Consider the following 56,595-nt stretch of genomic DNA (forward strand, 5'->3'; position numbering starts at 1 on the left):
GCACACCTACAATCACCACCGCGGACACACCGCGCTGAAAGGCCAACCACCCGCCAGCCGCGTCCCCAACCTCACGGGTCAATACAACTAGGGCCTTTCTTTCGGATCCGGCTGACCTGTGCGGCGGCCGGGCCCGGCGGCGCGGCCGCCCGCGGCCGAGCGCCCTCTCGGGGCGCGGGGCCGTGCGGGCGGTCGCGTCGTGGGTTCTTCCCTCCGGTTGCTTGTGGAGGGGTTACTTCTGGAGGATCGACAGGTCCTCGTCCGCCTCCGGTACCGAGACCAGGCCGCGGTCGCTGGGCAGGGTCTGGACGGTGAAGCCGGACGGGTCGGTCGAGGTGAGGGTGCGCGAGGCGTAGACGGGGGTGTCCGAGAGGGGTTCGATCGTGAGGGCGTAGGTGCCCTTGAGGCCCGAGGGGACCGGGGCGTCGACGTCCTGGGTGGTGCCGGATCTGATCGTGTAGGTCTTGCTGACCGCCGTGCCGCCCTCGCTGCCCGCCGAGGCGGTGACCTTGACCTTGGCCGTGGCGGTGGGCGCGGTCAGGGCGAGGGTGGCGCCCTTGGCGCTGTTGTCGGCCGCGGTGGCGCGCGCCCCGACGGGCGCGGTGGCCGGGATGAACGCGGTCTCCTGGTTCGCGCCCTTGCCCCGGACCACCCGCAGCGCGGCGACCACCGGCACCGACCGGTCGGAGGGGGTCAGGACCAGGGAGCCGGCCTCACCGCGGGTGAGCGGGCCGAGGTCGGCGGAGGTGGTCATGCCGGACTTGACGTGCAGCGCCTCGTTGCCCGCCGGGGTGATCAGGCCGTCGGGCGAGGCGAGGCGGATCTTGAGGTCGGCGTCGGCGTCGCCGGGCGTGAAGGCGATCAGGCGGACGTCGGTGGCGTCCTTGGGGATGCCGGGCAGCACCAGGCTGCCGGCCGGGTCGGCGGCCGCGGCCAGCCAGTCGCCGCCCGACGCGTCGTCCAGCGCCTGCACCGTGGCGCCCACCCGCCCGCTGCGCACGCTGACGTGCACGGTCAGGTCCTCCTGCCGCTCGCCGGTCAGGGTGGACAGCAGGACCGGCTCGCTGGTGTGCGGCTCGACCCTGAGGTTCTCCCCCAGCGGCGACTTGATCGCACCGTTCTTTCCGTACATCTCCACGTCCACGACGGCGGCGGAGTCGTCCGGGTTGGTCAGATGGACGTAGTCGGTGCGGCCGGCGGCGGTGCTGGCGCCCGGGAACCAGAACTCGGTGTCGGCGGGCGTGCAGGTGACGCCCTGGAGGCCGCGGCCGGTGCCGACGGCGATCCGGGTGGTCTCCTGGACGGTCCAGCCGGGCGCGAACCTCCCGTCCGCGGTGCCGATCAGCGCGGGCGCGTCGGCGCCGGAGGTGTCGCCGGTGACCGGGGTGCCCGGCGCCTTCGGGGTGAGCACCGGCTGGTCGGCGGTCTTCTTGCCGCCCTTGTCCTTGCCTTTGTCCTTGCTCTTGCCCTGCTGGGTGTCGCTCGTGCCGCCCGTGCCGTCCGGGGATCCCGCGGGGGCGGGCTGGAGTTGGGCCTTGCCGCTGTTCGGCGCGCCCTGGGTGACGGGCGTGAACGAGGTGTACGTCGTGTCCGCGATGTCCGAGACGCTGGGCGCCGGACACAGCAGGCCGGTGCGCTGCACGGGCAGTTCGGCCGCGGCGCTGGGCGCGGCCGCGCCGGACGCGGACGGGGTGGCCAGCGCGGCGACCGCGGTGACGGCGGCCAGCGCGGTGGTGCCGGCGATCAGGGACAGGGTGGTGCGGTTCACTGCTGGCTCCCGTCGGGGCGCTGCTCACTGCCGGTGCCATGGGGCTGCTGGGCGGGGTCGTAGCCCTGCTGGGCGGGGTCGTACGCCGGGTCGTAGCCCTGCTGTTGGTACGCCGCCGGGTCGTAGGGCTGCTGGTCGGCGGTGCCGCCGTACCCGTACGGGTCGTACGGCGCCGTTCCGTAGGGGTCGGCCTGGTAGGCCTGCTGACCGTAACCGCCCGCCTGGTAGGCGTCGGTGTCGTAGCCGGGGTACGGGCCGTTCGCGTAGGGGGTGGCGTACGACTCGTCGTAGGAGGGGTCGTACGGCTGCTGGTGCGGGATCTGGGGCTCGGCCGGGGCCGGGGGCGCGTCGGGGGCTTCCCCTGCGGGCATCTCACCGGCGGCTGCCTGCTCCGCGGCGGACTCCTCCTCGGCCTGGGCGCGCAGGCGGCGGGCTCGGCGGCCCTCGCCCGTGGCGGCCTGGGCGGGCAGCGGCTCCTCCTCGGGGAGGTCGTCGTCCACGTCTCGGCGGCGGCCGGGCAGGGCGAGGACGACCAGGACGACGCCGAGCGCGCCCTGTGCCCACAGCCAGGCGGTGTGGGTGACCGGTGCCTCGTAGGTGACGTCCAACCGGCCGCCGGAGGACGGGAGTCGGAAGCCCTGGGCCCAGCCGTCGACGGTGGTGCGGGTGAGCGGCTTGCCGTCGAGGGTGGCGGTCCAGCCGGGGGCGGCGCTGTCGGCGATGCGCAGGACGCGGCCGTCGGAGCCGGCCGGAACGGTGGTGTGGATGTCCACCGGTCCGGCGCCGATCGGCCGGGCGCTGCCGGAGTCGACGGAGTCCGAGGTGCCGGCGGGCAGGATGACCGCGCGGGAGACCTCGTGGTCGACGCGCCACAGGGCGTTGCCGTCCTGCTGGCTGAGCCGGGCCAGGCCCGGGGTGGCGTCGAGGACGCGGGTGATGTCGCGGGGCGTGCCCTTGTGGACGAGGACGTAGCGCACGGCGAAGCCGCCGAGTTCGTCGGCCTGGTCGGCGCCGGAGCCGGCGACCAGGTTGGCGACGACCTTGTCCAGGCGGGTGTTCTCGCCGTCCGTGGCGGCCAGTTCGGCGTCTCCCATGCGGGCCCCGGCGCCGCGCACCAGGGTGTAGCTCACGCGCGCGGTGGAGTCGCCGTCCAGGACGAGGGTGCGGGCCCGGTCGCCGGTGGTGGAGTCCTCGGCGACGAACGCGGGCACCTGGGCCGGGTCGCGGCGCTGCACGGGGCCGTCGGCGCCGCGGAACATCCAGGCGGCGGCGAGCAGCAGCGGGCCCACGGCCGCGGCGAGCGCTATCAGGGCGGCCACGGGCTGGCGCCAGCCGAAGCTCTGCTCGGCCACGCGCGCGCGGGCGCCGTCGGCGCCGAGGACGGCGGCGGACAGCAGCGCGATGCCGTAGACGAGGGTGGCGGGACCGGCCCAGACGGACCGGTTGGCGAGGACCGCGAAGACGAGGCCGGTCAGGGCGACGGCCCAAGCGGTGCGGATGCCCAGCTGCCGTTCGGAGCGCAGCAGCGCCGCGAGGGCGGCGAGCACGATGCCGAGCAGCAGCAGCCCGCTCGCGGTGCCGGGGCCGCCGGGGCTGGCGCCGAGCAGGTCGAGCGCGGAGGCGGCCGAGGCGCCGTAGGCCAGGCCCGCTTCCTTGAAGAAGCCGGTCGGCAGCAGGGTCAGCGACCAGGGCGCGAGGAGCAGCAGCGGGGTGCCGAGCTGGACCAGCAGGCGCAGGCCGTGGGCGGCCAGGTCGGCGCGGCGCAGCACGAGCACGCCGAGGCCGAGGATCAGCGCGAGGGGCCAGACGATCGGGGTGAACGCGGTGGCGATGGTCAGCAGCAGCGCGTAGGCCCAGGTGGCGCGCCAGCTGCCGCGGGCGCCGGTGCGGCTGGTGAGGCCGCTCGCGGCGATGCCCGCGCGGGCGATCAGGGGCAGCAGCACGGCGAGTACGGCGGTGCCGATGCGGCCGCCGGCCAGGGCGCCGGTGGTGGCGGGCAGGAAGGCGTAGGCGATGGCCGACCAGGCGCGCAGCAGCCGGGAGGTGACCAGGGGCCGGGAGGCGAAGTAGGCGGTGAATCCGGCGAGCGGCACCGAGCAGACGAGCAGCACGGTGACGGCGAGTCCGGTGGAGCCGAACAGCAGGGTGGCCAGGGTGGCGACGAGCGCGAGGTAGGGCGGTGCGGCGGGGGTGCCGCCGGCGCCGACCGGGTGCCAGGCGTCCGCGAAACGGGACCACAGGTCGCCGGCGCTCGCCGGGGCGGGCAGCAGGGCGCCGCCGCCGAGCGCGCCGCCGGAGAGCAGGGCGCGGCAGGCGACCAGGGAGACGAGCAGCAGCGCGAGGAAGAGCACCGGTCCCGGTCTGCGGGCGATCCGCTTGAGCCGGGCGAACTGCTCGATCTCCAGGAAGTCGGCGTCGTCGCCGCCGGGCCCGGATTCCACGGCTCCGCCGTGTCGGCCGGCCGAGGAGGTGTCGGTGTCGGAGCCGCTGGTGAAGTTGCCCGCGAACTGTTCGATGGCGGCGCGGATGGTGGCGCCGGGCGGCGGGAAGAGGCCGCGCAGTTCGTCCTTGTCGATCTGCGGGGTGCCGCGGCGGCGCCGGGCGGCGATGATCCGCTCGGGGCGCAGCAGGGTGCCCAGCAGGCCGCGGATCTCGTCCACGGCCTGGCCCGGGACCTTGCCGACGAGGTAGGCGACGGTCCGCAGGAGGGTGCCGAGGACGAGCCGCAGCAGCACCCAGGGCAGCGCCGCGGTACGGGTGTTGGCGAGCAGGGTGTGGACGGCGCCGGCCTTGTCGACCTTGTGCGGGGAGGCGGCGGTGCGGCCCACGCAGTCGACGGTGCGGCGCTCGCGGGAGGCGGCCTCGGCGTGTCGGACGACCGCGTCGGGGGCGATCAGGACGCGGTGGCCGGCGAGGTGGGCGCGCCAGCACAGGTCCACGTCGTCGCGCATCAGGGGCAGCCGGCGGTCGAAGCCGCCGAGCTGTTCGAAGACGTCGCGGCGGATCAGCATGCCGGCGGTGGAGACGGACAGCACGGTGCGGACGTGGTCGTGCTGGCCCTGGTCCTGTTCGCGGCGGTCCAGACCGGTCCAGCGTCGGCCGGAGTTGGCGATGGAGACGCCGACCTCCAGCAACTGCCTGCGGTCGTACCAGCCGCGGAGTTTGGGGCCGACGACCGCCACGTCGTCGCGTCCCAGTTCGAGTTCGTTCTCGACGACGCGGAGCAGCTGGGCGAGGGCGTCGGGTTCGGGGGCGCAGTCGTCGTGCAGCAGCCAGAGCCACTGGACCGGTTCGCCGTAGGGCAGTTCGGGGAGGTCGTAGGCGTCGTCGCGCCAGGTGCGGGTGGCCGGGTCCCAGCCGCTGGGGCGCTTGAGGTACGGCAGCTCGTCCGGGGTGAGGACGGCGGCGGTGCGGCTCGCCTCCTCGACGGCCTGGCCGAAGCCGGTGCGGCGGGCGAGGTGCAGCACGCCCGCGTCGCCGAGGGCTTCGCCGAGCAGCTGGGCGGAGTTGTCCGCGCTGCCGGTGTCGGCGGCCACCGCCTGCTGGACGGGGCGCTCCTGGCCGAGCAGCCCGGCGAGCGCGTCGGGCAGCCAGCGGGCGCCGTCGTGGGAGACGAGGACGGCCGTGACCACATGACGCGGGTACTCGGGCGGACGGGCTGGGTCGAACGCTGCGGCGGCGGCCGGGTCTTGGGCTGCCGTATGGCTGTGCACGGACATCGAGGTACGGGCCCCGGTTCGGTGGACTGCGGTGGACACCTGTGTCCCCCGGGGGCCTCGATGGGCTCGCGGGGACAGCGGGGCGTCTCGGACGAGCGACCACACTATCGGCTGCCCACGACGACGGCCTGCCGCCTGTGGATAACCCACGGGCCACGGGCCGTTCGTGATGTTTTCTCGGGTATGGCGCGGGTATGTACCGGGTGCCGCGGCGCTGGTGCGCGGTCAGACGGCGGCCTTCTTCAGCCGGCGGCGCTCCCGCTCGGAGAGTCCGCCCCAGATGCCGAAGCGCTCGTCGTTGGCGAGTGCGTACTCAAGGCATTCGGAGCGGACCTCGCAGGCGAGGCAGACCTTCTTCGCCTCTCTGGTGGAGCCGCCCTTCTCCGGGAAGAAGGACTCGGGGTCGGTCTGGGCGCACAGCGCGCGCTCCTGCCAGCCGAGTTCCTCGTCCGCGTCGTCGACCAGCAGTTGCTGCACCAGGTCGGTCATGTGCGCCCCTCGTCTGTCTTTCGCGTCCCCGTGCGTAGCCGTTACCGATTTCGGCTGAACGACACGAGTGAAATTACAAGTGTGCTGCTCCGGGCGAGTCAAGCCGAGATCTGCTATTGAGCCCGTTATTCACTCTGCGGAACCAAGGCCATGCGGAAAGTGTTCAAATCGTCATAAACCTCGACACATGGCCGTGCCGCGCGGCCGGGGTCCGCTGGGACCGCCGTACTCCGCTCGGCACCCGCACGGGCCTGTACGAAGAAAGACGTCCCGGCGTTCGATCGCGTTGCACGGCTCGTCGAGCGCTTGGATGTGCCCCATGTGTCCCGCACCCCTGAGCAGCAAACCTCGTACCGGGCAGTTGGCCCGGATGAGGTGAAATGTGCCTCACATGGCGGTCATCGAGTTGACAGCGCAGGTATGAACCGTTGTCCTAGGGGGCATGCTCGCGAACTCGGTACCCACCTCGACCCGCACCGCCGGGTCCCACGGTGCTGCCCGAGCCCGCTGTAGCTGTTGTTGCTGTCCCAGCTGTTGAGCCGGCCTCCTCTCCTTCTCCAGGCCTCCGCTCCGGCCGACGCGCCAAGCCCGTTCCCGTACGGCTCGGCCGCCGCTCCTTCGCAGGACCGTCTTCCGTGACGCTTCGCAGGACCGCTCCCGTCCCGGAGCCCCTTCCCGCCTCTTCCGCATCTTCCGCCGAGGAACCAGCGCACCCCATGAACAGCGACAACGACCTCCAGATCGCCGGTGACCTCCTCGAAGTCCCGCACCTGCTCCAGCCGCCGCGCGAGCACCCGGCCACCGTCGCCGAGTTCGTCGGCCTGGCCCGCGCCATCGCCGCCGATCGCGCCCAGTGGGCGGATCTCGTGCGCTACGACGCCACCACCCGCTGGTACCACCGGCTGCGCACCGGCCCCGGGTACGAGGTCTGGCTGCTGTCCTGGGTACCGGGACAGGGCAGCGGGCAGCACGACCACGGCCGCTCCTCCGGGGTCCTCACCGTCCTGGAGGGCACGCTCACCGAGCACACCCGGCGCGGCAGCCGGGCGCTCGCGCCGGGCGCGCAACGCGTGTTCGCGCCGGGGTACGCGCACGAGGTCGTCAACGACGCGCTGGAACCGGCGGTCAGCCTGCACGTCTACTACCCGGGTCTCACCGAGATGCCGATGCACGCCTCCCCGGACTGCGAGGCGCGCCCGGTGACCGCCTGACCGTCTGATCGTCCGATCGCGCGATCGTCCGACGCGTGACCGCTTGGCGCGTGACCGCCTGACGCGTTGTCGGCCCCTCCTGCAAGACTGGTCCCCATGCGCATTGTGGTTCTGGCAGGCGGCATCGGTGGTGCCCGGTTCCTGCGCGGTCTGAAGCAGGCCGTGCCGGACGCGGACGTCACGGTCATCGGCAACACCGGCGACGACATCCACCTCTTCGGGCTGAAGGTCTGCCCGGACCTCGACACGGTGATGTACACGCTGGGCGGCGGCATCAACGAGGAGCAGGGCTGGGGGCGGTCCGACGAGACCTTCCATCTCAAGGAGGAACTGGCGGCCTACGGCGTCGGCCCCGAGTGGTTCGGGCTGGGCGACCGGGACTTCGCCACACACATCGTGCGGACGCAGATGCTCGGCGCCGGCTATCCGCTGAGCGCGGTCACCGAGGCGCTGTGCGCCCGCTGGAAGCCGGGCGTGAAGCTGATCCCGATGACCGACGACCGCGTGGAGACGCACGTGGCCGTCGAGGTCGACGGCGAGCGCAAGGCGGTCCATTTCCAGGAGTACTGGGTGCGGATGCGGGCCGCCGTGGCCGCGGAGGCCGTGGTCCCGGTCGGCGCCGAGCACGCCAAACCGGCCCCCGGCGTCCTGGAGGCCATCGCCGGGGCGGACGTCATCCTCTTCCCGCCGTCCAACCCGGTCGTGTCCATCGGCACGATCCTCGCGGTCCCCGGCATCAGGGAGGCCATCGCGGACGCGGGCGTGCCCGTGGTCGGCCTGTCCCCCATCGTCGGCGACGCGCCGGTGCGCGGCATGGCCGACAAGGTGCTCGCCGCGGTCGGCGTGGAGTCCACGGCCGCCGCGGTCGCCGAGCACTACGGCTCGGGCCTGCTGGACGGCTGGCTGGTCGACACCGTGGACGCGGCGGCCGTCGAGCGCGTGGAGGCCGACGGCATCCGCTGCCGGGCCGTACCGCTGATGATGACCGACGTGGACGCGGCCGCGCAGATGGCGCGGGAGGCGCTGGCGCTGGCCGAGGAGGTGCGGGACGCGTGAGCGGGGAGCGCGCGGAGCGTCCCGCGTTCCGGGTCTGGGCGCCGGCCGGCGTCCCCGAGGTGCAGCGGGGCGACGACCTCGCCAAACTGATCGCCGCCGCCGAGCCCGCGCTGGCCGACGGGGACGTGGTGGTCGTCACCTCCAAGATCGTGTCCAAGGCGGAGGGCCGGATCCTCCGGGCCACCGACCGGGAGGCCGCGATCGACGCGGAGACGGTGCGGGTGGTGGCCCGCCGGGGCGCCCTGCGGATCGTGGAGAACCGGCAGGGCCTGGTCATGGCCGCGGCCGGGGTCGACGCCTCCAACACTCCGGCCGGGACCGTGCTGCTGCTGCCCGAGGACCCGGACGCGTCCGCGCGGGCGATCCGCGACGGCCTGCGCGATGCCCTGGGGGTCGAGGTCGGGGTGATCGTCAGTGACACGTTCGGGCGACCCTGGCGCGCGGGGCTGACGGACGTGGCGATCGGCGCGGCCGGGGTGCGCGTGCTGGACGACCTGCGCGGTGGCACGGACGCGTACGGCAATCCGCTCAGCGCCACCGTGGTGGCCACGGCGGACGAGCTGGCCGCCGCCGGTGACCTGGTCAAGGGCAAGGCCGGGGGGCGGCCGGTCGCGGTGGTGCGGGGCCTGTCCCAGGTGGTCGACCGGGACGGCGGCGCGGGCGCGCGGGCGCTGGTGCGCAGCGCGGCCGACGACATGTTCCGGCTCGGCACCTCCGAGGCGGTCCGCGAGGCCGTGACGCTGAGACGCACCGTAAGGGCGTTCACCGCGGAGCCCGTGGATCCGGGTTCGGTACGGCGGGCGGTGGCGGCGGCCGTGACCGCGCCGGCGCCGCACCACACCACGCCCTGGCGGTTCGTGCTGCTGGAGTCGGCCGAGTCGCGGAACCGGCTGCTGGACGCGATGCGGGACGCCTGGATCGCCGACCTTCGCCGGGACGGCAAGAGCGAGGAGTCCATCGCCAAGCGGGTCCGGCGCGGCGACCTGCTGCGTGACGCGCCTTACCTGGCGGTGCCGTGCCTCGTGATGGACGGCTCGCACCACTACGGGGACGCCCGGCGGGACGGCGCCGAGCGGGAGATGTTCGTCGTCGCCATGGGCGCGGGCGTGCAGAATTTCCTGGTGGCGCTGGCCGGGGAGCGCCTCGGCTCGGCCTGGGTGTCGTCCACGATGTTCTGCCGGGACGTGGTACGCGAGACGCTCGGACTGCCCCCGGAGTGGGATCCGATGGGGGCGGTGGCGATCGGGCATCCGGCGCAGGCGCCGGGTCCGCGGGGCGGGCGGGACGCGGAGGCGTTCATCGAGGTGCGGTGAGCCGGGGCGGGGGGGCCTACGCTCGAAGGACGGCACCGACATTCCCGAGGATCTGATCCGTGGCAGGACGTTTCGTTCAGCGGCCCGCGCGCCCGCACAGCCGGAGCGGCGTGGGAGGTGCTCCCGTGCCCGTGCGCGGGGGCCACACGGGTGTGCCCGGGGGCGGTACGGCCGGGATACCTCGGCAGGCGGCGGCCCCCGCGCGGGTGCGGCGCTGGGTGCCCGAGGGTCCGCTCGATCTCGCGCTGGTGCTCGGGCCGCTGCGGCGCGGGCCCGCCGACCCGACGTTCCGGGCCACGGCGGACGGCTCCGTGTGGCGGGCCACCCGCACCCCGGCCGGGCCCGGCACGCTGCGGGTGCGGGCGGACGGCGGTGAGGTGCTCGGAGAGGCGTGGGGGCCCGGCGCGGAGTGGCTGCTCGACGGCCTGCCCGCGTTGCTCGGCGCGGCCGACGACCCGGAGGCGTTCGTGCCCCGGCACCGGGTGGTGGCGCTCGCGCGGCACCGGCGGCCGGGGTTGCGGCTGACGCGGACCGGGCTGGTGCTGGAGTCGTTGATCCCGTCGGTGCTGGAGCAGAAGGTCACGGCGGATGAGGCGTACCGGGCGTGGCGGCTGCTCGTACGCCGGTTCGGGGAGCCCGCGCCGGGACCGGCGGGGGCGGGTGAGCGGCCGATGTTCGTCATGCCCGCGGCGCGGACGTGGGCGTTGATCCCCTCCTGGGAATGGCATCGGGCCGGGGTCGACGACAAACGCGCGTCCACGATTCTGCGGGCCGTCCGGGTGGCCTCGCGGCTGGAGCAGGCGGCGGGAATGCCGGCGGCGGACGCCCGGACGCGGCTGGAGGTCGTGCCGGGGGTGGGGGTGTGGACGTCGGCGGAGGTCGTCCAGCGCAGTCACGGCGCGGCGGACGAGGTGACGGTCGGGGACCTGCACCTGCCGGGCATGGTGGGGTGGGCGCTGGCCGGTGACCGGCACGCGGACGACTCCGTGATGCTCCGTCTGCTGGAGCCCTACGCCGGTCAACGGCACCGTGCCGCCCGCCTGATCCTCTTGAGCGGCGTCACACCGGCCCGACGGGTCCCGAAGATGCCGCGCGTGGACATCGGCCTGCTCTGAGCCAGGCCCCACCAGGGACGGGCCCCGCGCGCCCGCGCCGACGGGATGCCTCCCCCAGCGGCCTCATCCGGCGGACGGCGACCGGAACGAGCTTCCGACGGCCCCCGAGGAGAGGGTCACCCCGGCCGAACCACACGACGCACTGGTCGGAGGAGAACCGCACCGCCCCCGCCGGAACAACATGCGCCGCACCACACCCGCGCCCCCAGAGGCGCGCCCCACTCGCCCGCGCCGACAGGATGCTCCCCCGAGCAACCCCACCCAGCGACGGCGACCGGAACGAGCCCCCGACGGCCCGCCCCCGAGGGGAGCGGTCTGCCCCGGCGGAACCGCACGACTCAGCGGCCGCCTTCTCCCTCCCGCGCCGAACCGCACGGCTCGGCGGTCGCCCCCGCCGAACCACACACCTCACTGATCAGAGGAAAACCGCACCGCCCCCGCCGGAATGCGCGCGTCGCACCACACCCGCGCCCCCTCGCGGAGCTCGTTGTCGGGGCCGATGACCGCGCCGTCGCCGATGACCGTGCCGGTGAGGACGGAGCGGGTGCCGACGCGGGCGCGGATGCCGATGAGGGAGTCGGTGATGACCGCGCCGGGCTCGATGACCGCGCCGGGCAGGATGGTCGATCCGTAGACCCGCGCCCCCTCCGCCACGAACGCGCCCTCCCCCACCACCGTGCCCCCGGTCAGCTTCGCGTCCGGCGCCACCCGGGCCGTCGGCAGCACCAGCCGGTCACCGCAGCGCCCCGGCACCGCCGGGGACGGCGCGCGTCCGAGCACCAGGTCCGCCGAGCCGCGCACGAACGCCGCCGGGGTGCCGAGGTCCAGCCAGTACGTCGAGTCGACCATGCCCTGCAGATGCGCCCCGGCCGCGAGCAGTTCGGGAAAGGTCTCGCGCTCCACCGACACCGGCCGGCCCGCCGGGATCGTGTCGATGACCGAGCGCCGGAAGACGTACGCCCCCGCGTTGATCTGGTCGGTGACGATCTCCTCCGGCGTCTGCGGCTTCTCCAGGAACGCCAGGACCCGGCCCGTCTCGTCCGTCGGCACGAGACCGTAGGCCCGCGGGTCCGTCACCGTCGTCAGGTGCAGCGAGACGTCCGCGCCGGTCGACGCGTGGGTGTCGACGAGGGCCCGGATGTCCAGGCCCGTCAGGATGTCGCCGTTGAAGATCAGCACCGGCTCGTCGGGGCCGGAGCGCAGCCGCGAGGCGACGTTGCGGATCGCCCCGCCCGTGCCGAGGGGCTCCTCCTCGGTGACGTACTCAAGGTGGAGGCCCAGCGCCGAGCCGTCACCGAAGTACGGTTCGAAGACCTCGGCCAGATAGCTGGTGGCAAGGACGATGTGCTCGACGCCCGCGGCTCTCGCCCTCGCCAACTGGTGGGCGAGGAACGGCACGCCCGCGGCCCGGACCATGGGCTTGGGCGTGTGCACGGTGAGCGGGCGCAGCCGGGTGCCTTTGCCGCCGACCAGGAGGATCGCTTCTGTCACCTGTCGTCTCTGCTTCCTGCCGGGACCGGCCGAACTGACTCGTTCTACTCGTATCGGCCGGTCAGTGTATGCAGACGGTAGCGACGGAGACCGTGACGGCCGCGCGGTTCGCCGAGAGACTGGTGTGAGAACAGTGAGAGAAGCGCCCCCGCCGCGCGCCCTCGCGCGCGTACCCTTTGCCGGGTGAACGCCACCGATCGCACCCCCGCCGACCTGCTGACTTCCGCCCTCGCCGCGGATCCCGGCCGCCCGCTGGTGACCTTCTACGACGACGCCACGGGCGAACGCGTCGAACTCTCCGTCGCCACCTTCGCCAACTGGGTGGCCAAGACCGCGAACCTCCTCCAGGGCGACCTCTCCGTGGAGCCCGGCGACCGGGTCGCGCTGCTGCTGCCCGCGCACTGGCAGACGGCGGTGTGGCTGCTGGCCTGCGCCTCGGTGGGCGCGGTCGCGGACGTGGCCGGGGACCCGGCGGTGGCCGACGTGGTCGTCAGCGGGCCGGAGTCGCTGGAGGCGGCGCGGGCGTGCCGGGGCGAGCGGGTCGCGCTGTCCCTGCGGCCGCTCGGCGGACGGTTCCCGCAGCCGCCCGAGGGGTTCCTCGACTACGCCGTGGAGGTGCCGGGCCAGGGCGACCGGTTCTCGTCGCCGTACGCCGGGGAGTCGGCGCTGATCGTGGCCGGCGCGGAGTTCAGCGGGGCCGAGGTCGTGCAGAAGGCCGTGGCCGACGCGGGGGAACTGGAGCTGACGGGGCCCGGGTCGCGGCTGCTGTCGGGGTTGCCGTACGACACCTGGGAGGGGCTCAGCGCGGGGTTGTTCGCTCCGCTGGCCAGCGGGGGTTCCGTGGTGCTCTGCCGGAACCTGGAGCGCCTGGACGAGGAGACCCTGGCGAAGCGGATCGACAGCGAGAAGGTGACGGCGGTACGGCGGCTGCCTCGCGCCGAGTAGCGAAGGGCGCCGCCGCAAAAGCCGTCGACGGCGTGAAGGGGCACAAAAGGCTGCCACTCCTGGGCGCCCGCCTACACGGGAACACCGCCGCGGAGCACGGCCGCGAGCAGGGCTACGGGTAAGGCGTTTACCAAGGCCGCGTATTTCCGTTCAGAAAATGAGGCGGATTGCCCAGTTGTAGGGACGACGGATTTGTCACCGGCGTGGCTTGACGCTGAACTGGGCGGATAGTGTGAGCGATCCGGTGCACGTGGCCACGAGGTCCGACCTGGGGTCGTGCACTGTTTCACCGAGACCCGAGCGCCTTTGAGGGGGAAGGCGCCGCGTGGGCCCCGACGGAGGATTCGGACAACCGTGGACGCGCAAGGCCGTGGGCGGGCGGACAACATCGATCCCGCAGACCAGTGGGTACTCAATCCGAACACCGGCGAATACGAACTGCGACTGCCTCCTTCCGGAACGCAGTCGGTCCCCGGGCCACGCAAGCCGTCCGCCGAGGACGGCGGCGGGTCCCGGCGCCGTCGCCGGAACGACATGACGCCTGGTGAGACCCGCGAGATGAACAGGGTGCCCGCCCAGGACGGCGGGCACGAGGGGGGCGGGACGCGCACCGAGGACGGGGGCCGCACCCGGGACGGCTCCCGCGCCGGCGACAAGGCGCGCGCCGGGGACGTGCCGCCGCCGCGGTCCGGCCGACGGCGCTCCGCCGAGCCCGAGACCGCGCCGGGACGGCGTGGCCGGCGGCCGGCGAAGAAGAAGTCGAGGGCGAAGAAGGTGCTGGCGTGGACCGCCGGCGGCACGGCCTTCGTGCTGGTCGCGGTCGGCGCCGCCGGGTACCTGTACCTCAGACACCTTGAGGGCAACATCAGTTCGACCGATGTCGGCGACGCGGGCTCCAAGGGCTTCAGCAAGAACGAGGCCTTCAACCTGCTGATCATCGGCACCGACAAGCGCACCGGCAAGGGCAACGAGGGCTACGGCGACGCGGGCAGCGTCGGACACGCGGACACGAACATACTGCTGCACGTCTCGAAGGACCGGACCAACGCGACCGCGCTGAGCATCCCGCGCGACCTGATCGTGAACGTCCCGGACTGCGAGACCATCCAGCCCGATGGCAGCAAGAAGGTCATTCCCGGCACGGACAACGTGCGCTTCAACACCAGCCTCGGCCAGGACGGCCGCGACCCGGGCTGCACCATGCGCACGGTCGACGAGGTCACCGGCATACACGTGGACCACTTCATGATGGCCGACTTCAACGCGGTGAAGACGCTGACCAGCGCGGTGGGCGGCGTCGAGGTGTGTGTCGCGCACCCCGTGGACGACAAGGAGTCCCACCTCAAGCTGCCGGCGGGCAAGTCGGTGGTGAAGGGCGAGCAGGCCCTCGCCTTCGTGCGCACCCGGCACAGCTTCGGCAACCGGGGCGACCTGGACCGCATCAAGGTGCAGCAGCAGTTCCTCGGGTCGCTGATGCGCAAGATGTCCTCCAGCGACACCCTCACCAGCCCCTCGAAGATGGTGGACCTCGCGGAGGCGGCCACCAAGGCGCTGACCGTCGACACCGGCATCGACAACATCAGCACGCTGAAGGACATGGCGATGGAGCTGAAGAAGGTGCCGCCGAAGAACATCACCTTCACCACGGTGCCGGTGCTGGACAACCCCGCCGAGAAGGTCCCCGTGACCGTCATCGTCAACCAGGCGACGGCGCCCTCGGTCTTCGAGGCGATACGGAACGACGTCTCCTTCACCGACGTGAAGCGCAAGCAGAAGGCGGCCAAGGACGCCCAGGCCGCCCGGCTCAAGGGCACCAGGTCCGCGCCCGGCGACGTGCGGGTGCGCATCCTCAACAGCGAGGCGGCACCGGGCAGCGCGCAGGCGGTCCTCGGCTGGCTCCAGAACAGCGAGGGCGTGCCGAAGTCGGAGAACGCGGGCAACGCGCCGGCGGGGCTCCAGAAGACCACGCTGGAGTACGCGCCCGACCAGGCCGCGCAGGCGAGGGAGCTGGCCGCGCTGATGGGACTGCCCGGCTCGGCGCTCAAGCCGGGATCGAGCACCCTCAACTCCCAGGGACTGCCGGCGATGACCCTGACCCTGGGCAAGGACTTCAAGGGCGCGGGTGTGCCGATCGCCGCTCCGGACAAGGCACCGAAGGTCGACAAGTCAACGGCCAACGAGGTTAAGTGCGCCTCATAGGTAACCCTGCGGGCCCGTCGTGCGTCTAACCACTCGACGCGGGACGGGCCCGTCGCATGGCTCAAAGGGCGGGGAGGGCGGGGAGATTGGCGCAGAGCGAAGTGCGGGGTGACGCTGCCGAAGTGGACGACACGATGGCGCTCACGTCGCGGACGGGGGACGGAGCGGGCCCGGCGAACCCGGAGGCCGGTACCGGACGGCACGGCGGCGGGCGGCGCAAGGGGGGCTCGGGGTCGGAGGGTTCGGGAGACGGCACGGCCGGCCGGCGGCGCCGGCGACGGCGCGCGCTGCGCTGGTCGGCGACGGTGCTCGCGGTGGTCATACTCGGCACGGCGGGCGCCGGTTACCTCTACTACCGGCATCTGAACGGCAACATACGCAAGGGCGAGCGCAGCAGCGGTGACGCCAAGGCGAAGAAGACCGCCCCGAACGCGGCCGGACAGACCCCGCTGAACATCCTGCTGATCGGCTCGGACGACCGTAACTCGGCGGAGAACCTGAAGCTGGGCGGCAGCAAGAGCAGCGTCGGCAGTCCCCCGCTCGGGGACGTGCAGATGCTCATCCACATCTCCGCCGACCGCAAGAGCGCGGCGATGGTGAGCATTCCCCGGGACACCCGCGTCGACATCCCCAAGTGCACGGACCCCGAGACCGGAAAGGTCTTTCCGGCGACCAACGACATCATCAACACCACCCTCGCCCGGGGCGGCGCCGGCTGCACGCTGGCCACCTGGGAGAACCTCACCGGGGTCTACATCGACCACTGGATGACGATCGACTTCACGGGCGTGGTGAAGATGGCGAGCGCCATCGGCGGCGTCGACGTCTGTGTGAACGAGAACGTCTGGGACCGCTCGACGGCGGCCCAGCGCGGCGGTTCGGGGCTGAAGCTGACGGCCGGGACGCACAAGATCAAGGGCGTGCAGGCGCTCCAGTGGCTGCGCACCCGGCACGCCTGGGGCAGCGACCTGATGCGGGCCCGCGCCCAGCACATGTACCTCAACTCCATGATCCGCACGCTCAAGTCGCAGAACGTGTTCACCGACAGCGGGCATCTGATGGACCTGGCCGAGTCGGCCACCAAGTCCCTCAAGGTCTCCGAGGAGATCGGCACGGTCAAGAAGCTCTACGACCTCGGCATGGAGATGAAGTCGGTGCCGTCGAACCGGGTCACGAGCCTGACGATGCCCAACCTCCCGGATCCGCAGAACCCCAAGAACCACGTCGTCCCGGACCCGGCGGGCTCGGCCAAGGTCTGGGAGATGCTCCAGGACGACATCCCGCTCGATAAGAACGGCGGGACCTCCAAGCAGACCACGGACAAGCCCCAGCCGACGAAGTCGCCCTCCACCGATCCGGCCCGGCTCGGCGTCCTCGTCCAGAACGGCACCGGTTCCGCCACCGAGGCGCCGGTCCCCGGGCGGGCCCGCACCATCGCCGAGACCCTCGTGGCCCAGGGCTACGCCAGAGCGACGGCCGACACCACGCCGCCCCCGCCCCAGGACAGGACGGTGATCGAGTACCCGAGCGCCGACCTCCAGGGCGACGCCCAGGGCGTGGCCAAGGCCCTGGGACTGCCGACGACCGCGGTGAAGCAGTCCACCTCGGTCTCCGGCGTCACCCTGCTGCTCGGCGCCGACTGGCGCACCGGTACGACCTTCCCGAAGCAGTCCAAGCCCAAGGCGGGCGACATCCCCACCAACGCCGACGCCGTCAACGGCGCGGACCACAAGTGCATGGAGGTGTACAAGCCGTACCAGTGGTGATCGCGGTGGCGGCGGTGAACGAGGCGGGGCCCCTCCGGAAGGAGGGGCCCCGCTCGTCTCGTCGGGCGCTCGCGTTGGTCAGGCGCTGTGGACCGCCGGCCGGCGGGACGCGATGACCCGCTTGGCCAGGGACTTCGGGCTGGTCAGAAAGCCCCAGCCCCAGGACATGTGCATGGTGGCGAGGGCCACGGGGACCTGGAGGCGGGCCTTGAGGGGCAGCCCCTTGCCCGCGGGGACGGAGCCGGCGGCGATCGCGGCGAGATAGCCGCCGGGGATCACCAGGCCCCAGGGGGTCAGGGCCACGCCGACCACGAGGCCGGCGGCGATGGCGCAGACCGCGGTCGGCGGGGCGAGGTAGCGCAGGTTGATGGAGCCGGAGTGGTAGCGGGCAACGACATGGCGCCAGCGGCCGTAGTCCTTGTACTGCTTGGCCAGGGCCCGCACCGAGGGCCGGGGCCGGTACGACACCTTCAGCTCCGGGGAGAACCAGATCAGGCCGCCGGCCTCGCGGATGCGGAAGTTCAGCTCCCAGTCCTGGGCGCGGATGAACTCCTCGTTGTAGCCACCCTGCCGCTCCAGCGCCTCACGGCGGAAGACACCCAGGTAGACCGTCTCGGCGGGGGCCGCCTTGCCACCGGTGTGGAACGCCGCGTTGCCGACACCGATCTTGGAGGTCATCGCGGCGGCGACCGCGTGCTCCCAGTCGTTCTCGCCCTCGGCGTGCATGATGCCGCCGACGTTCTGCGCGCCGGTCTCTTCGAGCAGGCGTACGGCGGTCTCTATGTAGTTCGGCGAGAGCATGCCGTGGCCGTCGACGCGGACCACGATCGGGTGCCGGGATGCCTTGATCGCCGCGTTCAGCGCGGCGGGGGTACGGCCGGTCGGGTTGGGGACGGTGTGGACGCGGGAGTCTTCGGCCACGAGCGCGGCGGCGATCTCGTCCGTGCGGTCCGTGGACGGACCGAGGGCGATCACGACCTCCATGTCGCCGCCGTACTCCTGCGCGAGGATCGCTTGGACGGCCCCGCGCAGATGCCGTTCCTCGTTGAGGACGGGCATGATCACGGATACAGCGGGGAACCGCACGTCGGGCTTGGCGTTCATAGGGGCCTCACGTTACCGCGAACGGGGGACAGCGGTGCGCGCCACCGGCGCTCTGACGCGGGATGGAGATCGTATCGGCCTACTGTGCTCACGGATCCCACGTACGGCCTCGTCCGGAGGTGTCCCTTGGCCAGCCCGCCCCGGTCCCCGGCGCGACCCCAGCGCCGCCCGCAGCCGCCCCGCCGGCTGCCGCCCCCGCCCGAGCGGCCGGTGCGGCCCCTGCGCCGACGGCGGCGGCCGCGCTGGGCCGTCCGGGCGATGACCACGCTGTCGGTGGTGGTGCTCGCCTCCGCCGGCATCGGGCACGCGGTGGTCACCAGCCTGGACGCGGGCATCGCCCGGGTCGACGCCTTCAAGGACATGAAGGACCGGCCGCAGGCGGGCCACGGCATGAACATCCTGCTGGTCGGCACCGACGGCCGGGACAAAATCACCGAGGGGCAGCGGCGCGCCTTCCACCTGGGCGGACAGCCCTGTCACTGCACCGACACGATGATGATCGTGCACATCTCGGAGGGCCGGGAGCGGGCCACGGTGGTGAGCCTGCCGCGCGACTCCTTCGCCGAGGCCCCGGCCCACCGGGACCAGACCACCGGCCGGCAGCTCGGCCCGCACCCGCTCAAACTGAACGCGGCCTACGCCGAGGGCGGCCCCCCGCTGACCGTGCGCACCGTCGAGAACATGACCCATGTGAAGATCGACCACTATCTGGAGGTCGACTTCACCAGCTTCATGAAGACCGTGGACGTCCTCGGCGGGGTGCGGATCTGTACGGCGACGCCGCTGAAGGACACCTACAGCGGGCTCGACCTCGCCCCCGGCACGCACACCCTGCTGGGCGGGCAGGCGCTCCAGTACGTGCGCTCACGGCACCTGGACGGGGACAGCGACCTGGGCCGGATGAAGCGGCAGCAGCGGTTCCTGGCCGCGCTGATCGAGAAGGCGACGTCCTCCGGGGTGCTGCTGAACCCGATGCGCTTCCGGGACGTGACCCGGGCGGTGCTCGGCTCGGTCCGTGCCGACGCCGGCTTCGGCACCGACGAGCTGCTCGACCTCGGCCGCGCGATGCGGAACTTCTCGCCCTCGTCCTCCGAGTTCACGACCGTGCCCATCGGGCGGATGGACTACCCGGTCAAGGGCATCGGCTCGACCCTGAAGTGGGACCCGGCCCGCTCGGCCCGGCTGTTCCAGGCGCTGCGCGACGACCGGCCGCTCACCACGGGCCGCCCGCGCCCCGCCGCCCCCGCCGCGACGACCGTCGAGACGGACCCCCGGGGGATCCGGGTCGAGGTGGCGAACGGCACCACCACGACCGGGCTGGCGAAGCGGATCGACGCCGAGCTGGCGGCGACCGGTTTCGCCACCACCCACCGGCCGGTGACCGCGCCCGCCCGGCTGCCGGCCACGGTCATCACCTACGACCCCCGCTGGGACCGCTCGGCACGCACCCTGGCCGCGGCGCTGCCGGGCAGCGAGCTGCGCGCGGCGCCGGGACAGGGGCCGGTGCTGAAGGTGACGGCCGGGGCCGGCTTCCGGGGGGTCCAGGCGGTGCGCTTCAAGGACCCGAGACACCCGGACGACGGTGCCGAGAGCGTGGTGCGCGGCAACGAGGTGGTCTGCTCGGGGAACGCCTGAGCGGACGCCGCGGTCCCCGGGGGCCACGCGGCCCCGGCCCCTCCTCAGTCCTAGTCCTGAAGTCCCTCCGCGGCCCGCTGTTCACGCAGCTCGCGGATGGCGCGGCGGCGGGCCAGCCGATGGGTGCGGCGGATCTGCGCCTCCTGGTAGCGGCGGCAGTCGCGGTCGGTCTCCGGTATCACCGGGGGCACCCGGCGCGGCTTGCCGTCGGCGTCCACGGCCGCGAAGACCAGGTAGGCCGAGCCGACCTGGGTGGGCGGGTCGGACTCGTTCCAGCGCTCGGCGAGGACCCTTACGCCGACCTCCATGGAGGTCCGGCCGGTCCAGTTGACCTGCGCCTTCACATGGACCAGGTCGCCGACGCGGACCGGCTCCAGGAAGGCCATCTCGTCCATGGACGCGGTGACGGCGGGACCGCCGGAGTGCCGGCCGGCCACGGCGCCCGCCGCGTCGTCCACCAGCTTCATGATCACCCCGCCGTGCACCGTGCCCAGCAGGTTGGTGTCGTTGTGGGTCATGATGTGGCTCAGCGTGGTGCGCGAGGCGGACGTGAGCTTACCCGGAATGTCCGGTTCCACTGCTTCCGAGTCCGTGGCCTGGTCTGTCATGCGCTCTACCTTATGCCGAAGTGACATTCGCGGAATTTGTGTCAGCTTCGCAACAGCGCCGCCCTTATTTTCCGACAAGGCTTGTGAGCCATACGGCGGAGCCCTGCACACTGGTCCGCATGAATGACTGGCCCGAGGCATGGTCCGACGACAACCGCGGCCCCCGGTACGGACGCGGCAGTGGCGCCGCGCAACCCGAGGGCGCCCGCGCGATGCGCCAGGTGCGGCGCGACCCGGCGGCGCCGCAGTACGGGGCCGGCGTTCCCCAGCAGCCGTCGTACACGGACGGCGGCTACGACGACGCGTACGACAGCGGCTACAACACCGGCCAGGTCTACGGCAGCCCCGGCGGCCACGGCCCCGGCGACACGCCGGGACCCGGTCCCAGACCCGCGCCCCGCTGGGGACGGCGGATCAAGTGGACGGTGATCACGCTGGCGACCGTGTTGGTCGTCACGTCGGTCGCGACCTACTTCTGGGCCGATTCCAAGCTGCGGCACGAGGTCGACCTCTCCAAGGTGATCGACCGGCCGCAGTCGGGGTCCGGCACCAACTACCTGATCGTCGGTTCGGACAGCCGCGAGGGCATGACCAAGGCGGACGAGAAGAAGCTGCACACCGGCGCCGCCGAGGGCAAGCGCACGGACTCGATGATGATCCTGCACGTAGGCGACAACGGCGACACGCTGATCTCGCTGCCGCGTGACTCGGACGTGGAGATCCCGTCGTACCAGGGCTCGACGTCGGGGAAGGTCTACCCGGCCACGGGCCGGCGCGAGAAGCTGAACGCCGCCTACGCCGAGGACGGGCCGACGCTGCTGGTCCGCACGATCGAGTACAACACCGGGCTGCACATCGACCACTACGTGGAGATCGGCTTCCAGGGCTTCGCGAACATCGTCGACGCGGTCGGCGGGGTCCAGATCGACATCGACAAGGGCTTCAAGGACAAGTGGTCCGGCGCCGACTTCCAGGCCGGCAAGCAGACCCTGAACGGCCAGCAGGCGCTCGCCTTCGTCCGTACCCGGCACGCCTTCGCCGCCTCCGACCTCCAGCGGACCAAGAACCAGCAGAAGTTCCTGGCCGCCCTGGCCCACGAGGTGGCGACCCCCTCGACCGTCCTCAACCCGTTCAAGCTCTACCCGACCATGGGCGCGGGCCTGGACTCGCTGATCGTGGACAAGGACATGTCCCTGTGGGACCTGGCCTCGATGTTCTGGGCGATGAAGGGTGTCAACGGCGGCGACGGCACCTCCATGAACATGCCCATCTCCGGCTCCACCGGCGGCAACCTCGTCTGGGACAAGACGAAGGTCAAGACCCTGGTGAACGAGCTGAACAACGACCAGAAGATCACGGTCTCCGGCAACTGACCACGCTCAAGGGCACCCGGCGGGGCGCCCTTGAGCGATGCGGGGCGCTCGGGTCACATGCGGGCGCCCGCCATCGAGCGGCACATGTCGGCGCAGCGGCGACACGCCTCCGCGCAGCGCTTGAGCTGCTGGTCGTCGGGCATGGACATACACGCCTCGGCGCACATGTCGCACGCCTTGGCGCACATCGCGCACATGTCGCCCGACATGGGCGAGCGGCGCATCATCATGTCGGCGCACATCCGGGTCGTCTCCGAGCAGTCCATGAGCGCGCGCACGATCTGCATCTGCGCCTGCCCGCCCTGCTGCATGCAGGAGCTCATGGTCTCCTCGCAGATGCTGTGGCAGTTCATGCAGGCCTCGATGCAGTCCTGCATCTGCTTGGTCATGGCGGGCATCGTGGTTCCGGGCTGGGCCATGGCTCCTCCTCGGAGCGCGGGGACCCGGGAGCGGGTCCCGTGTGGTTCCGTCCTACGTCCCCGGGACCGCCCCCGCATGTGACCGACCGGTCGTAAGGGACGCCCGAACGCACGGAAGGCGCCCCGCGCGGGACGCCTTCCGGTACCGCCCGAGGGGCTACGGCAGGTTGCGCGCCATGACGATGCGCTGGACCTGGTTGGTGCCCTCGTAGATCTGCGTGATCTTGGCGTCGCGCATCATGCGCTCGACCGGGTAGTCGCGGGTGTAGCCGTAGCCGCCGAGCAGTTGGACGGCGTCGGTGGTGACCTCCATGGCGACGTCCGAGGCGAAGCACTTGGCGGCGGCGCCCAGGTAGGTGAGGTCGGAGTCGCCGCGCTCGGAGGCGGCGGCGGCCTGGTAGGTGAGGGCGCGGGCCGCGGAGATCTTCATCGACATGTCCGCGAGCATGAACTGGATGCCCTGGAAGTCGGCGATCGCCTTGCCGAACTGCTTGCGCTCCTGGACGTAGCCCTTGGCATAGTCGAGGGCGCCCTGCGCGACACCGAGCGCCTGGGCGGCGATGGTGATGCGGGTGTGGTCCAGGGTCTTCATCGCCGTGGCGAAGCCGGTGCCCTCCTCGCCGATCATGCGGTCGGCGGGGATGCGGACGTTGTCGAAGTAGACCTCGCGGGTCGGGGAGCCCTTGATGCCGAGCTTCTTCTCGGGCGCGCCGAAGGAGACGCCCTCGTCCGACTTCTCGACCACGAAGGCGGAGATGCCCTTGGAGCGCTTCGTCGGGTCGGTGACGGCCATGACCGTGTAGAACTCGGAGACGCCCGCGTTGGTGATCCAGCGCTTGACGCCGTTGAGGATCCAGTGGTCGCCGTCGCGGACCGCCTTGGTCTTCATGCCGGCCGCGTCCGAGCCCGCCTCCGGCTCGGAGAGGCAGTACGAGAACATCGCGTCGCCCTTGGCCAGCGGGCCCAGGTACTTCTTCTTCAGCTCCTCGGAGCCGGAGAGGATCACCGGGAGCGAGCCCAGCTTGTTCACCGCGGGGATCAGGGAGGAGGACACGCAGGCGCGGGCCACCTCCTCGATCACGATGACCGTGGCGAGCGCGTCGGCGCCGGAGCCGCCGTACTCCTCGGGGACGTGCACGGCGTGCAGGTCGTTGGCGACCAGGGCGTCGAGGGCCTCCTGCGGGAAGCGGGCCTCCTCGTCCACCGCGGCGGCGTACGGCGCGATCTTCGCCTCGACCAGGGAGCGGACGGCGTCGCGGAGCATGTCGTGCTCCTCGGACGGGCGGTACAGGTCGAAGTCAGCCGATCCGGCCAAGGTCTCTCACGCTCCAAAGACGCAGTGATTGTGACGCATCACGGACATTACAAACGCTAATTACCGTTAAGTAACTCAAATTTTAGGGCCCCTGCCCCAGGTCGCCTACGTGAGGTTGGCGACAGCGGGAAAGTTGCCCCCCGACCGGCCCGGCTATGCTCGGGCACCGCACGAGAGAATCCCCGAGCTGGAGCGCGTCCATGAGCCTGAAGATCACCGTGATCGGCACCGGGTATCTCGGCGCCACCCACGCAGCGGCCATGGCCGAGCTGGGATTCGAGGTGCTGGGCCTGGACGTCGTACCCGAGAAGATCGCCATGCTGGAGCGTGGCGAGACCCCGATGTACGAGCCGGGGCTGGAGGAACTGCTGCGCCGGCACGTGGCCGGGCTCGCGGGGTCCACCGGGCGGCTCCGGTTCACCACCGACTGGGCCGAGGCCGGCGCCTTCGGCGACGTGCACTTCGTCTGCGTGAACACCCCGCAGAAGCACGGCGAGTACGCCTGCGACATGTCGTACGTCGACTCCGCCGTCGCCTCCCTCGCCCCGCACCTGCGCGGCCCGGCCCTGGTGGTCGGCAAGTCCACGGTGCCGGTGGGCTCGGCCGAGCGGCTGGCCGCCTATCTCGCCGAGCACGCCCCGGCGGGCGGCGACGCCGAGCTGGCCTGGAACCCGGAGTTCCTGCGCGAGGGCTTCGCCGTCCAGGACACCCTGCACCCGGACCGGATCGTGGTCGGGGTGCGCAGCGAGCGGGCGGAGAAGCTGCTGCGCGAGGTGTACGCGACGCCGGTCGAGGAGGGTGCCCCCTTCGTCGTCACCGACTTCCCGACCGCCGAACTGGTGAAGACCGCCGCGAACTCCTTCCTCGCCACCAAGATCTCCTTCATCAACGCGATGGCGGAGGTCTGCGAGGCCGGCGGCGGCGACGTGGCCAAGCTGGCGGAGGCGATCGGGCACGACGACCGGATCGGGCGCAAGTTCCTGCGCGCCGGGATCGGCTTCGGCGGCGGCTGTCTGCCCAAGGACATCCGGGCGTTCATGGCCCGCGCCGGCGAGCTGGGCGCGGACCAGGCGCTGACCTTCCTGCGGGAGATCGACTCCATCAACATGCGCCGGCGCGGCCAGATGGTGGAGATGGCCCGCGAGGCGCTGGGGGGCGGCTCCTTCCTCGGCAAGCGGGTCGCGGTGCTCGGCGCCACCTTCAAGCCCGACTCGGACGACGTCCGCGACTCGCCCGCGCTGAACGTGGCGGGCCAGATACACCTCCAGGGCGGCCAGGTGACCGTGTACGACCCGAAGGGCATGACCAACGCCCGCAAGGTCTTCCCGACCCTGGGCTACGCCGAGTCGGCCCTCGACGTCGTGCGCGGCGCGGATGTCGTGCTGCACCTGACCGAGTGGCGCGAGTTCCGCGAGCTGGACCCGGCGGAGCTGGGCGCGGCGGCGGCGGCCCGGGTGCTCCTGGACGGGCGCAACAGCCTCGACCCGGAGCTGTGGCGGCGCGCGGGGTGGACGTACCGGGCGATGGGGCGTCCGACCGCCTGAGGCACCGCGGAGAGACACGGCGAAACGGCGCTGGTTCGGCCGAGGCTCAGTCGGCCGAACCGGCGCCGTTTCGCATTTTGCCCCAGCGCCCTGTGCCCCAGGGCCCCGGCTTCCCGCGCTTTACGCCCCCTTGGCCCGGTACCGCCGCATCTTCTCGCGCGCCCCGCAGACCCGCATCGAGCACCAGCGGCCGCGTCCGGCGGGGCTGCGGTCGTAGTACGCCCAGTGGCAGGTCTCGGCCTCGCACGCCTTCAGCCGCATCCAGGTGCCGGCCAGCAGCGCCTCGGCGATCGCGGCGGCGATCCGGGACGGCAGCGAGGCGTCCGCGGCGGGGGCGAGGGCCGCCGATCCGTCCCGTCCGTCCACGGTGACGCGCAGCGGGGCGCCGGCCAGCAGCTCGCCCAGCGGGGCGACCGCCCGGTGCGGCGGGTGCCCGGCGTGGGCGAGCAGCACGGCCCGCAGCGACTCCCGCAGCTCCCGCGCCGCCACGAGCCCGTCCTCGGTGATCCCGAAGCGCTCGCGCCCCTCCGCCGTGTCGAGCGAGTCGGCGCCGTCCGCCAGGTCCACCGTGTTGACCAGGGACTCGACGAGGGCGAGGCCCCCGGGAGCGGCCGACCTTGCATTCATGGTTGCGACGTTACCCCTTGTCCGCGAGTATGAGGTCACCGTTACCGGTTACCCGCCTATAGGGGTAACAGAAGGAGGTCGTCATGGCTCTCGCCAAGCTCGGCGTGGTGGTGCTGGACTGTCCCGATCCCGGCGCGCTGGCCGGCTTCTACGCCGAGGTGCTCGGCGGCACGGTGGAGGGCGACGGGAAGGGCGACTGGGTGGATCTGACGGTGCCCGGCGGACAGGCGATGGCCTTCCAGCGGGCCGAGGGGCACACCGCTCCGCAGTGGCCGCGCGCCGACAGCAACGGGCAGCAGTTCCACCTGGACCTGACCGTCGCGGACCTGGACGCGGCGCAGGAGGGGGTGCTGAAGCTGGGGGCGAGGCTCCTGGACGCCGGGGAACCCTCCCGCACCTGGCGGGTGTACGCCGACCCGGCGGGGCACCCGTTCTGTCTCTGCGCCGGCTGAACCGTTTCCGAGGAGGAGAAAATGGCGTCCGTCGCCCGTTTCCGCAGTGTCGTGCTCGACTGCCCCGACCCGCACTCCCTGGCCGCCTTCTACGCGGCGGTGGCCGGAGGCACGCCGGTGGCCGAGGACGACACCTGGGTCGTCCTCCAGATCCCCGGCGGTCCCCGGCTGGCCTTCCAGCGGGCCGAGGACCACACCCCGCCGGAGTGGCCCCGCGCGGACCACAACGGCCAGCAGCTCCACCTGGACTTCGACGCGGGCAGCACCTGGGCGGAGATCGACGCCGCCCACGAGAAGGTCCTCGCGCTCGGCGCCCGCCCGCTGGACCTGGAGGACCGGGAGAAGAAGGACTTCCAGGTGTACGCCGACCCGGCCGGGCATCCGTTCTGCCTGTGCCGGATCGAGCACGCGTAAGACACGCGCGTAAGACGCGCAGGCACGACGCGCGGGCAGGACAAAGGCGGGGCGGCCGGATCGGCCGCCCCGCCTGTTCGCTCCGCGTCAGCCGTCGAGCGACTCGATCGTCGCGTTGGACGGGGCACGCTTCGCCTGGAGGTCGCGGGCCACGTCCTCCGCCGCGCCCAGCACCCGTACCGCGTTCTGCCAGGTGAGCTTGGCCAGGTCCGCCTTGGACCAGCCGCGGTCCAGCAGTTCCGCCAGGAGGTTCGGGTAGCCGGAGACGTCGTCGAGACCGTCCGGGGTGAAGGCGGTGCCGTCGTAGTCGCCGCCGATGCCGAGGTGGTCGATGCCGGCGACCTCGCGCATGTGGTCCAGGTGGTCGGCGATCACCGGCACCGTGGCGATGGGGCGCGGGTGGCGCTCCTCGAAGGCGCGGTGGACCTTCATCGCCTCGGCGGTGGTGTCCAGGTGGTGCAGGCCGTGGGCGCGCATGTTCTCGTCGGCCTCGGCCGTCCAGTCCACGGCCGCCTGGAGCACGAACTTCGGCACGAACGTCACCATCGCCACGCCGCCGTTGGCGGGCAGCCGCTCCAGGACGTCGTCCGGGATGTTGCGGGGGTGGTCGCAGACCGCGCGTGCGGAGGAGTGCGAGAAGACCACCGGCGCGGAACTCGCGTCCAGCGCGTCGCGCATGGTCGACGGCGCCACGTGCGAGAGGTCGACCAGCATGCCGAGCCGGTTCATCTCGCGGACCACCTCGCGGCCGAACGCGGTCAGGCCGTTCGCCTTCGGCGCGTCGGTCGCCGAGTCCGCCCAGTCCACGTTGGAGTTGTGGGTGAGCGTCATGTAGCGCACGCCGAGCGCGTACAGGCCGCGCAGGGTGCCCAGCGAGTTGGCGATGGAGTGGCCGCCCTCGGCCCCCATCAGGGAGGCGATACGGCCCTCACCGCGCGCCGCCTCCATGTCGGCGGCGGTCAGCGCGGGCGCCAGGTCCGCCTGGTAGCGGTCCAGCAACTGCCGTACGCAGTCGATCTGTTCCAGCGTCGCGGCGACCGGGTCCGGCTGCTCGGCGGGGACGTACACCGACCAGTACTGGGCGCCGACGCCCCCCGCGCGCAGCCGGGGCAGGTCGGTGTGCAGGTGCTCGTGCTGGTGGCCCGCGATGTCCAGGCGGTCCAGGTCGTAGCCCGCCTTCTCGCGCAGCGCCCAGGGCAGGTCGTTGTGCCCGTCGACCACCGGGAACTCGCGCAGCAGGGCGCGGGCCTCGTCCAGAGTCGTCACGGCGCTCACTTCCCGAAGCCGAAGCCGCCGGCGCCCTCGACCTTGGCCCGCAGCCGCTTGCCCTTCTCGGTGGCCTGGTCGTTCAGGTCGTGCTGGAAGTCGCGCATGCGGTGCAGCAGGTCCTCGTCGTGCGTGGCGAGGATGCGGGCCGCGAGCAGCCCGGCGTTGCGGGCACCGGCGACGGAGACCGTGGCGACCGGGACACCGGCCGGCATCTGCACGATCGACAGCAGGGAGTCCATGCCGTCGAGGTACTTCAGGGGCACCGGGACGCCGATGACCGGCAGCGGGGTGACGGAGGCGAGCATGCCCGGCAGGTGGGCGGCGCCCCCGGCCCCGGCGATGATCACCTTGAGCCCGCGGTCGGCCGCGTGCTCGCCGTACGTGATCATCTCGCGGGGCATCCGGTGCGCGGAGACGACGTCGACCTCGTAGGCGACCTCGAACTCGTCCAGCGCCTTGGCGGCGGCCTCCATGACGGGCCAGTCGGAGTCCGACCCCATGACGATGCCGACCAGGGGAAAGGAGCGCGCGTCAGCGCTCGACGAGGGGCGGTGGTCGGGTGACGGGAGGGCAGGGCTCATTCGGTGATGGTCCCTCTCAGGTAGCCGGCTGCGTGACGGGCGCGCTCCAGCACGTCGTCCAGGTCGTCGCCGTAGGTGTTGACGTGTCCGACCTTGCGGCCGGGCTTCACGTCCTTGCCGTACATGTGGATCTTGAGCTTGGGGTCGCGGGCCATGCAGTGCAGGTACGCGGAGTACATGTCCGGGTAGTCGCCGCCCAGGACGTTGACCATCACGGTCCACCTGCTGCGCGGGCGCGGGTCGCCGAGGGGCAGGTCGAGGACCGCGCGGACGTGGTTGGCGAACTGCGAGGTGACCGCGCCGTCCTGGGTCCAGTGGCCGGAGTTGTGCGGGCGCATCGCCAGCTCGTTGACGAGCACGCGGCCGTCGCGGGTCTGGAACAGCTCGACGGCGAGGTGGCCGACGACGCCCAGCTCCTTGGCGATGGTGAGGGCCAGCCGCTCGGCGCCCAGCGCCAGCTCCTCGGGCAGGTCGGGGGCGGGGGCGATGACGGTGTCGCACACGCCGTTGACCTGCCGGGACTCCACCACCGGGTAGGCGACGGCCTGGCCGTGCGGGGAGCGTACGACGTTGGCGGCCAGCTCGCGGACGTAGTCGACCTTCTCCTCGGCGAGGACCGGCACGCCCGCCCGGAACGGCGCGGCGGCCTCCTCGGCGGACTCGACGACCCACACGCCCTTGCCGTCGTAGCCGCCGCGGACGGTCTTCAGGACGACGGGGAAGCCGTCTCCCTCCGCCGCGAACCGGACGACGTCCTGCGGGTCGGCGACGATCCGGTGCCGGGGGCACGGGATGCCGATCGCGTCGAGCCGTGCCCGCATCACGCCCTTGTCCTGGGCGTGCACGAGCGCGTCGGGCCCCGGGCGCACGGGGATGCCGTCCGCCTCCAGGGCCCTGAGGTGCTCGGTGGGCACGTGCTCGTGATCGAAGGTGATCACGTCACAGCCACGCGCGAAGTCACGCAGCGTGTCCAGGTCGCGGTAGTCGCCGATGACGACTTCGCTCACGACCTGCGCCGCGGAATCCTGAGGGGTGTCACTGAGGAGCTTGAACCTGATGCCCAGCGGAATGCCCGCCTCGTGCGTCATACGCGCGAGCTGACCACCGCCGACCATGCCGACTACCGGAAACGTCACACCTACAGCGTATCGGCCATCGCGGACCGGCCGGATCGCATCCCTCCGCCCCGGCCCCTCGCGCGTGTGTTCCCCCGCGCGCGGCCGGTTCTTACCCACCGTTTTCCGCCCTCTTCCCGACCTGTTTCCCCGCGCTGGCCTGGTCCTGGGGCGTCGGGCGGTTTGCGCCGATAGCATGGCGGAGTTGACGAAAACCTACCGACGGGAGCTGCAACGCCATGGAACAGCGTTCCTCGGGGCTGCAACGGCTCGTGGGCGAGGCGGCCAAGTTCGGCGCCGTCGGCGGCGCCGGGGTCCTGGTCAATCTCGGCGTCTTCAATCTGATCCGGCACGTCTCCAGCGTGCCGATGGTGCGCGCGGGCATCATCGCGACCGTGGTCGCCATCGTCTTCAACTACGTCGGCTTCCGTTACTGGACGTACCGGGACCGCGACCGCAGCGGCCGCACCAGGGAGATCACGCTGTTCCTGTACTTCAGCGCGATCGGCCTGGTGATCGAGAACGGCGTGCTCTTCCTGGCCACCTACGGCCTCGGCTGGGACAGCCCGCTGGAGAGCAACGTCTTCAAGTTCCTCGGCATCGGCGTCGCCACCCTGTTCCGCTTCTGGTCGTATCGGACCTGGGTGTTCCGCGCGCTGCCCGCGCAGGAGGCGGAGTCGATCCTGGCGGCGCAGTCGCGCCGCTCCCCCAGCGAGCCCGAGCCGAAGACGCAGCGGGTTCTGTAGGGCGGCTCAGCGGACCGTCGGCAGTTCCCCGTCGGGCTTGCGGGCCGGGGGCGTGCGGGAGAGGAACAGGCCGAAGACCGGGGGCTGGGCCTGGAGCAGTTCCAGGCGGCCCCCGTCGGCCTCGGCGAGGTCCCGGGCGACGGCGAGGCCGATGCCCGTGGAGTTGCGGCCGCTGATGGTCCGCTCGAAGATCCGCGCCCCGAGGTCGGCCGGCACCCCGGGCCCCTCGTCCGTGACCTCGACCACGGCCTGGTTGCCGGTGACGCGGGTGCGCAGCGCGACGGTGCCGCCGCCGTGCATCAGCGAGTTCTCGATCAGCGCGGCCAGCACCTGGGCGACCGCGCCGGGCGTGCCCACCGCCTGGAGGTGCCGCTTGCCGGAGCTGACGACGGCCCGGCCCACGCCGCGGTAGGCGGGCCGCCACTCGGCGAGCTGCTGCTGGATGACCTCGTCCAGGTCGAAGGTGACGGCGGAGCCGGTGCGCGGGTCGCGGGAGTTCGTCAGCAGCCGCTCGACCACGTCGGTGAGCCGCTCGACCTGCGTCAGCGCGACGTTCGCCTCCTCCTTCACGATGTCCGGGTCGTCGGTGAGGGTGATCTCCTCCAGGCGCATCGACAACGCGGTGAGCGGGGTGCGCAGCTGGTGGGAGGCGTCGGCGGCCAGCCGCCGCTCGGCGGTCAGCATGCGCGCGATCTTCTCGGCGGAGGAGTCCAGCACGTCGGCGACCCGGTCCAGCTCGGGCACGCCGTACCGCTTGTGCCGCGGGCGCGGGTCGCCGGAGCCCAGCCGCTCCGCGGTCGAGGCGAGGTCGGTCAGCGGGGAGGCGAGCCGGTTGGCCTGGCGCACCGCGAGCAGCACGGCCGCGACCACCGCGAGCAGCGCCACCAGGCCGATGATCAGCAGGGTGCGGCCGACCTCCCGGGTCACCGCGGAGCGCGGCTCCTGGACGGTGACGGTCTCGCCCTCCTCGCCGTGCTGGGTGGCGCGGATGACGTCGCCCACGGGCCGGGTGCCGATCTCGATCGGCGGCCTGCCGGGCATCTCGATCACCGCGTACTGCTCTTTGCTGACCGGATTGCGCAGCGCGCCGGCGTTGACGTTCTCCGCGGCCAGGATGCGGCTGTCCACGATGCTGGCCAGCCGCGCCGCCTCGGACTCCACCCGCTCCTGGGCGCTGTTGGTGATCGTCCGCGTCTCGACGATCACCAGGGAGACGCCGAAGACGGCGATCACCACGAGGACGACGGCGAGGGTGGACTGGATGAGACGTCGGCGCATGTTCCGTTACCTGAGGTGACCGCTGGTCCCCGGCGCGGGGCTCAGCTCTTCTCGAAGCGGAAGCCCACGCCCCGGACGGTGGCGATGTAGCGGGGGTTGGCCGCGTCGTCGCCGAGCTTCTTGCGCAGCCAGGAGATGTGCATGTCGAGGGTCTTGGTGGACGACCACCACGTGGTGTCCCAGACCTCGCGCATCAGCTGGTCGCGCGTGACCACGCGGCCGGCGTCCCGCACCAGCACCCGCAGCAGGTCGAACTCCTTGGCGGTGAGCTGGAGTTCCTCGTCACCCATCCACGCGCGGTGCGACTCGACGTCGATGCGCACGCCGTGCGTGGCCGGCGGCTGCTGCGGCTCGGCGGCACCGCGGCGCAGCAGCGCCCGTACCCGGGCGAGCAGTTCGGCGAGCCGGAAGGGCTTGGTGACGTAGTCGTCGGCGCCCGCGTCCAGGCCGACGACGGTGTCCACCTCGTCGGCCCGCGCGGTCAGGATGAGGATCGGCACGGTGTGACCGTCGGCACGCAGCCGGCGGGCGACCTCCAGGCCGTCCATGCCGGGCAGGCCCAGGTCCAGTACGACCAGATCGACGCCGCCCTGCATTCCGGCGTCGAGCGCGGTGGGTCCGTCCTCGCGCACCTCGACCTCGTAACCTTCCCGGCGCAGGGCGCGGGCCAGCGGCTCCGAGATGGACGCGTCGTCCTCGGCGAGCAGTACACGGGTCATGAGGTGATGGTAGACCGCCCGCATGCGGTGCTGGGGTGTGATCGCCTGCAGGGATTCTTACCTGGATCGCCTATGGGTGCGGACCATCACCTGTGGGGTGCGATCGTAGAAGGGGCCTTCGAAATCCGTTGTGTGGTTCCCCCGACACCTGTGATCCCTGTCTCAAGTCCTTCCATACCGGGCACTGTCCTGACGTACAGTGATGTGAACGCCTGTGTACACCTCGGAGACCTTTGGCGGGATTGACGCTGAAGGTCCTTATTGTGTGCGGGCCGGTCGTGCTGACCGGTCTTCAAGGAATGACCTCTGGCCGGGCTCCGGACGCACCGTCGCGTCGCGGAGTGTGGATCCCGGTGGTCGCCGTCCACCGCTTCGCGATCCGGAGCGGACTCCCCCGGGCGTGGGGGCGGACAGCCGACCCCGCCGGTGCCGGCCACTACCCCCCACCGGGCGCGCAACGCTCCAGCGCGCGTCCCGACCAGCAAGGAACGACCATGGCGTCCAGCCTGACGAAGGACTCGGTCCACCCGGGCACCCCCGGCACCGGGAAGACCTTCTTCGGCCACCCCCGCGGCCTGGCCACTCTGTTCATGACCGAGATGTGGGAGCGGTTCTCCTACTACGGCATGCGGGCCCTGCTCCCCCTGTACCTGGTGGCCCCGGGTGGCCTGCACCTGAGCGCGGGTACGGCGACGGCGATCTACTCCGTGTACCTGTCGCTCGTGTACCTGCTCGCGCTGCCCGGCGGCTGGGTCGCCGACCGGCTCCTCGGCCCCCGCAAGACGGTCGCGGTCGCGGGTCTGATCATCATGCTGGGCCATCTGTGCCTGGCCCTGCCGGCGAGCGTGAGCTTCTTCGTCGGCCTGGGTCTGGTCGCCATCGGTTCCGGTCTGCTCAAGGCGAACATCTCCACGATGGTCGGCCACCTGTACGACGGCCCGAAGGACGCACGCCGCGACGGTGGCTTCACGCTCTTCTACATCGGCATCAACCTGGGCGCGTTCGTCGCTCCGCTGGTCATCGGCACCATCGGCGAGAACGTCAACTGGCACTTCGGCTTCGCGCTGGCCGCGCTCGGCATGGCGCTGGGTCTGGTCCAGTACCTGCTGGGCGGTCGCCACCTCAGCGAGGAGAGCAAGGTCGTCCCGACGCCGATGACGGCTCAGGAGAAGGCCACCACCCTGCGCAAGGGTCTGATCTGGCTGGTCATCGCCGTGGTCTTCTACGGCATCGTCGGTTTCACCGGCCACTTCACCCTCAACTGGGCGCTGGTTCCGCTGACCCTCATCGGTCTCATCGTGCCGATCCTGGTCATCGGCCGAATCCTGCGCGACAAGGACCTCGACGGCGAGGAGCGGTCGAAGGTGCGGGCGTACGTCTGGTTCTTCGTGGCCGCCGCGGTCTTCTGGATGATCTACGACCAGGGTGGTTCGACCCTGTCGCTGTTCGCGGATGCCTCCGCCAAGAACACGATCTTCGGCTGGAACTTCCCGGTCTCCTGGTACCAGTCGGTCAACCCGGTCATGATCATGGCGCTGGCCCCGGTCTTCGCCTGGCTGTGGCTCGCGCTGAACCGGCGCGGCAAGGAGCCGAGCACGATCGTGAAGTTCTCTTCCGGTCTGGTGCTGGTCGGCGCTTCCTTCTTCGTGTTCCTCGCCCCGCTGTCCATCGCGCAGGACGGTCACAAGGCCGCGGCGATGTGGCTGGTCGGCATCTACTTCCTGCAGACCGTCGGTGAGCTGACGCTGTCTCCGGTGGGTCTGTCCGTGACGACGAAGATGGCGCCGAAGAAGTACGCCTCGCAGATGATGGGCGTCTGGTTCCTCGCGGTCACCGCGGGCGACTCCGTCACCGCGCTGCTGTCCAACCCGGCGATCGGCGGGGTGAACCTCGACAAGATGGGCTTCGTGGCCCTGGAGGCCATCCTCGCGGTGGTCGCGGGTGTCGCGGTGTGGATGTACCGCGGCAAGGTGAACAAGCTGATGGGCGACGTGCGCTAGTCGCTCGCGTTCGGCGGAGAGGGCCGTCGCACCCCGGGTGGGTGTGGCGGTCCTCTTTCTTTCCCGTGACGCTGACCGTCTGTCAGGCTCGCGCCGGAAGACGCACCGTCAGGCCGGAGCGCCCAGTTCCGCCCACACCGTCTTGCCGGGGCGGCCCTGGGCGCGCACGACGCCCCAGTCCAGGCACAGGCGCTGGACGATGAACATGCCGTGACCACCGGGGCGGCCGGCGCGATGGGGGGTACGGGGAGCCGGCTGGCCGGTGCCGCCGTCGGTGACCTCCAGGCGGATCACCTTGTTGTCGCAGGCGAGGGCGAGTTCGTCGGGGCCCTCGGCGTGCAGGCAGGCGTTGGTGACCAGCTCGGAGACGACGAGCAGCACGTCCTCGGCGGCGGCCCGCTGGTCCGCGGACGCGGCGGGCAGCCAGCCCCAGTCGTACAGCGCCTGCCGGGTGAAGTCGCGGGCGAGCGGTACGACACCGCTGGCTCCCTGGAGCTCCAGCCTGCGGAGCTGCCGGCCCCGCCCCGGACCGGCGCCACCGCCGTCGGATCCGGAGGGCGGCGCGGACGGGGCGCCCGCGCCCGTGACGGACGCCGTGGCGGCACCGGCGGGCGCGCCCTCCCCGGCGGCCCCGGGCATCCCCGAAGCGCCGCTGGGCTCGTGGCCGCGGTCGCCCGGCGGGTAGGGCCGGGTGGTGCTCATCAGCGCTTCACCTCACCGAATCACCAGTTCACGATGGAAAAGTCCGGTACTCCCGGCACCGGCCGGTCCGTCCGCGTCGGCGCCGTCGCCGCCGTACGTCCCGTCATCCGCACATCACAGTCCCGTCCGCCCGTCCCGCGACGACCGGCATCCCTGCCCGCCGTCGGCCCGTCCGGGCAGGTTCCTGCCCGTTCGCGCCCGCCGCACACCCCCGGATACGTCACACCGGGAGCGCGGCGACGCCGCCATGGTGGTGGATGGCCGTCAGCATGTCTCCTGCCCGACCCGGGCGCCGGAACACTTCCGTCTTCCGTGGGACGGACGGGGCTTCCGGAATCCATGGGATCCGCGGGTCCCCGGCGTCCACGAGAGGAAGGGCGAGGGAGTGGTGCCGCGCCCGGCCACGCGCCGGTCGCGGGCTCAGCCGGTGCCGTCACCTTCCCCGGCCAGGGCGTCCGCCACGGAGTCGTGGACGGTGAAGACCGCCTCGGCCCCAGTGATCTCGAACACGCGAGCGACTACCGGCTGCATGCCCGCGAGATGGACGCCGCCGCCGGCGGCCTCCGCCTTCAAACGGGCTCCGAGCAGGACGTTCAGCCCCGTGGAGTCGCAGAACTCCAGGCGCGAGCAGTCCACCACGAGTCGCGAGAAACCCTTGCCCAGGAGGTCGTCGAGGGGTTCGCGCAACAGATCGGCGGTGTGGTGATCAAGCTCACCCGCCGGTGTGACAACCGCGCTGGAGCCCTCTTCACGCACCTCCACCAGAAGCCGGCCCGACTGTGCGCTGCCGACCATCCCGTGGTCCATGCCGTCTCTCTCCCGAGGTCGTGGCTGCTGATGCCCTCGAACATTACGCCCTCCACGCCTACTCCGGCACCCGAACAACCTCACATAATCGGACATACCCGAACAGGACGCACTTGCGATCGCTCCGGCAAAGCCGATAGGGCTAGTAAGGACACGTACTTCTACACGCCGGCTTTGGAGGCGCCGCACTCCGTAGTGCACCTGACGGCTTCGGCAGCCATATGCCGAGAACGATGGAGGACACCCATGTCACCCCGGCTCGACGCCTCGTCTACCCCCACCGCGACGTCGACACCCCCACCGGAACAACTGGATCATCCCATCGATCTCCACGACCCCTTCGAGGGACTCCCGGAGATCCCCCCGTACGACGAGATCGGCCCCGTCGACGCGCGTGCCCTGTCCAAGACCCTCTTCGAGCGCCTCCAGGCGCTGGAGGAAGGGACGCACGAGTACGCGTACGTCCGCAACACCCTCGTCGAGCTGAACCTCGCGCTCGTCAAGTTCGCCGCCTCCCGCTTCCGCTCCCGCAGCGAGCCGATGGAGGACATCATCCAGGTCGGCACCATCGGCCTGATCAAGGCGATCGACCGCTTCGAACTGGCCCGCGGCGTCGAGTTCCCCACTTTCGCGATGCCGACCATCATCGGCGAGATCAAGCGGTTCTTCCGCGACACCTCGTGGTCCGTGCGGGTACCGCGCCGGCTCCAGGAGCTGCGCCTGGACCTGGCGAAGGCCGGGGACGAGCTGGCCCAGAAGCTGGACCGCTCGCCGACGGTCGGCGAGCTGGCCGAGCGCCTCGGCATCTCGAACGACGAGGTCGTCGAGGGCATGGCCGCCTCGAACGCCTACACCGCCTCCTCGCTGGACGCCCAGCCCGAGGAGGACGAGACCGAGGGCGCGCTCGCGAACCGCATCGGGTACGAGGACCACGGGATCGAGGGCATCGAGTACATCGAGTCGCTCAAGCCCCTGATCGCCGGGCTGCCTCAGCGCGACCGGAAGATCCTCTCCCTGCGGTTCGTGGCCAACATGACCCAGTCGGAGATCGGCGAGGAACTCGGCATCTCCCAGATGCACGTGTCCCGTCTGCTGTCCCGCACGCTGGTACGGCTGCGCAAGGGGCTGACGGTGGAGGAGTGACGTCTGGGACGACGCTCCCTGGCCGTCCCCGCACCCCCGCACCCGCCGAAGCGGCCCGGATCCCCCGTCCGGGCCGCTTCGGCGTGTCCGCGGCGGGCCGTCGCCTCAGACCACGCGTACGCCGCTCCGCCACACCCCGCTGACCAGGGGCACGCCCGGACGGTAGGCGAGGTGGACGTGGCTGGGGGCGTCGAGGAGGGTCAGGTCGGCGCGGGCGCCGGGAGCGAGGCGGCCGATGTCGGTGCGGCGCAGGGCCGCGGCGCCGCCCGCCGTGGCGGACCAGACGGCCTCGTCCGGGGTCATGCCCATGTCCCGGACGGCCAGGGCGACGCAGAACGGCACGGAGGAGGTGAAGGACGAGCCCGGGTTGCAGTCCGTGGACAGGGCGACGGTGACCCCCGCGTCCAGCAGCCGGCGGGCGTCGGGCCACTGCGCGCGGGTGGAGAACTCGGCGCCGGGCAGCAGCGTGGCGACCGTGTCGCCGCTCGCCAGGGCGTCGACGTCCGCGTCCGTGAGGTGGGTGCAGTGGTCGGCGCTGGCCGCGTCCAGCTCCACGGCCAGCCGCACGCCGGGGCCGTAGGAGAGCTGGTTGGCGTGGATGCGCGGGTGCAGGCCCTTCGCCTTGCCCGCGGTCAGGATGGCGCGGGCCTGGTCGCCGTCGAAGGCGCCCTCCTCGCAGAAGACGTCGATCCAGCGGGCGTGCGGCGCGCAGGCGTCCAGCATCTCGCCGGTGACCAGGGCGACGTAGGCCGCCGGGTCGTCGGCGTAGTCGGGGGAGACGACGTGCGCGCCGAGGTACGTCACCTCGTCGGTGTGCCGGGCCGCGATGCGCAGGGCACGGGCCTCGTCCTCGACGGTCAGGCCGTAGCCCGACTTGGTCTCGAAGGTGGTGGTGCCCTGGCGCAGCGCTTCGGCCAGGTAGCGGGTGAGGCCGGCCTCCAGGTCCGCGTCGCTCGCGGCGCGGGTGGCGGCGACGGTGGTGCGGATGCCGCCCGCCGAGTAGGAGCGGCCGGACATCCGGGCGTTGAACTCCTGGGTGCGGTCCCCGGCGAAGACCAGGTGGGAGTGGGAGTCCACGAAGCCGGGCAGCACCGCCCGGCCGCCCGCGTCGACCCGGTTGTCAGTGGCGGGTGCTTTGCTTGCCTCACCGGTCCACGCGACGCGGTCGCCTTCGATGACGACGGCCGCGTCCTGGATCAGACCGAGGGGGGAACCGCCCCGGCCGAGGGAGGTGTCGTTGGTGACCAGCGTGGCGATGTTGGTGATGACGGTGCTGCTGCTCATGGTGTCCTCGTGGGGGGCGATGGGGGCAGGCGCGGGAACCCGCGCGGTCAGCGCAGGGCTTCGACGGCGGCGGCCAGCGCCCGCGGCACGTCCGGTACGAGCGTGTGCGCGCCGTCGCGTACGACCTGCCGGCCACCCACGACCGTATGCCGCACATCGGCCGCGCCCGCCGCGAATACGGCCGTCTCGGCGCCCAGCCGGGGCGCGGGACCCGCTGTCCTGACCGAGTCCAGGGCGATCGTCGTCAGGTCGGCGAGCGCGCCCGGCTCGATGGCGCCGGCCTCGTCCCAGCCGAGGGCGGCGTGACCGTCGGCGGTGGCGGCCCGCAGCAGGGCGGCGGCCGTCCAGTGGCCCCGGGTGCGGGTGCGCAGCCGCTCGTTCAGCTCCATCGCGCGCGCCTCTTCGAGCAGGTCGATGACGGCGTGGCTGTCGGAGCCGAGGGAGAGCGGGGAGCCGGCCCGCTGGAGGGCGACGGCCGGACCGATGCCGTCGGCGAGGTCGCGCTCGGTCGTCGGGCACATGCAGGTGCCGGTGCGCGAGCCGCCGAGCAGGGCGATGTCCTCGTCGGTGAGGTGGGTGTTGTGCACCCCGGTGGTGCGCGGCCCGAGGACGCCGTGGTCGGCGAGCAGCCGGGTGGGGGTGCGGCCGTGCGCGGCGAGACAGGCGTCGTTCTCGGCGGTCTGCTCCGACAGGTGCACGTGCAGCGGCGCCCGGCGCTCCTCGGCCCAGCGGGCCACGGTCGCCAACTGGTCGGCGGGCACGGCCCGTACGGAGTGGATCGCCGCCCCGATCCGTGCGTGATCCCGTTCCTTGACAACCGCACAGCGTTCGGCCCAGGCCTCGGCGCTGCCGTCGGAGAAGCGGAGCTGGTGGGCGTCGGGGGCCCGCCCGAAACCGGCCGAGAGGTAGCAGGTGTCGAGCAGGGTGATCCGGATGCCGGCCTCGGCGGCGGCCGCGATCAGCGCCTCCCCCATGGCGTTGGGGTCGGCGTAGGGCGTGCCGCCCTGGCCGTGGTGCACGTAGTGGAACTCGCCGACGCAGGTGATGCCGGCGAGCGCCATCTCGGCGTATGTCGCACGGGCGAGCGAAAAGTAGCTGTCGGGGGTGAGTTTGTCGGCAACGGCGTACATGACGTCCCGCCAAGCCCAGAATGACTCCGGAGCCCTTGCCACGCCCTCCTCCGCTCTCCGCCGATGCGGAGGTGATCCGGTGCCGGAGCCGACCTGGACGGTGCCGCGCAGTGCCCGGTGGAAGGCGTGGCTGTGGGCGTTGGCCAGTCCGGGCAGGGTGAGTCCGCGCAGCGCCTCGGCGCCGGGCGGCGGGACGGGCGCCCCGGCGCGCACCGCACCGATCCGCCCGCCCTCGGTCTCGACCAGCACCCCCGGCTCGACATGGTCGCCGAGCCAGGCGTGCTCCAGCCAGTAGGTCGCCTTGGTCAACAGGCCAGCCCTTCCAGTACGTCGGCGAGCGCGCCCACCCCGGCCACGCAGTCGTCCTCGGAGGCGGACTCGGCCGGGGAGTGCGAGACGCCGGTGGGGTTGCGTACGAACAGCATGGCGGTCGGGACGCTCCCCGAGAGGATCCCGGCGTCGTGTCCGGCGCCGGTGCCGAGGACGGGCACCGCCAACTCGGTGTCCCGGCCCAGGATGCGCCCGAGTTCGTCGCGCAGCGCGTGGTCGAACTCCACGACGGGCGTGAAGGACTCCCGTACGACGTCGAGGTCCACGCCGTGCGCGTCCGCGTACTCCCGGGCCGCCTTCTCGATGCCGGCGACCACCGTGTCCAGGGTCTCCTGGTCGGCGGCGCGGGAGTCGAGCCAGCCGCGTACCCGGGAGGGGATCGCGTTGACGCCGTTGGGGTCTGCGGCGATCTTGCCGAAGGTGGCGACCGCACCGGCGAGCCGGGCCTCGCGGCGGGCGGCGAGCACGGTCTCGGCGTACGGCAGCATCGGGTCGTGGCGGTCGTCGAGCCGGGTGGTGCCGGCGTGGTTGGCCTCGCCCCGGAAGTCGAACCTCCAGCGTCCGTGCGGCCAGATGGCGCTGGCGATGCCCACCCGGTCGCCGGACAGGTCCAGCGCGCGGCCCTGTTCGACGTGCAGTTCGACGAAGGCGCCGATCCGGGCCAGCCGCTCGGGGTCGGGCCCGATGGCCTCGGGGTCGTACCCGGCGGCTGCCATGGCGCGCGGCAGGCTGATCCCGTCGCCGTCGGTGAGCCGGTGCGCGTCCTCGGCGGTCAGCGCGCCGGCGGTCAGCCGCGACCCGACGCAGGCCAGTCCGAACCGGGCCCCCTCCTCGTCCCCGAAGTTGACGATGGCGAGGGGCCTGGCGAACCGCACTCCCCTGTGGAGCAGTTCGTCGAGCGCGGCGAAGGAGGACACGACCCCGAGGGGCCCGTCGAAGGCGCCGCCGTCCGGCACGGAGTCCAGGTGCGAGCCGGTGACCACGGCGTCCCCGGCCGCCGGGTCCCCGAGCCAGGCCCACTGGTTCCCGTTCCGGTCGACCTCGTAGGTGAGCCCGCGCGTCTCGGCCTGCTCCCGGAACCACGCCCGGCACTCGGCATCGGGCCCGGTCCAGGCATAGCGCCGGTATCCGCCGGAGCCGGCGTGCCGCCCGACGGGCAGCAGCTCGGCCCACATCTCGTGGAAGGAGGCGCCGCTTCGCGCGGTGGGGGCGTCCGGCCGCGGGCGGGCGTCCCGCAGGGCGGAACGCCCGCCGTGGTCCTTGCTCACGCCTCGTCACCCTCACGCATCGGCACCCGGACGCCGCGCTCGCCTGCGACGGATTCCGCGATGTCGTAGCCGGCGTCCACGTGCCGGATGACGCCCATCCCCGGGTCGTTGGTGAGCACGCGCCGGATCTTCTCGCCACCGAGCTTCGTGCCGTCGGCGACCGTGACCTGTCCGGCGTGGATGGACCGGCCCATGCCGACGCCGCCACCGTGGTGGATGGACACCCAGGAGGCGCCCGAGGCCACGTTGACCATGGCGTTCAGCAGCGGCCAGTCGGCGATCGCGTCGGAGCCGTCGAGCATGGCCTCGGTCTCGCGGTACGGGGAGGCGACGGACCCGCAGTCGAGGTGGTCGCGGCCGATGGCGAGCGGCGCGGCCAGTTCGCCGGAGGCCACCATGTCGTTGAACCGCTCACCGGCCTTGTCCCGCTCGCCGTAGCCGAGCCAGCAGATCCGCGCGGGCAGGCCCTGGAAGTGGACCCGCTCACCGGCCATCTTGATCCAGCGCGCGAGGGACTCGTTCTCGGGGAAGAGGTCGAGGATCGCCTTGTCGGTCTTGGCGATGTCCGCCGGGTCGCCGGACAGCGCGGCCCAGCGGAAGGGGCCCTTGCCCTCGCAGAACAGCGGCCGGATGTAGGCGGGCACGAAGCCGGGGAAGGCGAACGCGCGGTCGTACCCGGCGAGCCGGGCCTCGCCGCGGATGGAGTTGCCGTAGTCGAAGACCTCGGCGCCGGCGTCCAGGAAGCCGACCATGGCCTCGACGTGCGCGGCCATGGACTCGCGCGCCCGTGTGGTGAATCCGGCCGGGTCCTTGGCGGCGGCGTCGGCCATGTCCTCGAACGCGACGCCGATGGGCAGGTAGGCCAGCGGGTCGTGGGCGGAGGTCTGGTCGGTGACGATGTCGATGGGGGCGCCCATCGCGAGGAGCTGCGGGACCAGCTCGGCCGCGTTGCCGAGGACGCCGATGGACAGCGGACGGCGGGCGTCACGGGCCTGCGTCGCGAGCTGGAGCGCGTGGTCGAGGTTGTCGGCCCTGACGTCGAGGTAGCGGTGCTCGATGCGGCGGTCGATGGCGCGCGGGTCGCAGTCGATGCAGATCGCGACGCCGTCGTTCATGGTGACGGCGAGCGGCTGGGCGCCGCCCATGCCGCCGAGGCCGGCGGTGAGGGTGATGGTCCCGGCGAGGGTGCCGCCGAACTTCTTCGCGGCGACGGCGGCGAAGGTCTCGTAGGTGCCCTGGAGGATGCCCTGGGTGCCGATGTAGATCCAGGAGCCGGCGGTCATCTGGCCGTACATGGTCAGGCCGAGGGCCTCCAGGCGGCGGAACTCCTCCCAGTTGGCCCAGTCGCCGACCAGGTTGGAGTTGGCGATGAGGACGCGCGGCGCCCACTCGTGGGTCTGCATCACGCCGACCGGCCGGCCGGACTGGACCAGCATGGTCTCGTCCTGCTTGAGGGTCCGCAGGGTGCGCACCATCGCGTCGAAGGAGCGCCAGTCGCGGGCGGCCTTGCCGGTGCCGCCGTAGACGACGAGCTTGTCGGGGTGCTCGGCCACCTCGGGGTCGAGGTTGTTCTGCAGCATGCGCAGGGCGGCCTCCTGCTGCCAGCCCAGGGCGCTGAGTTCCGTGCCGCGCGGTGCTCGTACGGGGCGGGGTCCCGACATCGTCTGCCTCCTGCTGTTGCTACGTCTATTCACATCCTGTCTTCATGAATAGACCTAGTCAATACATCGGGGCGGCCCCGCCCGCGCGTCGCGGGTGTTTGGCTGGAACCAGGTGACGGCCGACAGGAGGGAGACGCGGTGGACCACGACGCCGAGGCGGAGGCGAAGGAGCGGGCCGCGCGCCGGGACGAGGCGGTGCGCGCCGCCGTGGCACAGGGCCTGCTGGGCCCGGACGCGGCCGTGGTGGGGCTGCTCGACGCGACCGGCATCCGGGAGTCGGCGGCCGCGCTGCGGGCGGCGTTCGAGGCGGTCCTCGCGCCGGGCACCCCGGTGCTGCACGCGTTCGCGGTGAAGGCGTCCCCGCTGGTGCCGGTGCTGCGGCTGCTGCACGAGGAGGGCATCGGCGCCGAGGTGGCGAGCCCCGGCGAGCTGGCCCTCGCCCGCGCGGCGGGTGTACCGGCCGGGCGGACGGTGCTGGACTCGCCCGCCAAGACCCCGGCGGAGCTGCGCGAGGCGCTGGCCCTGGGCATCGCCGTGAACGCCGACAACCCGCAGGAGCTGGACCGCCTGGACGCCCTGGTCCGGTCCGCGCCGAGCAAGTCCCCGCTCGGCATCCGGGTCAACCCGCAGATCGGCGGCGGCAGCATCGGGGCGACATCGACCGCGACCGAGACCTCGAAGTTCGGGGTGGCACTGCGCGACGAGGGGGCGCGCGAGTGGGTCGTACGGGCGTACACGGAGCGGCCGTGGCTGACCCGGCTGCACGCGCACACCGGCTCGCAGGGCATTCCGCTGCCGCTGCTGGCGCGGGGCGCGGCGGAGACGTACGCGCTGGCGGAGGAGATCAACGCGCGGGCGGGACGGCGGCAGATCGACACGCTCGACATCGGCGGCGGGCTGCCGGTGAACTTCGCGGGCGAGGTGACGGCGCCGACGTACGCGGCGTACGCGCGGCTGCTGGCCGAGCAGGTGCCGGGGCTGTGCGCGGGGCGGTACGGGCTGGTGACGGAGTTCGGGCGGTCGCTGCTGGCCAAGCACGGCACGGTGGTGGCGCGGGTGGAGTACGCCAAGCGCTCGGGCGGGCGGCGGATCGCGGTGACGCACGCGGGGGTGCAGGTGGCGACGCGGACGGTGTACGCACCGGGGGCGTGGCCGCTGCGGATCGCCGCGTACGACGCCGAGGGGCGGCCGAAGCAGGGGCCCGAGGTGGTGCAGGACGTGGCGGGCCCGGCCTGCTTCTCGGGCGACCTGCTCGCCGAGGGACGCGCGCTGCCCTTGCTGGAACAGGGCGACCACGCGGCGGCGCTGGACACGGGCGCGTACTACTTCGCGCACCACTACGCCTACAACTCCCTCGCCCGGCCCGGGATCTACGGCTTCGCGCCGGACGGGCGGGGAGGCGTCGCCTTCGCCACCGTGCGGGAACCGCAGACGATCGCGGAGGTGGTGGCGGAGTCCGGGGGCGCGCACGCGTCAGCGCTCACCACCTTGCGTGCGCCCGGAAGCCGCTGACGCGGCCCCCGTCGCACCCGAGCAGATGGATCAACTTCGGTGACACAAAGGCCAGTTAGCCAACACTAGTACGCAGAACGCATGTTCCACCGGAAAATGCCAAACGGCTTCACCCCTCCCTCACACGTTGCGTAGTGTCGGGGTCACTCAGCCGGAAGTCCCAGGCGGGAGGGGAGCCACGCGGTGCCCGGAATCGACGAGTGCCTGCTGGAAGCGATGCGATTGCCCGGTGCCCGGGGTGCCGCGCTGGTGGACTGGACGAGCGGCCTCGCGCTCGGCGCGGTCGGGGAGGCGCCCGGCGGCGATCACGAGACGGCCGCCGCCGAGGCCGCCGAGCTGGCCCGGCTGGCCGCGGAGCACGGCACCTTCACCGCCCGGGCGGCGGACCGGCCGCCGGTGGAGGACGTGATCGTCAGCAATGCGGACAGCTACCACCTGCTGCGGTTCGTGGACACCTCCTTCGACAGCAGCGTGTTCCTGCATCTGTGGCTGGGGCGCGAGGAGGGCAATCTCGCGCTCGCCCGGATCCGGCTCGGCGAGATGGCCGCCCGCCTGGTGTTGGGATGACCATGGTCGGTACACCACCGCCGCTGCCGGTACGGGACAAGGCCGCCGCCCGCGCGCTGTCCCCGATGCTGAACCGGCTGGCCGAGGAACGGGCCACCGGCGTCCTGGTCCGCGAGCACGGCACCCTGTACCTCGCCGAGGGCCGCGTGGTGCACGCCGAGAGCCCCCTCGCCCCGGGTCTCGACGTGCTCCTCACGGCCCACGGCACCCTGGCGACCGCCGCCTGGCAGCGGGCCGCCGCCGCGGCCGAGGGCCCGCTGCACGCGGCCGAACTCCTGCTGGAGTCCGGGCTGTTACCCGCGGGCGCGCTGGAGCTGTGCCATCTGGACGCGCTGTACGACGCCGGGTACTTCGCCCTGGCACCGAGCAGCACCCCCGGCCGGTTCCACTACGACGGCGCGCCCCGCACCGGCCCCCTGCCCTCGGTCCCGGTCGTCGCGCTCGAACGCGAGACCCTGCGCCGCCGGCTGCAACTGCACCGCCTGTGGCCCGACCCGGCCGCGGACACCGCGCCGCTGATCCGCGCGGACCCCTCCGCCCACCGCCTCCCCCACGACGGGACCGGATCGGCGAGACCCTCCCGACCCACCCCCGTCGCCCCCCGCCAACGCGCCGTCCTGGACCGCGTGGACGGCACCCGCACGGCCGCCGACATCGCCCGGGACCTGGGCCGGCAGGCGTTCCACACACTGGTCGACGTCCGCAGACTGGCGGCCGCCGGGCACCTGAGGACCGCCGCGCCGGCGACGCCCACGGCGCCGCCCGCGAACGCACCGGAACAGGCCCGGAACCTCCCCCCGCCCCTGCCCCCGGTCACCGACCCCGACATCGCGCTGCTGAAGAGGCTCAGGGATGCGCTGGAGGCGCTTTGAACGGCCACGCCCCGCCGAGAGGAGAGAGCTGATGGTGTCCGAGGACGACCTTCGGACCGTCCTGGAGGAGCTGCACCGGCTGCGCACCCGCGTGCCGCGGCTCACCGGCGCGCTCGCGGCCGGCGTCGACGGACTCGTCGTCGCCCACGACACGCCCGGCGTCGACCCCGAGGGGCTCGCGGCGCTCACCGCGGCCGCGCTCGGCGTCTCCGTCCGGGTCGCCGACGCCACCGGCAACGGCGGCCTGCGCGAACTGCTGGTACGCGGCGAGCACGGCTACGTCGCCGCCTACGCGGCCGGGCGCAGCGCCGTACTGACCCTGCTCGCGCAGGACCGGGTCAACGTCGGCCGGCTGCATCTGGAGGGCCGCCGCTCCGGCGCCCGGATCGGCGAACTCCTGGACGCCGCCGAGGCCGCGGCCGCCCGGAACGCCCCCGCGCGCCAGGCCCCCGCACCCACCCGCGCCCGGACCACGCGGACGGCGCGCACGACCACCGCACGCACCACAACCGACAGTTGAGAGGACCCGACATGGCCAACACCGAGACCGCCCTCAAAGAGGCGCTGACCTCGATCGAGGGCGCCACCGGCGTCGCGCTCGTCGACTACACCAGCGGGATGGCGCTGGGCACGCTGGGCGGCGGCAACACCTTCGACCTGAACGTGGCCGCCGCCGGCAACACCGACGTGATCCGCGCCAAGATGCGCACGATGGAGATGCTCGGCCTCAAGGGCGAGATCGAGGACATCCTCATCACGCTCACCGACCAGTACCACCTGATCCGCCTGCTCAAGGGGCGCGGCGGCAACGGCCTGTTCCTCTACCTGGTCCTGGACTCCGCCCGCGCCAACCTGGCGATGGCCCGCCACCAGCTGAAGCGGATAGAGGAGGACCTGGAGGTATAGCCCCCGGGTCGCCGCGTCCCCGGGCTCCGGGCTCCGGGCTCCGGGCTCCGGGCCCTGCGTCAGACGAGGGCCGCGGTACGGCGGCGGGCCCCGCCCGGGGCCGCGTCGCCGGCCGCGATGCCCGTGCCGCGCAGGCCCCTGACCGCCTTGCCCGCCGGGCGGCCACCGCGCCGGCCGAGCCAGTCGACGCGCACCCAGAGCAGGGTCTCCAGGGCCCGTTCGCGCCGCCCGAGCCACGCGGCCTTCAGCCGCAGCCCGGTGCCGCACCCGGCCAGCAGCAGCCCGCCGGCCACCGGCACGGCGAAGGCGGAGCCGACCGCGACGGCCCAGGCCAGCACCAGCCACCAGCGGTGCCCGCGGCGCCAGGCGCGCACCGTCACCGCGCGGTCCTGGAGCACGTCGTACTTGCCCGCGCGGGTGGCGCCCCGGGCGAGCGCGTCGTACCGGCGCCGCCGCGTCAGCGCGACCACCGCGGCGCCGACGAGGAAGAGCGCGGCCCCGGCGAGCACTCCGATCCGGCGCCCGGTGAATCCCTCGGGCACCGCGCCGACTCCCGCGGCGACCACCCCGAACCACCACAGCGGTGCGGCTCCCGCCCGGACGACGACGGCCACCCGGGCGAGCCCCCGCCCTCCCCGTCCGTCGCGTCCTCCCCGCTCTTCCCGCTCTCCCCGTTCTCCGCGTCCTGTGCGTTCTCCGCGTCCTGCGCGCGCCACGTCGGCCTCCCGTGTCACGAGTCCCACCGGGTCTGTGTCCGGCCGGGACGTTAGCGGGAGAATGTGAGACAAACCTGAGAGGGCGCGGTTCACTCCACGAAGAGCCCCCGCGCGGCGGCCTTCGCGTCGAACTCCTCCAGGCGCGCCTGCGCATCCGGCAGATCGTCGCAGACCGCCTCCAGCAGCACCCGGCCCAGCAGCATCGGCGCGCACGCGGTGTCGAAGGCGAGGCCGGTGCCGACGGCGGCGGGCAGCAGCAGGTCGGAGTACTTGGCGACCGGCGCGAACGCCGAGTCGGCGACGGTGACGACGGTCAGACCGGCGTCCTTGGCATGGGCGAGGGTGTCGACCACCTCGCGCGGATGCCGGGGCAGCGCGAAGCAGAGCAGGGCGCTCGCGCCCGCGCGGACGGCCGCGTCGATGCGGTCCTGGATCATCGTGCCGCCCTCGTCGAGCAGCCGGACGTCCGGGTGGACCTTGGCGGCGAAGTACGCGAAGCCGTACGCCTGGGAAGCGGCGGCGCGCAGGCCGAGCACCGGCAGCGGGCGAGAGGCGGCGAGGATCCGGCCGGCCTCCCGCACCGGGCGCGGGTCGGCGAGCAGCTCCGCGAGGTGCCGCAGATTGGCGATCTCGGCCTCGACGGCGAGCTGGTACTCGTTGTGCACGCCGTTCTCGGGCACCGGCTCGGCGGGCACGACCTCGCGCAGGTGCCGGCGCAGCGCGGGATACCCGTCGAAGCCGAGGGCGACCGCGAACCGGGTCACCGACGGCTGGCTGACCCCGGCCAGTTCGGCCAGCTCCACGCTGGACAGGAAGGGCACGTCGGCGGCGCGCCGCACCATGCTGTGCGCGATGCGGCGCTGGGTCGGCGTGAGCCGGTGGCCCTCGAAGAGCGCCTGCAACCGGTTGGCCGGGCTGTCGGTCACGCTCATCACGTACTCCCCCTCGGATGTCCTCGACGCCCCGGGAGAGTACAGCGCCGAGGCCGCGCCGGACACGGGCCGATATTCAGACAATGCTTCACTGTATACAGTTATACAGCGAGAGGACGGCCCACCGCACCGTCCACAGGAACAGGCCAAGCTCGCCTGGATGAGGACGAATACTCAGCCACTCAGTACTCGTACTCAGGTGCTCCCGGACCCGGATCCATAGGCTGACGCCCCGAGACAACCGGCACCTCACGGCGCACACCGCATCGCCGCCGCAAAGAGGGGGAGGACCCTACCTGATGGCGTGGGACGAGTGGGAGCAGCTCAAGGCAGGGGCGGCCCAGCGGATGCGGATCGACCATCTGGTCGATCCGGGAGGTGGAGGACCGAGCGGCACCTCCGGCGTATCGGCTATTGATCTGAAAGCGTCGAAGGGCCCGTGGACCAAGGCTTCTGGCGTGGCCCAGGAGCTGCGGACGGCCACGAACGCGGGGCTGACGGAGCTCAGGACGGCCCACGAGGGTGTCACGGGCGGGACCGACGGCTTCACGAGTACCGCCGCACTGAACGAGATCCTGCCCACGTGGGAGAAGCGGCTGACCTCGGTGCGCAACGAGTGTGACCGGTTACACGGCTCGCTCGCCATGACCGGCCGGGACTTCGGCGAGATCGATCCCGCCGTGGCCGCCAAGGTCAACGGCGTGCACGTGGGCGGCGACAAGCCCGATTGGGTGCGGTGAGGCGAGCATGCCCACATGGCAACAGCTACGCGACGCGAAGCTGACCGAGTATGAGAACGCGGCGGACGGCTGGAGCATGGTCAGCAACCGGGCCGACGCCGCACGCATCCGGACCGATCAGGAGATGGCCGGCCCGCTCCGCGCCACGCAGAAGGGTGAGGCACAGACTTCGGCCGAGCGGGATCTGACCCGGTTGGGCCGGAACTACCAGTACATCTACAGCGAATGTGGTCTCGTCCGTACGACCCTGAGCGCTCTCGCCGTCGAATTATCCGGTGCCCAGAAGAAGCTGAAGCAAGCGCTCGACGACGCGGCCGGTCTCCAGTTCACGGTCAACGAGGACGGCTCGGTCGAGTACCCGAGAAGCACCGAGCTTCCCATGGCTCCGGGCGCCTCCTCCGGCAGCGGAGTCGCCAAGCCGGGCGCCCCGGTCCCGTACCTGCCTGGGGCGGGCGAAGCGAGCGGTGACCCCAACAAGGGCAAGGCCGAGGACATCGCCGAGCGCATCTCACAGGCGGTGAACAGCGCTGTCGAGATCGACAGTCGGTATGCCAGGATCCTGCGCGAACTGAAGGCGCCGGACGGCTTGGCCGTCACCGACGACATGCTCCTGGACGAGGCCCGCGACATGGGCGACGTCCAGAAGGCAGTCGGCACCTACGTCGACAAAGGCAGCATCCCGCACGGCAAGTCCCCAGCCGATAACAAGAAGTGGTGGGACAGCCTCACGCAGGAGCAGCGCGAGGAATACACGACGCTCTACCCGGCCGAGATCGGCGCGCTCGACGGACTCTCCAGCGTGGTCCGTGACTCCGCCAACCGGATCGTGCTGGACGAGGCCCACGCCCAGGTAGAGCACGACCTCGCGGCGCTGGGGCCGGAGCCGCCCAAGGCGATCCACGACGCGGGCGGGAGGACCTGCAGCAACCCGGCGTGGAACATATGGAACGCCAAGGGCGGCACACGGCTCAAGAACCAGCTCAAGGGCATGGCCGCCGTCGAGGCCCGCTTCGACCAGACCGGCGTCGACGGTCTGCCCCCGGCCTACCTGCTGGGCTTCGACCTCAAGGGCAACGGACACGTCATCCTGGCCAACGGCGACCCGGACACGGCGGACAACACGGCCGTGTATGTGCCGGGGACGAAGTCGAAGCTTGAGGGGGCCGGAGGGGACATCGGACGCATGACGCGGATGTGGAAGGCAGCCAGCAACATCTCACCCGGCCAGTCCACCTCGACGATCACTTGGATCGGATACGACGCCCCACAGAGCATCGCTCCTGAGGCCATGGAGAAACACTGGGCCTACGAGGGCGCGCCCAGGCTCAACAATTTCCTGGACGGTCTGCAGACGGCCCAGGGCGGCCCGGACGCCAGCCACACCACCGTCATCGGCCACAGCTATGGATCCACCACCGTGGGCGCCGCGTCCAAGGCCCCCGGGCACTTCGGGGCGGACGACATCGTCGTGGCGGGCAGCCCCGGCATGCTGGTCGGCGACGCGAGCGATCTGGACGTCGGCAAGAACCACGTGTGGTCGGAGGCCGCAGGCAACGACGCGGTCCCGCTGGGCGGCAAGATCGCCCATCTTGGCGGCTACAAGTGGGGCGTCCAGACCTGGAACGGGCTTCCGTACGACGCCGGGCCGATCCAGACGGTCCCGTCCGACGAGGCTTTCGGTGCCCACAGGATGCACGTGGATACCAGCGGTCACAGCGGTTACTGGAATGAGGGATCGGACAGCCTCACGAACCAGGCAGCGGTGGTCGTCGGCCGCTATGACTACGTCCAGGAGGACAATTGATTCCCCGCTTTCTTTGCCACCGCTCCTGGGGCAATCGGCTTGGCATCGCAGTCGCTGTTACCGCACTCTCCCTCACCGGAACAGGTTGCTCGAACACCATGGATCAGCAAGCAGACGCCGCGGCGACGCACAAGATGACCGGCTCGAAGCCCACCGTCCTGGACGTGGACAAAGCCCGGGAGAAGGCAAAGGCCGTATCCAGCCAGATCTACGACCTGATCGACATTCCCTCCGGCAAGGTCCCCGAGACGGGCCCGAGCATCGTCCCCTGCGACCAGGACCCCGAGCACCTCTACAAGACCGAGCACCCGTGGTCGGTCTACGGCGTGCACGAGGAGGAGCTGAAGGCCGGCTTCCAGCGGCTGCGGGACGGCCTTCCCGGGAAGGGGTGGAAGATCGTCCGGTACGGCCCGAACAAGAGCCGCGCCAAGGCCCTCGAACTCACGGCGGACTCCACGGCCGAGCCCTACTCCGTGGACGCCCAACTCTGGGTGTCGAGCCCGACAGCCGGCCACGAGAAGGAACCGATGATTGTGATCACCGTCGTCTCCGGCTGCTGGCGGGCTCCCAAGGGCACGGATCTCAACACCCAGTACTAATCACGGCAAAGGCCAGACACGCCGCCTCCCGCGGCCGGCGTGGACGCCGTTCAAAGACCGGTATCGCGGGGGCGATGATCCGCCGAGGAAACGACCAAGTGTCGTTAAATCGCCACCCTTAGTGACGATGCGCGTGCTTACGGTGAACACTACTGGCACGACACCGAGGAAGCGTCATGGCCACCCCCCACCGGGCCTTAGGCACGCCGACCGCGCCCGCTCCCCGTCCCCCCAGCCCCTCCTCTCTCCCGGGCGAACCACGGCCCACCGCCGCCGCCGTCCTCGACCGGCTCCTCGCCGGCAACGTCCGCTACACCCGCGGCCGTTCCCGGCAGCCGTACGGCCCTCCCGCCGGGCGGCGCCCGTGCGCGGTGGTCATCGGCTGCGTGGACGACCCCGTCCCGCCGGAGCTGGTCCTCGACCAGCCGATCGGGGAGCTGCTGTGCGTCCGTACCGCCGGGCAGGTGCTGGACGAGGCGGTGCTCGGCTCCGTCCAGTACGGCGTCCAGGAACTCGGCGCCCCGCTCGTGCTGGTCCTCGGACACGAGCGGTGCGCCGCCGTGGCCGCCACGCTGGAGCGGCTGCGCACCGGGGCGCCGGTACCGGGCCATCTGGAGCTGCTGGTGGAGGAGATCGCCCCGGCCGCCCGGCGCACCCGGGGCCGGCCCGGCGACTGGGCGGAGCACACCCTGCGGGCCCAGGCCACGTGGGTGCGGGACGCGATCCGCGCCGATCCCGCCTTCGGGGCCGCACAGGTGGTGGCCGCCCGGCTCGACGCCGGGCTCGGTCTGATGTCGTTGCTGCCCTGAGGGACTCCCGGGGCGCGGGGGCCGGCACGGTGGCCCGCACCAGGCCAAGAGGGGGGCTTTCCCCAGTGCGGCCGCGGCCCCGCGTTTTCTAGGGTGAGGGCATGAGCGCACGTGACCCGCAGGACGTCGGACTCAAGGGCGACGCCGAGCTGCGGAAGGACCTCGACGCGACCGTCCGAGCCCGCCGGGAACTGGGGGACGACTACGACGCGGCCCTGGTCGAATCCTTCCTGGAGAAGGTCGAGCAGCGGCTCGACGGCGCGGTGGACCGCCGGGTGCGGCGGCAGCTTGCCGAGCAGCAGATGGCGGCCGCGCGCGGCACCGCGCGGCGGCCGAACCCGGTCGACTCGTGGGGCGAGCGCTACGGCTTCGCCCTGCTCACCCTGGTCCTGGCCATCCCGCTGTCCGCGATCGCCGGTGCCCTGACGGGACTCGCCGGAATGGTGGTCGCCTGGATCGGGATAGTCGGTGTCAACGCGGCCCAGGCGATACGCCAGCGCCCGGAGCTGCTGTCGGGGCGGGGCCGGTCCGGCGGGGACGACTGACGGTCCGGGGTCGAGCGGCCTCGCGGCCCCCTGTCGCCGGGAGGGGAGGTGCGACGTGGCCGCTCTCCGGCCTGACCGCCGAGAAGGTCTGCGCGGGGACCGCCGCAACCCCCGTTGCCGGGGGGCGGGACGACGGCGGTCCCCGCGGGGGACGCGGGCCGGGTCAGGGCCGGGCCGCGCGTCCTGGCGTCCGTGGAGGTCCGGGAGCCGCTCCGGAGGTCCGTGACGCCGACAACCCCTAATCTGCCGGACGCGTGTTAAGCGAGTGCTGCGTGCACGTGACGCCCTCGTACCACTTGCGCGAACCCCGTGTCGCGGCCGGCGGCCCGGTCCGGGGACCGGCCGCTGACCTCGGGCTTCGCTCCTTGTCACGTGGTGCGTTACGTGGCGCCGCCCTTGTTACTTGGCGCCGCCCTTGGCGAGGAAGGCCAGCAGGTCCTGGCGGCTGATCACGCCGGTCGGCTTGCCCTCGACGAGGACGATCGCCGCGTCCGCCGTGCCCAGCACCTGCATCAGGTCGCCGACCGGCTCGCCGGAGCCGACCTGGGGCAGCGGCGCGCACATGTGCTTCTCCAGCGGGTCCTCCAGCGAGGCGCGCTTGGAGAACAGGGCGTCGAGCAGCTCGCGCTCCACGACCGAGCCGACGACCTCGGCGGCCATCACGTCCGGGTGACCGGCGCCCGGCTTGACGACGGGCATCTGCGAGACGCCGTACTCGCGCAGCACCTCGATGGCCTGGCCGACGGTCTCCTCCGGGTGCATGTGCACGAGGGAGGGGATGGTGGCGCCCGCCTTGTCCTTCAGGACGTCGGCGACCCGGGCGCTCGGACCCTCGTCCTCCAGGAAGCCGTAGTCGGCCATCCACTCGTCGTTGAAGATCTTCGAAAGGTAGCCGCGACCGCTGTCCGGGAGCAGCACCACGACGACGTCGTCAGGGCCGAGCCGCTCGGCGACGCGCAGCGCGGCGACCACGGCCATGCCGCAGGAGCCGCCCACCAGCAGCCCCTCCTCCTTGGCCAGGCGGCGGGTCATCTGGAAGGCGTCCTTGTCGGACACGGCCACGATCTCGTCGGCGACGGTGCGGTCGTAGGCGGTCGGCCAGAAGTCCTCACCGACGCCCTCGATCAGGTAGGGCCGCCCGGAGCCGCCCGAGTAGACGGAGCCCTCGGGGTCGGCGCCGATGACCTTGACCTTGCCCTGGCTGGCGTCCTTCAGGTAGCGGCCGGTGCCGGAGATGGTGCCGCCGGTGCCGACGCCCGCCACGAAGTGAGTGATCCGGCCCTCGGTCTGGTCCCACAGCTCCGGGCCCGTCGAGTGGTAGTGCGACAGCGGGTTGTTGGGGTTGGAGTACTGGTCGGGCTTCCAGGCGCCCGGGGTCTCGCGCACCAGGCGGTCGGAGACGTTGTAGTACGAGTCCGGGTGCTCGGGGTCCACGGCGGTCGGGCAGACGACGACCTCGGCACCGTAGGCACGCAGCACGTTGATCTTGTCGGTGCTCACCTTGTCAGGGCACACGAAGATGCACTTGTAGCCCTTCTGCTGGGCCACGATGGCCAGGCCGACCCCGGTGTTCCCGCTGGTCGGCTCCACGATGGTGCCACCCGGCTTCAGCTCCCCGCTCTCCTCGGCGGCCTCGATCATGCGCAGGGCGATGCGGTCCTTCACGGAACCGCCCGGGTTGAAGTACTCCACCTTGGCCAGGACGGTGGCCTGGATGCCCTTGGTCACGTTGTTGAGCTTCACCAGCGGGGTGTCGCCGACGAGGCTGATCATCGAGTCGTGGAATCGCACCGTTGTCTCCGGTCGCTGCAAAAAATTTGGTCTTAGTGGTGTCGTCAGCCTACGGCCAGCGGCCCTCCTCGGGCGGTCGTTCACTCCCCGTCGAGATTGACGCACGCCCTGTACGGGGCAAGGAGTGGGTGTACGGCTACGAGGAGGTGGCGGCGACGCATGACGAACATGTCGAGGGCGAGGGTGGCCCGGCGCATCGCGGCCGGAGCGGCGTACGGCGGGGGCGGGGCCGGACTGATCGGGGTGGCCGCGGTCGGGGTGCTGCTCGCCGAGGTACGGCTGGCGCGGCGCCATGTGGGCAACGGCGGCGGCGGGCGGGTGCCGGGGGCGGACGGGGTGTACGGCCGCGGCTACGACGTTCCCGGCGAGTCGCCCCTGCGTCTGGTGATGCTCGGCGACTCCACGGCCGCCGGGCAGGGCGTGCACCGGGCGGGGCAGACCCCCGGAGCGCTGCTGGCCTCGGGACTCGCGGCCGTGGCGGAGCGCCCGGTGGAGCTGCGGAACGTGGCGTTGACCGGGGCGCAGTCCGACGACCTGGACCGTCAGGTCGCGCTGGTGCTGTCGGCCGGACCGCCCGCGCCGGACATCTGCGTGATCATGATCGGCGCGAACGACGTGACGCACCGGATGCCGCCGACGCGTTCGGTACGGCATCTGTCGGCGGCGGTACGGCGGCTGCGCACGGCCGGCGCGGAGGTGGTGGTCGGCACCTGTCCCGACCTCGGCACGATCGAGCCGGTGCAGCAGCCGCTGCGCTGGCTGGCGCGGCGGGCGTCGCGGCAGCTGGCGGCGGCGCAGACGATCGGGGTGGTGGAGCAGGGGGGCCGGACGGTCTCGCTCGGCGATCTGCTGGGCCCGGAGTTCGCGGCGAACCCCCGGGAGCTGTTCGGGCCGGACAACTACCACCCCTCGGCCGAGGGGTACGCGACGGCGGCGATGGCCGTCCTGCCCACGGTGTGCGCGGCGCTGGGCCTGTGGCCGGCAAAGGAGGAGCGGCCGGACGTCACCCGCCGCGAAGGCTTCCTCCCGGTGGCCCGCGCGGCGGCCGAGGCCGCGTCGGAGGCCGGCACGGAGGTCACGGCCGCGATGCGGACGGGCCCGCGCGGCCCCTGGGCGTTGCTCAAACGCCGCCACCGCCGCCGCGTCCCGGAACCCGAACCGGCGGCGCCTACCCCCTGACGGCGGTCTCCGGACACCCCCTCGACCCAAGCAAGCGCTTAGAAACTGCGGCCAGAGTCACACCCCCACACCGATGACCTGATCAACTACGGGCGGGTAACTTCCAGACCGGCCCTGCACAAAACACCCGTTCATCTGGAGCCTCGATGCCCGAAGCCGTGATCGTCTCGACCGCCCGTTCCCCCATCGGCCGTGCCTTCAAGGGTTCGCTCAAGGATCTGCGCGCCGACGACCTCGCCGCCACGATCATCCAGACCGCGCTGGCCAAGATCCCCGAGCTGAACCCCGAGGACATCGACGACCTGATGCTCGGCTGCGGTCTGCCCGGCGGCGAGCAGGGCAACAACCTCGGCCGGATCATCGCCGTCCAGATGGGCATGGACCACCTGCCGGGCTGCACCATCACCCGCTACTGCTCCTCCTCCCTCCAGACCTCCCGCATGGCCCTGCACGCCATCAAGGCCGGCGAGGGCGACGTCTTCATCTCGGCCGGCGTCGAGACCGTCTCCCGCTTCAGCAAGGGCAGCTCCGACAGCTTGCCGGACACCCGCAACCCGCTGTTCGCCGAGGCCGAGGCCCGCACCGCGGCGGTCGCGCAGCAGGAGGGCGCCACCTGGCACGACCCGCGCGAGGACGGCCTGATCCCGGACGCGTACATCGCGATGGGCCAGACCGCCGAGAACCTGGCCCGCTGGAAGGGCATCACCCGCCAGGAGATGGACGAGTTCGCCGTCCGCTCGCAGAACCTCGCCGAGCAGGCCATCAAGGCCGGTTTCTGGGAGCGCGAGATCACCCCGGTCACGCTCCCCGACGGCACCGTCGTCAGCAAGGACGACGGCCCGCGCGCCGGCGTCACCATGGAGGGCGTCGCCGGCCTGAAGCCGAGCTTCCGCCCCGACGGCCTGGTCACCGCCGGCAACTGCTGCCCGCTCAACGACGGCGCCGCCGCCCTCGTCATCATGAGCGACACCAAGGCCCGCGAGCTGGGCCTGACCCCGCTCGCCCGCATCGTGTCCACCGGCGTCTC

General features: G+C 72.2%; 50 protein-coding genes (1 of these 50 only partly in view). 27 read left to right on the top strand and 23 right to left on the bottom strand.

Features of this window, described 5'->3' with window-relative positions:
- Positions 1-232: 232 nt before the first annotated feature.
- The 3 genes from AB0927_RS10240 to AB0927_RS10250 form a co-directional block, all read right to left on the bottom strand.
- Positions 233-1,768, bottom strand: coding sequence for a DUF5719 family protein (locus AB0927_RS10240; protein ID WP_366667115.1), 1,536 nt, complete (start codon positions 1,766-1,768; stop codon positions 233-235).
- Complete coding sequence (locus tag AB0927_RS10245; RefSeq protein ID WP_366667116.1) at positions 1,765-5,400, bottom strand: glycosyltransferase family 2 protein; 3,636 nt, start codon at positions 5,398-5,400, stop codon at positions 1,765-1,767. The genes AB0927_RS10240 and AB0927_RS10245 overlap by 4 nt, the downstream gene beginning before the upstream one ends.
- A 312-nt stretch (positions 5,401-5,712) precedes the next feature.
- Positions 5,713-5,976 carry a WhiB family transcriptional regulator gene (locus tag AB0927_RS10250; RefSeq protein ID WP_217143001.1) on the bottom strand — a complete coding sequence of 88 codons (264 nt, stop codon included), beginning with the start codon at positions 5,974-5,976 and terminating at the stop codon, positions 5,713-5,715.
- Between the two features lie 716 nt (positions 5,977-6,692).
- Here AB0927_RS10250 and AB0927_RS10255 point away from each other — a divergent pair.
- The 4 genes from AB0927_RS10255 (at position 6,693) to AB0927_RS10270 (ending at position 10,671) form a co-directional block, all read left to right on the top strand.
- A complete protein-coding gene (locus AB0927_RS10255) occupies positions 6,693-7,187 on the top strand; it encodes a cysteine dioxygenase family protein (protein WP_366667117.1) in 495 nt (164 codons plus the stop codon).
- Between the two features lie 96 nt (positions 7,188-7,283).
- Positions 7,284-8,243, top strand: a complete 960-nt coding sequence (gene cofD / locus AB0927_RS10260) for a 2-phospho-L-lactate transferase (RefSeq protein WP_366667118.1) — start codon at positions 7,284-7,286, stop codon at positions 8,241-8,243.
- The gene (locus AB0927_RS10265) at positions 8,240-9,556 is read left to right on the top strand and encodes a coenzyme F420-0:L-glutamate ligase (protein ID WP_366667119.1); all 1,317 of its coding nucleotides are present in this window, start codon (positions 8,240-8,242) and stop codon (positions 9,554-9,556) included. Before cofD ends, AB0927_RS10265 begins: the two co-directional genes overlap by 4 nt.
- Positions 9,557-9,687: 131 nt before the next feature.
- The gene (locus AB0927_RS10270) at positions 9,688-10,671 is read left to right on the top strand and encodes a DNA-3-methyladenine glycosylase 2 family protein (RefSeq protein ID WP_366667332.1); all 984 of its coding nucleotides are present in this window, start codon (positions 9,688-9,690) and stop codon (positions 10,669-10,671) included.
- A 408-nt stretch (positions 10,672-11,079) separates the two neighbouring features.
- Here the strand turns inward: AB0927_RS10270 and AB0927_RS10275 are convergent, their stop codons facing one another.
- The gene (locus AB0927_RS10275) at positions 11,080-12,162 is read right to left on the bottom strand and encodes an NDP-sugar synthase (protein ID WP_366667120.1); all 1,083 of its coding nucleotides are present in this window, start codon (positions 12,160-12,162) and stop codon (positions 11,080-11,082) included.
- Between the two features lie 183 nt (positions 12,163-12,345).
- Between AB0927_RS10275 and AB0927_RS10280 the strand changes: the two genes are divergently transcribed.
- The 3 genes from AB0927_RS10280 (at position 12,346) to AB0927_RS10290 (ending at position 17,072) form a co-directional block, all read left to right on the top strand.
- Positions 12,346-13,107, top strand: a complete 762-nt coding sequence (locus AB0927_RS10280) for a TIGR03089 family protein (RefSeq protein ID WP_366667121.1) — start codon at positions 12,346-12,348, stop codon at positions 13,105-13,107.
- Positions 13,108-13,461: 354 nt separating this feature from the next.
- A complete protein-coding gene (locus AB0927_RS10285) occupies positions 13,462-15,306 on the top strand; it encodes an LCP family protein (RefSeq protein ID WP_366667122.1) in 1,845 nt (614 codons plus the stop codon).
- A 134-nt stretch (positions 15,307-15,440) separates the two neighbouring features.
- Entirely contained in the window at positions 15,441-17,072 is a 1,632-nt protein-coding gene (locus AB0927_RS10290) for an LCP family protein (RefSeq protein WP_366667333.1), read from the top strand.
- Positions 17,073-17,150: 78 nt separating this feature from the next.
- On the opposite strand, the gene AB0927_RS10295 is transcribed toward AB0927_RS10290, so the two are convergent.
- Complete coding sequence (locus AB0927_RS10295; RefSeq protein ID WP_366667123.1) at positions 17,151-18,176, bottom strand: glycosyltransferase family 2 protein; 1,026 nt, start codon at positions 18,174-18,176, stop codon at positions 17,151-17,153.
- A gap of 258 nt (positions 18,177-18,434) precedes the next feature.
- On the opposite strand from AB0927_RS10295, the gene AB0927_RS10300 reads away from it, so the two are divergent.
- Positions 18,435-19,811, top strand: coding sequence for an LCP family protein (locus AB0927_RS10300; protein WP_366667334.1), 1,377 nt, complete (start codon positions 18,435-18,437; stop codon positions 19,809-19,811).
- A gap of 50 nt (positions 19,812-19,861) precedes the next feature.
- On the opposite strand, the gene AB0927_RS10305 is transcribed toward AB0927_RS10300, so the two are convergent.
- Entirely contained in the window at positions 19,862-20,419 is a 558-nt protein-coding gene (locus tag AB0927_RS10305; RefSeq protein ID WP_366667124.1) for an acyl-CoA thioesterase, read from the bottom strand.
- Between the two features lie 119 nt (positions 20,420-20,538).
- On the opposite strand from AB0927_RS10305, the gene AB0927_RS10310 reads away from it, so the two are divergent.
- Complete coding sequence (locus AB0927_RS10310; RefSeq protein WP_366667125.1) at positions 20,539-21,792, top strand: LCP family protein; 1,254 nt, start codon at positions 20,539-20,541, stop codon at positions 21,790-21,792.
- A 53-nt stretch (positions 21,793-21,845) separates the two neighbouring features.
- Here the strand turns inward: AB0927_RS10310 and AB0927_RS10315 are convergent, their stop codons facing one another.
- Positions 21,846-22,211: a four-helix bundle copper-binding protein gene (locus tag AB0927_RS10315; protein ID WP_366667126.1), complete on the bottom strand. Its 366-nt coding sequence runs from the start codon at positions 22,209-22,211 to the stop codon at positions 21,846-21,848.
- Positions 22,212-22,368: 157 nt separating this feature from the next.
- Positions 22,369-23,526: an acyl-CoA dehydrogenase gene (locus tag AB0927_RS10320; protein ID WP_366667127.1), complete on the bottom strand. Its 1,158-nt coding sequence runs from the start codon at positions 23,524-23,526 to the stop codon at positions 22,369-22,371.
- A gap of 200 nt (positions 23,527-23,726) precedes the next feature.
- Between AB0927_RS10320 and AB0927_RS10325 the strand changes: the two genes are divergently transcribed.
- Complete coding sequence (locus tag AB0927_RS10325) at positions 23,727-25,070, top strand: UDP-glucose/GDP-mannose dehydrogenase family protein (RefSeq protein WP_366667128.1); 1,344 nt, start codon at positions 23,727-23,729, stop codon at positions 25,068-25,070.
- A gap of 120 nt (positions 25,071-25,190) precedes the next feature.
- On the opposite strand, the gene AB0927_RS10330 is transcribed toward AB0927_RS10325, so the two are convergent.
- Positions 25,191-25,697, bottom strand: a complete 507-nt coding sequence (locus tag AB0927_RS10330) for a CGNR zinc finger domain-containing protein (RefSeq protein ID WP_366667129.1) — start codon at positions 25,695-25,697, stop codon at positions 25,191-25,193.
- An 83-nt stretch (positions 25,698-25,780) separates the two neighbouring features.
- Here AB0927_RS10330 and AB0927_RS10335 point away from each other — a divergent pair, with 83 nt between their 5' ends.
- Together AB0927_RS10335 and AB0927_RS10340 are read left to right on the top strand one after the other, a co-directional pair.
- Complete coding sequence (locus AB0927_RS10335) at positions 25,781-26,149, top strand: VOC family protein (protein WP_366667130.1); 369 nt, start codon at positions 25,781-25,783, stop codon at positions 26,147-26,149.
- 21 nt (positions 26,150-26,170) lie between these two features.
- Complete coding sequence (locus AB0927_RS10340; RefSeq protein WP_366667131.1) at positions 26,171-26,563, top strand: VOC family protein; 393 nt, start codon at positions 26,171-26,173, stop codon at positions 26,561-26,563.
- 87 nt (positions 26,564-26,650) lie between these two features.
- Here AB0927_RS10340 and AB0927_RS10345 read toward each other — a convergent pair whose 3' ends face one another.
- The 3 genes from AB0927_RS10345 to AB0927_RS10355 form a co-directional block, all read right to left on the bottom strand.
- Positions 26,651-27,829 carry a dipeptidase gene (locus AB0927_RS10345; protein ID WP_366667132.1) on the bottom strand — a complete coding sequence of 393 codons (1,179 nt, stop codon included), beginning with the start codon at positions 27,827-27,829 and terminating at the stop codon, positions 26,651-26,653.
- A gap of 5 nt (positions 27,830-27,834) precedes the next feature.
- On the bottom strand, positions 27,835-28,332 hold the full coding sequence (gene purE, locus AB0927_RS10350; protein ID WP_366667335.1) for a 5-(carboxyamino)imidazole ribonucleotide mutase: 498 nt from the start codon (positions 28,330-28,332) through the stop codon (positions 27,835-27,837).
- 77 nt (positions 28,333-28,409) lie between these two features.
- Positions 28,410-29,549: a 5-(carboxyamino)imidazole ribonucleotide synthase gene (locus tag AB0927_RS10355; protein ID WP_366667133.1), complete on the bottom strand. Its 1,140-nt coding sequence runs from the start codon at positions 29,547-29,549 to the stop codon at positions 28,410-28,412.
- A gap of 218 nt (positions 29,550-29,767) precedes the next feature.
- Here AB0927_RS10355 and AB0927_RS10360 point away from each other — a divergent pair, with 218 nt between their 5' ends.
- Complete coding sequence (locus tag AB0927_RS10360) at positions 29,768-30,274, top strand: GtrA family protein (RefSeq protein ID WP_366667134.1); 507 nt, start codon at positions 29,768-29,770, stop codon at positions 30,272-30,274.
- A gap of 6 nt (positions 30,275-30,280) precedes the next feature.
- On the opposite strand, the gene AB0927_RS10365 is transcribed toward AB0927_RS10360, so the two are convergent.
- Positions 30,281-31,552, bottom strand: a complete 1,272-nt coding sequence (locus tag AB0927_RS10365) for an ATP-binding protein (protein ID WP_366667135.1) — start codon at positions 31,550-31,552, stop codon at positions 30,281-30,283.
- A gap of 41 nt (positions 31,553-31,593) precedes the next feature.
- On the bottom strand, positions 31,594-32,271 hold the full coding sequence (locus tag AB0927_RS10370; RefSeq protein ID WP_020940464.1) for a response regulator transcription factor: 678 nt from the start codon (positions 32,269-32,271) through the stop codon (positions 31,594-31,596).
- A 494-nt stretch (positions 32,272-32,765) separates the two neighbouring features.
- Between AB0927_RS10370 and AB0927_RS10375 the strand changes: the two genes are divergently transcribed.
- Positions 32,766-34,271 (top strand): oligopeptide:H+ symporter, encoded by a 1,506-nt coding sequence (locus AB0927_RS10375; RefSeq protein ID WP_366667136.1) that lies wholly within the window; start codon positions 32,766-32,768, stop codon positions 34,269-34,271.
- A 108-nt stretch (positions 34,272-34,379) separates the two neighbouring features.
- Here AB0927_RS10375 and AB0927_RS10380 read toward each other — a convergent pair whose 3' ends face one another.
- Positions 34,380-34,973 (bottom strand): ATP-binding protein, encoded by a 594-nt coding sequence (locus AB0927_RS10380; RefSeq protein WP_366667137.1) that lies wholly within the window; start codon positions 34,971-34,973, stop codon positions 34,380-34,382.
- Between the two features lie 420 nt (positions 34,974-35,393).
- Positions 35,394-35,780, bottom strand: coding sequence for an STAS domain-containing protein (locus AB0927_RS10385; RefSeq protein WP_285563254.1), 387 nt, complete (start codon positions 35,778-35,780; stop codon positions 35,394-35,396).
- Between the two features lie 246 nt (positions 35,781-36,026).
- On the opposite strand from AB0927_RS10385, the gene AB0927_RS10390 reads away from it, so the two are divergent.
- Positions 36,027-36,923 carry an RNA polymerase sigma factor SigF gene (locus tag AB0927_RS10390; RefSeq protein ID WP_366667138.1) on the top strand — a complete coding sequence of 299 codons (897 nt, stop codon included), beginning with the start codon at positions 36,027-36,029 and terminating at the stop codon, positions 36,921-36,923.
- 105 nt (positions 36,924-37,028) lie between these two features.
- Here AB0927_RS10390 and hutI read toward each other — a convergent pair whose 3' ends face one another.
- From hutI to hutU, 4 genes are all read right to left on the bottom strand, one after another.
- Positions 37,029-38,207: an imidazolonepropionase gene (hutI, locus tag AB0927_RS10395; protein ID WP_366667139.1), complete on the bottom strand. Its 1,179-nt coding sequence runs from the start codon at positions 38,205-38,207 to the stop codon at positions 37,029-37,031.
- 47 nt (positions 38,208-38,254) lie between these two features.
- Entirely contained in the window at positions 38,255-39,646 is a 1,392-nt protein-coding gene (locus AB0927_RS10400) for a formimidoylglutamate deiminase (protein WP_366667140.1), read from the bottom strand.
- Positions 39,643-40,842 carry an allantoate amidohydrolase gene (locus tag AB0927_RS10405; protein ID WP_366667336.1) on the bottom strand — a complete coding sequence of 400 codons (1,200 nt, stop codon included), beginning with the start codon at positions 40,840-40,842 and terminating at the stop codon, positions 39,643-39,645. The genes AB0927_RS10400 and AB0927_RS10405 overlap by 4 nt, the downstream gene beginning before the upstream one ends.
- An 89-nt stretch (positions 40,843-40,931) precedes the next feature.
- Positions 40,932-42,596 (bottom strand): urocanate hydratase, encoded by a 1,665-nt coding sequence (hutU, locus tag AB0927_RS10410; RefSeq protein WP_366667141.1) that lies wholly within the window; start codon positions 42,594-42,596, stop codon positions 40,932-40,934.
- A gap of 138 nt (positions 42,597-42,734) precedes the next feature.
- Here hutU and AB0927_RS10415 point away from each other — a divergent pair, with 138 nt between their 5' ends.
- From AB0927_RS10415 to AB0927_RS10435, 5 genes are all read left to right on the top strand, one after another.
- Positions 42,735-44,108, top strand: coding sequence for a diaminopimelate decarboxylase (locus AB0927_RS10415; RefSeq protein WP_366667142.1), 1,374 nt, complete (start codon positions 42,735-42,737; stop codon positions 44,106-44,108).
- 183 nt (positions 44,109-44,291) lie between these two features.
- On the top strand, positions 44,292-44,675 hold the full coding sequence (locus AB0927_RS10420) for a hypothetical protein (RefSeq protein ID WP_366667143.1): 384 nt from the start codon (positions 44,292-44,294) through the stop codon (positions 44,673-44,675).
- Positions 44,672-45,547, top strand: a complete 876-nt coding sequence (locus tag AB0927_RS10425; protein WP_366667144.1) for a transcriptional regulator — start codon at positions 44,672-44,674, stop codon at positions 45,545-45,547. Before AB0927_RS10420 ends, AB0927_RS10425 begins: the two co-directional genes overlap by 4 nt.
- A 31-nt stretch (positions 45,548-45,578) precedes the next feature.
- A complete protein-coding gene (locus AB0927_RS10430) occupies positions 45,579-46,067 on the top strand; it encodes a roadblock/LC7 domain-containing protein (protein ID WP_366667145.1) in 489 nt (162 codons plus the stop codon).
- 11 nt (positions 46,068-46,078) lie between these two features.
- Positions 46,079-46,453, top strand: a complete 375-nt coding sequence (locus tag AB0927_RS10435; protein ID WP_366667146.1) for a hypothetical protein — start codon at positions 46,079-46,081, stop codon at positions 46,451-46,453.
- A 59-nt stretch (positions 46,454-46,512) separates the two neighbouring features.
- Here the strand turns inward: AB0927_RS10435 and AB0927_RS10440 are convergent, their stop codons facing one another.
- Together AB0927_RS10440 and AB0927_RS10445 are read right to left on the bottom strand one after the other, a co-directional pair.
- Positions 46,513-47,067 carry a hypothetical protein gene (locus AB0927_RS10440; protein WP_366667147.1) on the bottom strand — a complete coding sequence of 185 codons (555 nt, stop codon included), beginning with the start codon at positions 47,065-47,067 and terminating at the stop codon, positions 46,513-46,515.
- 191 nt (positions 47,068-47,258) lie between these two features.
- Positions 47,259-48,101 carry a MurR/RpiR family transcriptional regulator gene (locus AB0927_RS10445; RefSeq protein ID WP_366667148.1) on the bottom strand — a complete coding sequence of 281 codons (843 nt, stop codon included), beginning with the start codon at positions 48,099-48,101 and terminating at the stop codon, positions 47,259-47,261.
- A 299-nt stretch (positions 48,102-48,400) separates the two neighbouring features.
- Between AB0927_RS10445 and AB0927_RS10450 the strand changes: the two genes are divergently transcribed.
- From AB0927_RS10450 to AB0927_RS10470, 5 genes are all read left to right on the top strand, one after another.
- Positions 48,401-48,841, top strand: a complete 441-nt coding sequence (locus AB0927_RS10450; RefSeq protein ID WP_366667149.1) for a hypothetical protein — start codon at positions 48,401-48,403, stop codon at positions 48,839-48,841.
- A 7-nt stretch (positions 48,842-48,848) separates the two neighbouring features.
- Positions 48,849-50,645 carry an alpha/beta hydrolase gene (locus tag AB0927_RS10455; RefSeq protein WP_366667150.1) on the top strand — a complete coding sequence of 599 codons (1,797 nt, stop codon included), beginning with the start codon at positions 48,849-48,851 and terminating at the stop codon, positions 50,643-50,645.
- 98 nt (positions 50,646-50,743) lie between these two features.
- Positions 50,744-51,244, top strand: a complete 501-nt coding sequence (locus tag AB0927_RS10460; RefSeq protein ID WP_366667151.1) for a hypothetical protein — start codon at positions 50,744-50,746, stop codon at positions 51,242-51,244.
- A 176-nt stretch (positions 51,245-51,420) separates the two neighbouring features.
- Positions 51,421-52,053 carry a carbonic anhydrase gene (locus AB0927_RS10465; RefSeq protein WP_366667152.1) on the top strand — a complete coding sequence of 211 codons (633 nt, stop codon included), beginning with the start codon at positions 51,421-51,423 and terminating at the stop codon, positions 52,051-52,053.
- Positions 52,054-52,154: 101 nt separating this feature from the next.
- Positions 52,155-52,598, top strand: coding sequence for a hypothetical protein (locus AB0927_RS10470; protein ID WP_366667153.1), 444 nt, complete (start codon positions 52,155-52,157; stop codon positions 52,596-52,598).
- Between the two features lie 399 nt (positions 52,599-52,997).
- Here the strand turns inward: AB0927_RS10470 and AB0927_RS10475 are convergent, their stop codons facing one another.
- Entirely contained in the window at positions 52,998-54,389 is a 1,392-nt protein-coding gene (locus AB0927_RS10475; RefSeq protein ID WP_366667154.1) for a cystathionine beta-synthase, read from the bottom strand.
- A gap of 159 nt (positions 54,390-54,548) precedes the next feature.
- On the opposite strand from AB0927_RS10475, the gene AB0927_RS10480 reads away from it, so the two are divergent.
- Both AB0927_RS10480 and AB0927_RS10485 read left to right on the top strand, forming a co-directional pair.
- Positions 54,549-55,568, top strand: coding sequence for an SGNH/GDSL hydrolase family protein (locus tag AB0927_RS10480; RefSeq protein ID WP_366667155.1), 1,020 nt, complete (start codon positions 54,549-54,551; stop codon positions 55,566-55,568).
- A 146-nt stretch (positions 55,569-55,714) separates the two neighbouring features.
- Positions 55,715-56,595 carry the 5' portion of an acetyl-CoA C-acetyltransferase gene (locus tag AB0927_RS10485; RefSeq protein ID WP_366667156.1) on the top strand. Its footprint extends 340 nt past the window's final position, so only the first 881 of its 1,221 coding nucleotides appear in the window; its start codon is at positions 55,715-55,717; the stop codon falls past the right edge of the window.

Source organism: Streptomyces sp. NPDC048106 (assembly GCF_040706415.1).
Taxonomy (GTDB): Bacteria; Actinomycetota; Actinomycetes; order Streptomycetales; family Streptomycetaceae; genus Streptomyces.

Coding starts and splice junctions, on each gene's coding strand:
- AB0927_RS10460 (WP_366667151.1), top strand. CDS start 50,744: ATGGATCAGCAAGCAGACGCCGCGGCGACGCACAAGATGACCGGCTCG.
- AB0927_RS10250 (WP_217143001.1), bottom strand. CDS start 5,976: ATGACCGACCTGGTGCAGCAACTGCTGGTCGACGACGCGGACGAGGAA.
- AB0927_RS10340 (WP_366667131.1), top strand. CDS start 26,171: ATGGCGTCCGTCGCCCGTTTCCGCAGTGTCGTGCTCGACTGCCCCGAC.
- AB0927_RS10360 (WP_366667134.1), top strand. CDS start 29,768: ATGGAACAGCGTTCCTCGGGGCTGCAACGGCTCGTGGGCGAGGCGGCC.
- cofD (WP_366667118.1), top strand. CDS start 7,284: ATGCGCATTGTGGTTCTGGCAGGCGGCATCGGTGGTGCCCGGTTCCTG.
- AB0927_RS10480 (WP_366667155.1), top strand. CDS start 54,549: ATGACGAACATGTCGAGGGCGAGGGTGGCCCGGCGCATCGCGGCCGGA.
- AB0927_RS10330 (WP_366667129.1), bottom strand. CDS start 25,697: ATGAATGCAAGGTCGGCCGCTCCCGGGGGCCTCGCCCTCGTCGAGTCC.
- AB0927_RS10290 (WP_366667333.1), top strand. CDS start 15,441: ATGGCGCTCACGTCGCGGACGGGGGACGGAGCGGGCCCGGCGAACCCG.
- AB0927_RS10305 (WP_366667124.1), bottom strand. CDS start 20,419: ATGACAGACCAGGCCACGGACTCGGAAGCAGTGGAACCGGACATTCCG.
- AB0927_RS10465 (WP_366667152.1), top strand. CDS start 51,421: ATGGCCACCCCCCACCGGGCCTTAGGCACGCCGACCGCGCCCGCTCCC.
- AB0927_RS10255 (WP_366667117.1), top strand. CDS start 6,693: ATGAACAGCGACAACGACCTCCAGATCGCCGGTGACCTCCTCGAAGTC.
- AB0927_RS10435 (WP_366667146.1), top strand. CDS start 46,079: ATGGCCAACACCGAGACCGCCCTCAAAGAGGCGCTGACCTCGATCGAG.
- AB0927_RS10390 (WP_366667138.1), top strand. CDS start 36,027: ATGTCACCCCGGCTCGACGCCTCGTCTACCCCCACCGCGACGTCGACA.
- purE (WP_366667335.1), bottom strand. CDS start 28,332: ATGGGGTCGGACTCCGACTGGCCCGTCATGGAGGCCGCCGCCAAGGCG.
- AB0927_RS10335 (WP_366667130.1), top strand. CDS start 25,781: ATGGCTCTCGCCAAGCTCGGCGTGGTGGTGCTGGACTGTCCCGATCCC.
- hutI (WP_366667139.1), bottom strand. CDS start 38,207: ATGAGCAGCAGCACCGTCATCACCAACATCGCCACGCTGGTCACCAAC.
- AB0927_RS10425 (WP_366667144.1), top strand. CDS start 44,672: ATGACCATGGTCGGTACACCACCGCCGCTGCCGGTACGGGACAAGGCC.
- AB0927_RS10380 (WP_366667137.1), bottom strand. CDS start 34,973: ATGAGCACCACCCGGCCCTACCCGCCGGGCGACCGCGGCCACGAGCCC.
- AB0927_RS10430 (WP_366667145.1), top strand. CDS start 45,579: ATGGTGTCCGAGGACGACCTTCGGACCGTCCTGGAGGAGCTGCACCGG.
- AB0927_RS10470 (WP_366667153.1), top strand. CDS start 52,155: ATGAGCGCACGTGACCCGCAGGACGTCGGACTCAAGGGCGACGCCGAG.
- AB0927_RS10295 (WP_366667123.1), bottom strand. CDS start 18,176: ATGAACGCCAAGCCCGACGTGCGGTTCCCCGCTGTATCCGTGATCATG.
- AB0927_RS10375 (WP_366667136.1), top strand. CDS start 32,766: ATGGCGTCCAGCCTGACGAAGGACTCGGTCCACCCGGGCACCCCCGGC.
- AB0927_RS10450 (WP_366667149.1), top strand. CDS start 48,401: ATGGCGTGGGACGAGTGGGAGCAGCTCAAGGCAGGGGCGGCCCAGCGG.
- AB0927_RS10315 (WP_366667126.1), bottom strand. CDS start 22,211: ATGGCCCAGCCCGGAACCACGATGCCCGCCATGACCAAGCAGATGCAG.
- AB0927_RS10370 (WP_020940464.1), bottom strand. CDS start 32,271: ATGACCCGTGTACTGCTCGCCGAGGACGACGCGTCCATCTCGGAGCCG.
- AB0927_RS10455 (WP_366667150.1), top strand. CDS start 48,849: ATGCCCACATGGCAACAGCTACGCGACGCGAAGCTGACCGAGTATGAG.
- AB0927_RS10385 (WP_285563254.1), bottom strand. CDS start 35,780: ATGGACCACGGGATGGTCGGCAGCGCACAGTCGGGCCGGCTTCTGGTG.
- AB0927_RS10325 (WP_366667128.1), top strand. CDS start 23,727: ATGAGCCTGAAGATCACCGTGATCGGCACCGGGTATCTCGGCGCCACC.
- hutU (WP_366667141.1), bottom strand. CDS start 42,596: ATGTCGGGACCCCGCCCCGTACGAGCACCGCGCGGCACGGAACTCAGC.
- AB0927_RS10310 (WP_366667125.1), top strand. CDS start 20,539: ATGAATGACTGGCCCGAGGCATGGTCCGACGACAACCGCGGCCCCCGG.
- AB0927_RS10405 (WP_366667336.1), bottom strand. CDS start 40,842: ATGTGGGCCGAGCTGCTGCCCGTCGGGCGGCACGCCGGCTCCGGCGGA.
- AB0927_RS10445 (WP_366667148.1), bottom strand. CDS start 48,101: ATGAGCGTGACCGACAGCCCGGCCAACCGGTTGCAGGCGCTCTTCGAG.
- AB0927_RS10365 (WP_366667135.1), bottom strand. CDS start 31,552: ATGCGCCGACGTCTCATCCAGTCCACCCTCGCCGTCGTCCTCGTGGTG.
- AB0927_RS10300 (WP_366667334.1), top strand. CDS start 18,435: ATGACCACGCTGTCGGTGGTGGTGCTCGCCTCCGCCGGCATCGGGCAC.